Consider the following 57671-nt stretch of genomic DNA (forward strand, 5'->3'; position numbering starts at 1 on the left):
TGTAGACGTCAAGTCGAATTTTACACTTTTTGCTCGTTTCCTTTTTACACTTTTGCTGAAAAAATGCTTTTCCGGTTTTTCATACGATGACTCTCCTCGTTTTCACCACCATGGATGACTTCCACACGATGAAGTAAGCGATCTAAAATAGCTGTTGTAATCCCTTGATCACCAATTAAATTACCCCATTCATCTGGACTTTTATTTGAAGTCAGGATGATCGAACTTCGTTCGTATAAATGATTAATCAAATGAAAGAACAAGTTTGCTTCTCTCTGATCCATGGCCATATACATTAAATCATCGATGATCACAAGATCGGCATTTCTCATTCTTTTGAGTTGAACTTTAGATTTATTCAAATATTCTTCTGATTTTAGTAGCTGCACAAGTTCACCCATTGTAGCGAAATAAACATTGAACCCTCTGTATACAGCTTCAAGTCCAAGCCCAATTGCGATGTATGTTTTTCCAATGCCGGGGGGACCTAGAAGAATTAAATTGTACTGTTGCTCTAGCCAGCTTAATTCTCGAAGTTGAGAAAGCTGACGAGCCGTCAGAACGTTTTGTCCTTTCAACTCAAACTCATCTAACGACTTCACGAAAGGGAAGCGTGCCCATTTCATTCTCTTTTCAAGGCTTTTCGCTTCACGTTTGGCTAATTCATATCGAGTGATAGACTCTAAAAATTCCAAGTAGGTCCATGATGCTTTTTCAGCTTCGCGAAGAAGCTGTGGCAGCTCCTCCGCAGTCTCTGATAAACGTAACTGACGGAATAGATCTTGTAGTTCATGTACAGTCTTATTCATCAGCTTCTACCTCCTAAAATGCTGGTATAGGCATTTAGAGAACGGGTAGAGGCTTTGATATGAGAATGTTTTGGTAGAATGGTATGCAAGGATTGTACCTCTTCATTTGGTCCGTCTCGCAATGTATCAAGGTGATGGGCAATATCACGAAAATCATTCGCATTGTATAATTTCTCTGTCAGGCACTTGGTCAAAACAGTATCAATTAACGCTGGATATCGTTGAATGATCTTATTGATAATCACAAATTGATCTCGACGATACCTTGGGTATCTTTGACTAATCTCATCTAAATAAGTAGTTGCCTGAATCTGATCTTCAAAGTAAGAGATGAGGTGTTGCTTAAACTCTTCAACCCCTTTGGAGCGATCACGGGTATGATGACGGTTTTGAATAAGTTTTCCTTTTTCTAAGCTAATCATATGCTCGGCAATGACATCACCTTTTGCTTCTCTGCGAATGACAAGGGTCTGATAATCTTCGTCCTTCACTTCAATCCACACAAGATTTTCACTCATTGTTTGATAAGTCCCTAATGGGACGGAATAACGGTTTGATTTGTATCGGATCGTATTGTCCTTGCTTACACTTCTTGTTATACTTTGGTTATTGGTACTTTCATATGAAAGTAATGAAGAGACTGGCTGTAAGTGTTGCTTTTCGAGGAGAAACACTTCTGCTGGTCTTTTTTTCGTTGTCTGGTGAACCTTATGGTTTCCAGTACGTACGAGCCATTGTCTTGCTCGTTCATTCCAGTCTTCTATGTCGCTAAACACACGACTGTCTGAGAAATTGCCTTTTACGTATTTCACTACATTTTCAATCATACCTTTAGATTCTGGGTCAGCTCTTCTGCACAGATAAACGTTAAATTTTCGTTCATTTACATAGCTTTGAAACTCAGTTGTTAAAAGCAGCTGTCCCGCATTTTCACTCACTGCGATCAAGTTATCCTGGTCATAGACGATTTCTTCTGTTCGTCCTCCATAGAACTGAAATGCATTTTCATGGCAGCGAATCGCATCTCTTGTGGTGAAAGGATGGGTCTGCCATTCCGTATATTTTTGTCTGGAGTGGGCCAATACAAAGGCAATAAAGTACAGTTTGATTTCTTTGTTGTCAGTCGTTTTCTGTCTTGTGATCCCCCAGTCGACCTGAAGTTGTTTACCCATCGGTTGTTCTGGAACAGCTTCGTATTGACGGACAGTAACCTCTTTCTCAATCTGATAGACTTCTCGAATATCTTTCACATACGCTCTCATCGTACTTTCACCGACCAGGAGGTCGGGATATCTCTCCAAAAGCCAATCATAAATTTGGGCACTACTCAAGTGAGGATACTCTTCCAGCCAGGCTAGTATCCAGTCTTTATAAAGATCTAGTTTTTTCTTCTTCCCCAAAGGCTGCTCCGTGTATGTTTTTGCTTCCTCAAATGTCATGCCTAAATACTTATAGACAGTCGGTCTTGAAATCTTCAGCTCCTTAGCGATTTGTGCTATTTTAAACTTTCTCTTATGTAATTCATGAATCTTTATGTATAACACTAACTTCTCCTCCAAAATCCTAACCTCCAGTAAAATAACGTCACGCTCTATTTTACTAAAGTAGTAGGTTGATTGAGCAAAAGTGTAAAATCCTATCGAGCAAAAACTGTCAACTTTATTCTAGCGTTTACAACTTTTAACCTGTACTGTCTTAATAAAACCTTAAGATAATAAAAAATAGCCCCTCCACCAGTTGGTAGAGGGGTTAAATATATTCAGGCATTCTTATTATTCTTTTCTCAAATGTAGTTTTCCTCACAGACTATCCCTAAATGGTTCTATCCATCAAACACAAACTCCACAAAATTTTAAATTCATCATTAATAACGAATTAAAGAATTTTCAATGGCAGCATTTAAAGAGTCTAGGCAGTTATTTATTACAAGAAAAATCCTTCTGGCTACGTTAATTCTAATTTTAAGTTTTAAGGAATTAAGTGTATAGAAAGATATAAAAAAGACCCTCGGCCGATTGGTGATTTGTAGAGGGTCAATATTTTATTATTATGGTTTGTAAACAAAAAAAAACCTATTGATCAAGAAGAATTAATAATTAAAAAAATGAAAAAACCATCTACTTTTGTCACAATTTAATTTATAGTTAAAACATACTATTTACTCTTCATTATAAGACATCACTACCTTCAACAATGCAAATGCTATAAAAAATTGTGTAATAGAAAGGTTGGATCGTTTGTTAAAAGCTAATCATGTGAAAGCTAAATATTTTGCCTTATTTATTTTTTCCACATTCCTATTAAGTGCATGTGGTGGTGACGTGAGTGATCGGAAAATTCAAAACTACTTTAAAGAGAAATATAATATTGATGTAAAAGTTATATCTAGGGAAGAATGGAATACAGGGAATATGGGGGATTTCACTCACAAAGTAAGACTCAAGGATAACAAAAACGTAACGTTTGACGTCAATGTGAGTGAAGATACGGTTACCGGCGATAATTACCCCATTGCTGCAAAGAATTACGAGGAGTACAAAAAATTTGAAAAGGTATTACCTACTGTTGAACAACTGGGCTTTGAATTAAAATACGGAGAAAATTTCATTTTTCATGAAGTGTATGGATCCGATCAAGTTAAGATATTTTTGGACTTATATACTTCTGAAAAGATCGATTATTTGACGTTTGAACAACAGCAGTTGGATAACTACTATCAACTGGTTGATGTAGTCCGTTCAAGTGGTGCAGATATTCACCTTCTTACTATAGAGGACAAAAGACAAGATCCAAATTTTATAAGTGTTCCTATGAAAGAATTACCAAAGGACTTAACTAAGGATGATTTATATTTAAAAATCAGACAAAGGAATTTAGATATGGTTAGTACGCTAGAAAATGAAGAAGCTACAAAGGTAACAAGTAAGTTAGAAACGAAACGATACGAATTCGCTGATCATTATTATCATAATTGGTTAATGTGCGGAGAAACAAATGCAGAAACTGAATGTAAATGGTATTTTGTTAATGTTGAATATGAACAGGATGGTTTGAATTTAACAAATGAGCATCTTGTAAGTGACATTACTTATATATATGAATTCTTATCTGAATATCTTAATAATAAACCATTTAAACTAAATGTTACTGAACCACGTGAGGATGTAGATAGCCCATCCATTCACATGGAATATGAAGAATGGGGAAAATACGAGGATATACAGCATCTTTTGGAAGTAAAACTAGAAAATTAAATCACTACTCTCAAAATAACAATTGGATCAATATAAATTCACCATATATAATAATTGACCCTACAAAAAACGGATTAATTTATTCGAACTTCACTCTTTAAAACCAATAATAATTCAATAAAATACTATTTGAGCCCGTCCGCTAATTGGTGGACGGGCTGTTTTAAATTATTTTCGTTAGAGACTAATTTAATTGCATAGACTTATCAATCTATATGAATAAATACGAATAGATCAAATAAAAGAATACACTGACTGATAGAGTGGCTATTCCATAAGAATATTTGTTCATACTACTTTCTTTAAAGAGTGTTGTTAGAACATAAGCAACTATAAGTTGAACACCAAGTAATACTATGGATGGGATAAGTAAATGCATCCATTCTTCTGTTAGTGTTAAATCACCAGGAAAGCTTGAGCTTGCATCTGATCGTCCAATTTCGATAATAAAATACATTAACTGTACTGATATCCATGTAGAGATACCACTGATAATTAGTTGAAACAATAATAGTATCGACATACGCCCTCGCTCTTAAGCAATATTGAATTTTTAATTCTAACGGTGTTTTTATTAATTTATCTCTAGCTACGTAGATCGCCATGATCTCTAAGGAACTATGTTCATTAGAGCATTTTTAAAAAAGTCCTTCTATCAAATTATGATAAGGGAACTTCCTCATGCTACCACAGTTTTTAAAAGAATTACTCGCCCTTCATTGCCCCACAGGTGCAAAAGCTTCCATGACTCGAATGTGATCTTCACCAGATTTAATTTTTGCATCAATCAGATTAACAAGTTATAACCAAGCGATCCCTAATTTTAAAAAGCCCTCTTTCTCAACAGTAAGAGAAATTGGACTTTTTTCTATGGATATTTTACCTTCGTATGTCTCATTAAGGAAGACCCTAATTATTTTCTTCTGATAGCTTTCGATATAATGATGCCCGGGAGACATGGGTAATATCACAAATCTGATTTACAGTCATATTTCCTTCCTTATATAGCTTTATTGCCTGATTCATTCCTTCGTGATTTTTATCATACTTCTTTGACCTGCCCTTAAATTTCCCCTCTTTCTTCGCAAGTTCAATCCCTTCACGCTGTCTTGTTCGTAAAAGATCCCGCTCTAATTGGTTAACTCCAGTCATGACCGTAACCAAATATTCGCTGTATGGATTATCTTCTGATAAATCCAGCCATGTATCATTTAGGGATTTTAAGATAGCCTTTTTCTCCTTAAATTTATTTATTATTTCAAATAGATCCTCAGTACTGTCGACCATATTAATAAGCTCTGTAACATAAATAATGTCACCGTCCCGAAGATCTGCCAGCATTTTTTGAAGCTGCTCTCGATCCTTTGCTGCTACGGAAGTTTTTTCTAAATAAATTAAATCAATGTCCAATTCATTCAGCTGCTGGAATTGACTTGAAGCATCCTGACTTATTGAACTTATACGTATATATCCAATCTTTCGCAAAATAGCACCTCTTTTTATTGAGACAAGTCTTTTGATACAAATATAATACTACCTTTTATATCATGTATCAATAGACTATATCTATTGATACATACTCCTGAATTATTTTTATATTTTTACATATTAATACATATTTCGTTAATGAGATCAATAAAGTCTCAAATATTGTTTAGCTTATTTTTTTGATGTATAACAGTCTGGCCTTTGTCTTCCTAAATACAGTATATGGGATAAATAATAAACAAAAATAGTTTCTCACCAAGTTCAGTTTATTTTACTCATCATCTTTCCTCTCATGACAACTATCCCCTACTGATTTATCCCTTTGCGTAGTTAAAACGTGCATTGATAAAAATGTAGACTGCTATTGACAAATTTTTTCACAATTAGTATAAATGGTATAGACAGTTGAAAATGATTATCATTATTATTTGTTTTCATCTTAGACTATTTCAGTAAGGAGAAGATCAATTTGAAAAAGCTTGTAGTCCCTTTTGCTATCATTTCCATGCTGTTATTAGCTGCATGCGGAGGAAATGATGCCTCTGAAGGTGAAGAAAACCAGGTAAGCGGCAACAAAACTATTACCTATCAATCAGAAAGCGGACCGGTAGATGTGCCGGAAAACCCTGAAAGAATAATTGCACTGACAAACGCACCGAATGTTCTTGCGTTAGAAGGAAAAGTCGTTGGTGTCGATGAATGGACAAACACGAACCCTCTATTTGAACAGAGGCTTGAAGGGATCGAGGTTGTATCAGAAGAGAATCTCGAAAAAATTATTGAACTGGACCCGGATCTAATCATCGCTGGCACTCATATGAGTAATTTGGAACAGCTCAGTGAAATCGCACCAACTGTTGCTTTTACATGGGGGAAGCTGGATTATCTAACTCAGCAGCTTGAGATCGGTAAGCTTTTAAATAAAGAAGATGAAGCTAAGGAATGGATGGACGATTTTAAAGGTCGAGCAGGCGCGGCTGGAGATGAAATCCGTGAAAAGATTGGTGAGGACGCCACCGTTTCCGTGCTGGAAACCGGAGATAAGGAAATGTATGTGTTCGGGGATAATTATGCCCGCGGAACAGAAATTCTTTATCAGGAAATGAAGCTATCCATGCCTGAGAAAGTGGAAGAACTCGCTTTAGAAAGCGGTGTTTACACCCTTTCCTATGAACTCATTCCTGAATTTGCAGGAGATTATGTAGTTTTAAGTAAGAACGCTGATGTAGACAACTCGTTTATGGAGACTGACACGTGGAAGAACATCCCCGCTGTGCAGCAGGACCGGGTTATTGAAATTAACACGAAAGCATCTACCTACAGCGATCCGATAACACTTGAGCATCTTCTTGAGACGTTTGAAAAAGCATTTCTTGAAAGTGAATGAGATCATTTTAGTAAGAGGTGCATGATGTGAAATTAGTAAAAGTTATTTATATACTTCTAACAGGCAGTGCTCTGCTTTACCTTTACAGCAATGTCATGCCAAAGGATGGTTTGGTAAATGGCATTCTCTATTTTGTCATCGGCATCCCATTAGCATTGATCATCATGTCCCTTTTACTTCACTTGTTCGATAAACTTTTAAAAAAAACTGATTAAAACATACGATATAGAAAAGACCCGGGTAAGCAGTACAGCTCACTTCCCCCGGGTCTTCTTTATTTTTTCATCTAATAATAAACCAGTACACAGCAACGATCCCTAGATCACTTAGAGCATGACTAATAATTGCTGCAAGAATTGAGCCTGTTTTCTCTCTTAAGTAACCAAAAAAGAGGCCGGCAATAAAAACCGGTATGATGGCAGCAAGGCTTGCGATTCCGTAGAAAATCGGTATGACAGATAGCATATGATAGAGTGTATAAAAGAAAGCAGTAAAAAAAATCGTCCCCCCTGCCTTCATCTTGTCTCTTAGCCTATCAAACATAAATCCTCTCCAGTAGATCTCCTCTAAAATAGGATTAATCAAAAGCAGCACAACAACCAAAAGCCATTCTACTGTTCCTTCTATCCCCCATTCCAAAAGAAGCACCCGCAGCTTATTAAGATCCATAAGATACACATGAAGCCCATTTAATCCTCCAAAAATAAAGAGAAAAAACAACAGACCGCTCCCTGCTCCCAAAATTACGGCCTGACGTGTCGGCTTTATTTTGGGGAAAGCATACTTGAGAATCGGTATGAATAACAGCCAGCCGTAAAACAGAATAAATGTAATGACAACACTCGAAAACAGCTGCAGACCAATAAAAATCATTAAAGCAGGTCCTATTAAAAGACTTGCATTTTTCATTGAGGTGCCCTGCTTTTTTCAATTTCCTGCAAAAAATCATCCAGTGCCCTATTAAAAGCAGAGAAGGATCGGGATGGCAGCTGGTGAGTGCCTTTATCAATAAACATCACTTTTGTATTCGGTGCCTGCTTTTCAAAAGGGATACCGTAGCGATGCATCGGCTTTTCAAGGGAACCGTAAAGAAGCAGTACAGGCATCGTTAAGCGCTTTAGTGCAGGAGTGGAATCATATTCAAGCCCTGCTTTGCAATATTCATATACGCGTTTTGCATCTGCTTTCCTGGCGTAGTCATAAATGTCTTTTTCATCCTCTGAAAAATATTTATTCAGCTTTGCCTGAAGCTTTGCAGCTAATGGTATCATGCGGGCTTTTGCCATCAGCATTACAGACTTAATAAAAAATTTTGGGGTAATGGTCGTTAATTTTGGATAGCCTCCGGATAAAATTAAAGCAACTGTCCGGTCTGGATACAAAAGAGCAAACTCCTGTGCTACAAGCCCGCCGTGCGAATAGCCGCATACAGCTGCCTGATCAATCTCAAGCTGATCAAGCAGATTTTTTAAATCTTCAGCAAGAAGTCTGATTGTGACAGCTTCCGATCCCCTGGTGCTCTCACCGTGCCCCGCTAAGTCGTAACGAATGATTTTGTATTTTTTCGCGAGTGGCCCCTGATGCATAAAAATATTTTTCCCCATCACAAACGGATGGATAAAAACAATCGGCAGCCCCTCCCCTTTTACTTCATAGTAAAGTGCAAGATCTTTTCGAACTGAAGCATATGGCATCAGTGATTCACTCCTTTATTACTCCTGAACACGATTTAATTTCATATTTTTACTAAGTACCCTTTTTATGTTTGGAGTAAAACCGGTAAAAACGAGCTGCTTAAACCACCTGCTCATGCTGAAGGAAAATTATTCAAAGATTAATTTATAACAAAGCGGGTATAAAAAGATATCCAACGGTTCATTTAGTACCTGTCACTTAGCTTTCCCGAGTGCTTTTCTTTCAGGAAAGCCAGGTGGGAGGTGATTAGATGAAAAGAATTTATGGCATTAAAAACTTGATGGTTTATCTGGATTCCATAAATCATCCCTTATCTGAGGAAATGATTATTACGTTAATCAGTAAAAAAACACTGCCTCACAGAAGGCCTGTTAAAGATATGTATTTATTTGATACAGATCATATTGACTGGTGGGTACAAAAAGAAAAAACGAAAGAATAAACCATCCGGGCCCTGCTTATATGCAGGGCTTTTGGATTTGTACGCTTCTTTGTTTAATTTTTTGCCATAAGGGAAATAGTTGTTTTTAGGAGGGTACATATGAAAAAATCAGTCATCATTGGATTAGTCATTTTCGCATTAATTTTAACTGCAGCTTTTGTAAGCGGTGTAAGCAAAGAGGAAGAAGACCCGGTCGAACACAAAGAAATGGTCGCCCTCGGTGACTCCTTAACCAGAGGCGTCGGCGACAGCGGAGAAGGATATGCAGACAATCTCCAAACTTTGTTAAGTGAGGACCAGCACCATACCGTAACTGTTTATAACTATGGTATTCCCGGTCAGCAGTCGGATGGTCTTTTAAATCAGTTGAACACAGACTCTGAACTCATTGAGAAGATTAGCGAGGCAGAATACGTAATGATTTTCATCGGCACGAATGACTTAATCCAGAGCAACGGCGGGGATTTGGAACCGATTCAGGAGGATTTAATCGCTAAGGGTAAACAGGATTATTCGAATAATATAAAAGAGATTTTAGGCATTATCCGAAAAAATAACTCAGAGGCTCCTGTTCTTATGCTTGGTTTGTTTAATCCATATCCAGATTCAAAAGAAGTGAATGATGTGGTAACGGATTGGAATGAAACAACCTGGAATCTTATTAAAGAGGATGAAGGCGTTAAGTTAATTTCGACCAACGGACTTTTTGAGGAAAAATCAGAAGAATATTTTGATGATGCTCTTCATCCAAATGATAAAGGCTATAACCTGATCACAGAAGAAATCGTAAAAGAATATGATTTTTAAAAGCTCAATCTACTCAGATTGAGCTTTTTTCATGACCATCCAGGAGGTTGTAAGACCTACAATACAAATCACAATCCCTGAATAAAGAAAGCTTTCAAAACCGATGGTCCTATATCCTACCAGAACAACTATTCCATCGATAATAAAAATAACCGCTCCTACATTCACTTTTATGATGCCTGACACCATTTGAGCGAGTAGATCGGTTCCTCCGGTGCTTGTCTCGTAAATGAGCATTAAACCGATTCCAAAGCCGATCAGCACACCGCCAATAACTGCGCTGACTGGCAAAGGCACAGAAATCATATGTCTCACAGGCGCCAGCAAGTCGATAAAAATTGAGGATACTAAAAGCCCGTGAAGGCTATTATAAAAGAATGCACGCTGCTTAAACCAGGCATAAAAAAATAACGGACTGCTTAAGAGGATCATCCCGAGGCCCGTTTTAATATTCCAGTAATAGTGCAGAAATAAAGCCAGCCCGATCATGCCGCCGTCCAGTAAATGAAAAGGCACTAAAAAACCATTGATTCCAAGGGCCAGACTAAAGCTTCCGACAACGATTGCCATCATTTTTTTACGCACATTAGTCCCCTTTATTTTTTTCCTACTATATGATGAACCTCCATGCATATGCACAGATAAACAATGTCTCCTTAAAAATAGGAGGTTAAAATATAAAGTAATATTATTATTTCAAAGCATCTTGTTATATTTTTTAAAGTGGTAAACTAAATATAAAAATACTATAGTGAAACGAGTTGTTTTTATGGGATCAATTCTTCTTAAAAATGCAGTCATTTATCCAATTACCTCCCCTATGATTGAATTTGGTGATGTGTTAGTAACAGATGGCATCATTTCGGAGGTAAAGGAATCAATAAACCCGCCAAAACATTGCACGATTTACGACTGTTCCGGCCAATATCTAATTCCGGGCCTGATTGATGTTCATACCCATCTTGGTCTTTATGATGAAGGGACTGGCTGGGCCGGAAATGATGCAAATGAATCAATTGAACCACTGACCCCTCATATACGGGCAATCGACGGGATTTATCCACTGGATGAAGGATTTCGAAATGCGACGGCGCATGGCATTACGACAGTGAATGTTCTTCCCGGAAGCGCTAATGTTATTGGCGGTGTAAGTGCAGTTATAAAAACACATGGAAAAACGATTCCTTCAATGGTTGTAAAAGAATCCTCAGGCCTTAAAATTGCACTTGGGGAGAATCCAAAAAGAATGCATTCAAACGGAAATAATGACTCCATTACCCGCATGGGAATTATGGGAATGCTTAGAGAAGCATTCTACCAGGCGAAGCATCATGGTAAGACAGATGACTTTAGGCATGCGCCGATCCAAAAGGCTCTTAAGCGGGAAATCCCTGTCCGAATTCATGCTCACCGGGCAGATGATATCGTTTCTGCCATTCGTTTTGCTGAAGAATTTAATTTGGATTTAAGAATTGAACACTGCACAGAAGGTCATTTAATCATTGATGAACTGAAGCGTTCAAACAGTAAGGTGTGTATCGGTCCAACCTTCACCCGAAAATCGAAGGTAGAGCTTAAAAATAAGTCATGGAAAACGTACCATAAGCTTGCTGATGAAGGAATTGATATTTCCATTACGACAGACCATCCCTACACGCCGATTCAATATTTAAATGTGTGTGCCGCTATCGCAGTGAGAGAAGGTTTATCCGTTGAAAAATCACTTGAAGCTATTACGATGGGCCCGGCAAGAAATCTGGGAATTGCCGATAAGGTTGGCAGTATCGAGCCTGGAAAAGAAGCGGATCTCGTGCTTTGGACACACCATCCATTTCACTTTATGGCAAAGCCTGCCTTTACCATGATTAAAGGGGAAATGGTCTTTATTGGCTCGTAAAAAAATTTACACAATTTACACAAAAAAAGACGAAAAAGACTATTTTCAAATCCTTTATTTTTTTGTATGATTTAAGTGCAAATATGTAGAACAAACTACTATTAGTTTTAATACAATGATGCCATGGGACTGTTTAGAGAGTCTTTAATGGAGGGAAGGCAAATGGTGCGCCACCAGTTTTTTGACTGGTTCTAGTGGGTTCGATTCCCACCCCGAAATTTTTTATGAACGTTATGAAAAATTTCGAGGGTGAGTATCGCAGTTCCTACTAGGATACTGCCCTTTTATGGAGGGGTAAACCATGATCAAAAAACGGGATATTCATGAAAGCCACGGGCTTTTTGAATTGATGGCGCATCCGGAGGTCTTCCCTTTTGTGCGTCAGAAAGCTCACTCTGCTGAAGAGCTGTTGTTTTTGACAAAACAAACGTTGGAAGCTGAGGAGCGGGGAGAATTAATCTCAAGAACGATTATCGATGAATGGGGCGCAGCGATTGGCACCATCAATCTATTTGATATTGAAAATGGCGCGGGATTTCTCGGCACATGGCTTGGAAAACCCTATCACGGCAAAGGGTACAATCAGCCTGCGAAGGAAGCCTTTTTTGAAGAGATATTTTATGAGCTCGGAATCGACACAGTCTATATGAGAATCCGAAAAGCAAACCCACGCTCTCAGAAAGCTGCAGAAAAATTACCTTATGCAGTACTTGCCAACGAAACAAAAAAACATATTTATGATCAGTTAAATGCTGAAGGAGATATTTATAATTTATACGAAATTACAAAAGACCTTTATACGTTCCATAAGCTTCGCACCCAGGAAACAATTCAGGAGGAAGCACTGGAAGCATAAAAAGATCATGCGGTGTAAATTACCGCATGATCTCTTTTTTACAGCCGAATGAGTGACGTTTTGATTTCGGTTACTTCATTAAGTATTTCAAACGCTTTATTATTTAAGTTATCAAGCTCGATCGCCTGCACTAATACCTCTGCGACATCCGCACGGGTAATTTCCCCGTCGCGGTCCTGAAGACGCTGACTTGCACGTATTTTACCGGTCGGTTCATCATTTGTGAGAAGTCCCGGTCTTACAATTGTATAGGTAAGGCCGCTGTTTTTTAAATGAACATCTGCCCTGCGTTTTGCCTCATAATATACCTCCATTGATTCATCGAGATCAAGCTCGGAAGGGTTATCTGCACCTATTGCAGAAAGCATGATGAACTTTTCAACTCCATGCTCTTTTGCCAGATCAATTGATTTTATTGCTCCGTCCTCATCAATTAAAATTGTTTTCTCAGGGCCTGTATCTCCTCCGGCGCCGGCTGCGAATATGACGATGTCCACATCCAAAAAGGCATGGCTGAAATCTTCTTCAAGGTCACCGAGTACAGGCGTACCACCCATTATTTCGATTGTTTCTTTTTGTTCTTCTTTTCTTACCATTCCTTTAGCATAGTACCTGCTATCCTGAGCGAGTATATTAATAACCTTCTGTCCGGTTGTTCCGTTCGCTCCAATGACTAAGACGGTTTTTCTTTCTCTCAATTTTTTCATATGTATCATCCCTTCCTTTACTTCCTTATAAAGGTTTTACCCCTTCTTTCGCTGACTGAAACGAACTCAGCTACGCGAAAAAAGCATCCCTCAGCGCATGAAGGATGCTTCTCATTGTTATTTGCCCAGTAAGGCGATTTCATTTACCATCTGATCAATAGTGAAGGAAGGTGGAGCGTTTTCCATCTTCTCAACCATGGTCCATTGCTGATCACGGAGCTGTCTGACAGTTGTTATGAAGCTTTCCTCAGTCAGCTCAGACTCTTCAAGCTTTAGGGCAAAGCCCTGCTGAACAAATGAATTGGCGTTTAGAATTTGATCACCTCTGCTTGATTCCTTAGACAACGGAATTAAAAGCATAGGCTTTTTTAACGCTAAAAATTCAAAAATAGAATTTGATCCGGCTCTTGAGACGACAAGATCGGTCATTTCCAAAAGATGCGGCAGTTCTTCGGTAACAAACTCAAATTGAATATAGCCCTCTTTTTGAATCTCAGCCTTATTCCCTTTTCCGCATAAATGAATAATGGAGAAATGCTCAAGAAGCTGATCAAGTGAGTTTCGGACAACTGTATTAATCCCCTGGGCACCTAGGCTGCCTCCCATTACTAAAAGAACAGGCTTAGCTGGTTTTAATGAAGTAATTCGTTCCCCTTCAGCTCTGCTTCCTTTAAAAAGGTCCTCCCGGATAATAGAACCGGCACAAACCGACCGGTCAGATGGCATATGCTGCAGAGTTTCCTGGAAGGTTGTATAAATTCTTGTGGCAAAAGGCATTGCAAGCTTATTAGCAAGGCCTGGCGTTACATCTGATTCATGAATAGCAACCGGCACCTTCGCCATTTTAGCAGCCAGCAGAACCGGCACAGACACAAAACCGCCTTTAGAAAAGATGACATCAGGCTTTTCTTTTTTAATTATGCGAAAGGCCTGCATGACGCCGGCTAACACTCTAAAAGGATCTGTGAAATTTTTAACCGAGAAATATCTTCTTAGCTTCCCGCTTGAAATCCCGTGATAAGGTACATAGGAAAATTGTTTTGTAATCATCTCTTTTTCAATACCATCGTGAGAACCAATATAGCTGATGCTCCAGCCATTTTCGTGAAAACGCGGAATCAGGGCTACGTTTACTGACACATGCCCGGCTGATCCTCCGCCTGTAAATAATACTCGCTTTGTCATTGTCTTACTCCAATCATCAATTGTTTACTTGACCATTATACACATTATTTACTTTTTATACGTTAATTTTCTAGAAATTCCTGCGGTTTCATTCTTATGACTTATTAGACTGAATAATTTTTTTTGCTACATTTAACCCGCTAAGCGTGACCATTGGTGAACCGCCGCCGGGGTGTGTGGTGCCCCCGGCATAATATAAGCCTTTAATATCTTTGTTTGAATTTCTCGGCCTTAAAAATGCATCACTTATTTTATGAGAGGAAACTCCGTATAATGCCCCTTTGTACGCGTGAAAGAGATGAGCGATGGAATCCGGCGTATAAACTTTTTCCTCTTCAAGCTCCTGTCTGACCGGTATTCCTTCTTTCTCAAGGCGATTATAAATCTTATTTTTATAGTCTTCAACCGTTTTTTTGTCACTAAGCTCAATAGCAGGAGCATTTACGAGGATAAATAGATTGCTTCCCTTTGAAATGGTTCTGTCAGTTTGAGCACTGTGGCATATATAAATCGTTGGATCAGAGGGCAATTCTTTTTTTACAAACAGTTCATCAAATTCTTTTTGATAATCCCCGGAAAAAAATACATGGTGATGATGAATATTTTCTTGAAAATTTTTTAATCCCGCAAGAATTACAAAGGCAGACACAGAAGGTTCAAAAGCCTCGAGACGATGGTCAGGATAGGACGGTCTATATTGTTTTTTGATTAATTTTTTGGTTGCCGTAATAAAATCTCCATTGACGATTACTTTATCGGCTTCTATTCTATTGCCATCCTTTAGCTCTACTGCCTTAACATGCTGCTTTTCAATTATTATCTCTGAAGCTTCAGTATCAAGCTTCAGCTCTCCCCCAAGCTTCAGAATTAGATTAGCAAAGGCCTGTGCAAGCATCGGGTTTCCGCCTTTAATCGTAAATACACCTTCAGCCATTTCAAGATAACCGATCATGGAAAAAGTAGCAGGCGTCACATAAGGTGATGAGCCAATATATGTGCCATAGCGGTTAAACACCTGCTGGATTTCGCTGTTTTTAAAAAATCGCTTGTGAAAATGGTCCATTTTTTCAAATGGCCGCACCTGTAAAAAAGCTTTTGATAAGGATGGTGATAAATAATCACCCCAGCTGCTAAACGTTCGATTAAAAAAGCCTTCTTCTGCTTTTTTATAGAGCCGCTGAACTTCTTTTAAATAGGCCCAATAATGCTTGGCTCCATGCGGGTCGAGCGTTTTTAGCTGTGAAATTACCTCATCAGGATAGATGGACTGGATGAATTCATTGCCTGAAGGAAATTGATTTTTTGTATGACGCTCTAAACGGATTAACTCAATATAATCATCGAGGGACTCGCCTACGTTTGAAAACACTTTTCTAAAAACGTTAGGCATTGTAATCGTATTTGGTCCAAAATCAAAAGAATAGTCACCGAGCTTAACCGGCATCATTTTTCCGCCTGCGTGGGAATTTTTTTCAACGATGGTTACGTTATAGCCTGCATGCTGAAGCTGAATACCACAAGCAAGACCTCCAAGACCTGCTCCAATAATAACAATTTTTTTCATTGATAGGTTCTTCCTTTCCAAACGTAGCCTTTCTTGCGAATCGACTGAACTACCGAGCTCCAGATCAATGCTGTTAATGCGATAGCTGAAAGCGGCATTAGCAAAAAGTGAATACGGCTTCCTTTTGTGGCAAAATCTATTATTGCAGCTTGAAGCCATACAAAAAGCAGTGGGAGCATAAGGAACCATTGCTGCATGATAAATCCTGTAATTGCAAGTACGAAAGGTCCAGCGTAAAAAAGAAGATAAAATAAACTGACGCCAATGGCAGCTGTGATGGACTTTCCGAGCCCGGTGTATATATTCTTTAAAAACCCCTCCCACACCTCTTTATTTGTTTCGTACATAAAGCAGGTTACAGAAGGGGTTACATTTGCTAAAGTAGCTTTAAATCCATGTTTTTTCAGCTTCCTCGTAATCGCAATGTCTTCAATCAGGGAGCTCTTGACTGATTCATGGCCTCCGATTTCTACGTAAGCTTCTTTTTCAAAAAACATAAATGCGCCATGTGCAGCAGTAAAGGCCTCCCATGTTGTCCGGTTAGCAGCAAGATTCGGCAGATGAAAGAAAATAAAGAAATGCTGAAGAGGAACAAGCAGCCTTCCTACAAATGGCCGGACCGGGAATTGAGGAAACCCGGTAACCAGACGGGAATTAAATTTCTCCATCACATGCATTGCCTGCTCGATGGCAGCAGGCTTAACACGCACGTCAGCGTCAAGAAACAAAAAGTAGTCTCCCGAGGCATAATGGCCGAGCTGGTGGCAGGCATGAACTTTACCGACCCACCCTTTTTTCAGCTCTTTTCCATTTTTAATAGAAAAGCGGTTGTCGTTTTTAGTTAACGTATGTAATAACGCGAGTGTCTTATCTGTAGAATGATCATCTAAAAGAATAAATTCAATTGAAGGATACGTGAGCTCCTTCAAACAGTTAATCAACCCTTTAACATTTCTTTCTTCATTTCGCAAGGGAACCAGGACAGAAACCTTCCCTGTTAAATGATGATTCCCTGAACTTAATCTCGGCATCGTCAGGATATTTACGAAGGTAAATAAAACAAATAAAGCTAATAGGATCGTAAAGTAAATCATGCTTTACTCCTTTTTTTAATCGGTTTTTTCATCCATTGCAGCCATTCACTAGCTGTTTTCGAGCCTTTTTTTATTGTTTTGTAATTTCCAAGCCGTTCATGGATAAGATCGTCTCTTATGCTATTGACAAGAGCTTCATGCTTTTCACGGAGAAGGTCAGTTTTTTCTCTTCTATTCAGATGCAAAAATTGACTTAAAGATAAGCTGTCCTGAATACGAAGAAAAAGCTCCGGTCTTTGATCATGTCTGAAGCTGTAATAGGATCCGACTAATATAATTTCTAGCTCTTCTTTTTTTTCCATGAGATAAGCAGGACCGTTAAAATAGGAAAACGGTCTTTTTTCAATATGTTCTTCCCTGCCTTGAGGGAAAATCCAGACACTTTTCTTTTCTGCTAAAAGATTATGGGCAAATGACAGTGCCTTGATTAAATCCTTTGGAGACGAGGGGTCTACAGGAAATGCTCCTATCTTTTCAAAAAAGGAGAATTCCTCCATCCCCTTTTTGCTCATCATAGCAAAGGCATCTTCCTGCATAATTGTTTTATTTAAATAAAAAATGAGCAGCCCGTCCCACCAGCTTGAGTGATTCATTAAATATAGCTTTGCCCCGGCTTGATGTTTATTGTCTCGTTGATCATCAAGATAAATACAGTAAAAATGCTTTTTAAACTGGTAATGAAGAAAGCTTGTAAGCAGTGCTTCTGTTCTTTTTGATTTTTTATTGAGATTCATTAATTAGAAATCTCCTTCCTGCCCACTGGAGTAGAAAGGTCACAGCAAGGGCTGAGCCCGTTACAAAAACTGCAGTAAAAAGACCTGCTACTAAGGAGGTGACCACAAACATCCCAATCATCATTCCATATAGCCATTTCATTCTCCTATTCCATAAGGAGCTGTACGAGGTATTTCGAAACGTAATCCATAAATAAAGCAAAAGCTGGATGCCAAATGATACAGAGAACCAGCCAATAAAATTCTGATTTGGTATGCCGTAATAAGGACCTGTATTTTCCCAAACCCAATATTCTTTAGCTACAAATGCAACAGGGTCAATGATGAGATCCATACAGACGGCAAGCATAGAGGTAATGAGTGCATACCCAATCCATCTTCCAAACGAAAAAGAATGGGTAAGCCAGGCTCTCGCAATCGCCATAGAAGTAAAAATCACCATTACCCAGGCAAAGCCGATCGTAAGCGGTACACCAAAAACCTGTACGCCAAAATCTTTTTCATAATGATACGCCCCAAAAACCCATCCGTACTTCACGCCAAGAGATTCCGCCCACATTGTAAAAGCCGTAATAATAGCTGAAAATAAAAGTCCTGCTCTTTTGCCGAGGATTTGCACTGCATAAATAATGGCGAGTGCTCCTGCTAAATAAAGAAAAACTGCATTTGCCCATTCTAAAAATGGAGGCAGGATATCAAATCCCACCAGAATAACGCCGATTGAATACCAAACGAGAAATAGCTTCCATACCCAATTCATTCCTTAACCCTCAATCCCTTCTCATGAACTGTAATTGCTTTTATGCTATAATTCTACTGTTTGAGTTAATGATAATTATGTAAGCAGAGAGCAGGGGTATTTTTGGAACAAACGTATACTAAAAAAGAAAAAGTAAAGCAATTATCGATCATTTTAGTTCCTATTCTCGTCACCCAGCTTGGATTGTTTGCGATGAATTTCTTTGACACGATAATGTCTGGTCAGTATTCAACTGAGGATCTAGCAGGAGTTGCGATTGGCTCCTCCCTATGGATGCCGGTTTTCACCGGACTTTCAGGAATCCTGATGTCGATTACTCCCATCGTAGCACAGCTGGTTGGTGCAAAAAAAGAAAAAGAGGTACCGCAATCGGTTATCCAGGGTATTTATGTGTCGATCATCATGGCGCTGATCGTCGTTATTGCCGGTTATTTTGCCCTGTCACCTATATTAAATGCCATGAATATTGATGCTGAGGTTAGACGAATAGCCTACCAGTATTTAATCGCCTTATCGTTTGGGATTCTCCCGTTATTTATCTATAACGTCCTGAGGTCATTTATTGACGCACTTGGCCTGACAAGAATCTCGATGTTCATTACACTTATGTCTCTTCCCTTAAATATTATCTTTAATTACGTCCTGATTTTCGGTAAACTGGGTCTGCCGGCATTAGGCGGCGTGGGAGCAGGTGTGGCCTCAGCTATCACTTACTGGCTTATAGCAGCCATATCCATTTTTATAATCCACCGTAATAGACCCTTTAAGTTATATCAGCTCTTTAGCAGAATTTACGGAGTTTCTTTTTCAAAATGGAAGGAAATATTAGTGATCGGTATTCCAATTGGCTTTTCAATCTTTTTTGAAACAAGTATTTTCTCTGCTGTCACCCTTTTCATGAGCAGTTATTCTACTGAAGTAGTAGCCGCTCATCAGGCAGCGATTAATTTCTCATCCTTTCTTTATATGATTCCTTTGAGTATCGCGATGGCGCTTACAATTGTAGTCGGTTTTGAGGTAGGCGCAGGGCGTATGAAGGATGCGAAGCTATATAGCTGGATGGGTGTAGGAGTTGCGGTGACTATTTCGGCTGTTCTGGGGCTGATCGTTCTCTTTTTTAGAGAGCCAGTTGCTTCCATCTATGTTAAAGACAAGCAAGTTATCGCTCTTACAGCCCAATTTCTTTTCTTTGCTGTGCTGTTCCAGCTTTCTGATGCTGTGCAGGCATCCGTCCAGGGTGTGCTCAGAGGTTATAAGGATGTAAACATTACCTTAATTATGACGATGATTTCCTATTGGGTTATCGGACTTCCGGGCGGCTATTTAATGGCTAATTATACGGACCTAGCTTATTTTGGCTATTGGTTAGGGTTGATTGCCGGACTCACTGCTGGAGCGGTTACGTTAACGGTGCGGCTTCTTATTTTACAAAAGAGGCGATCTTCACAGGTCTCGAAAGTTTAATTCGCTTTTAACCAAAATGAATTTGCAGTAAAACATAAAAGCTGTACAGACTGGGTCTGTACAGCTTTTATTAATCAATCAAACCGGTGCCAATAAGTTTAAAATCCACTTCTACTATTACCGGAAGCTCTGCATATTTATCCTTCCAGGTTTTCTCATCCCAATGTTGAGGATGAAAAGCCGCAACTTTCCTCCCTATCCCGAAGCCGTCTGATTTCGCCTCCTGCATTATGCCTACCAGCTCTTCTGCGTCCTTTTTTATTTCTTTTGTCCACCACTCTTCGACTTCCCTCATCGCTTTTTCATCAGGTACTAGCGGTGCATATTCAGTAACAACCGCTTTGATTTGAATCTTAATGGTGGTGGCAAGAGTGGCATTATTCTCTATTTTTATTTTTGCTTTCCCCATAGTCGTTTCAATCGTCATATAATTTCCAGTCTCAGGCTCTTCTTTTTCCTTATATTTCCTTGTTAAGCGTACAACATTTCCTAATTTGTTATTAATTAAATTAAATAAAGTTGCTTGTTCCTGAGATAAGACCGTACCGGTAAATTTCTTATCATTAAACAGAGCGATACCTGAAACCTCTCCCCTGTTCGTCTGTTCATCAAAGGCCAAGTAAGGCAGATACAAATCCTGACCGGGATCAAATAATAGAGTGCAGGCATATTGGAGACTCATTTTAGGCATTAAACTCACAAACTCCGCACTTCTAATTAAACCCGTAAAATACTCAGTTGTGTTTTTTTGAGTGGCCAAGGGCTTGTGTAATAAGTCTCCAGCTTTTCCTTCTACTACAGCAAGCCTTGCACTCAAGTTATTATGCGGATTACGGTAAAGAGCATCCAAATAAAAGTATATATCCTCCTTTGCCAAATCCTCTCCCATCATGATAAGCTGAAGCTTGCTGTAATCAATATTCTCAGCAGACTTTGAATTAGCAATATACCTTGCGTCTCTTATGGTTCGACCCACCTGATAGATGCTTGAGCCCTCTGTATGAAACTGGTCAAAGGGTGGTACGTAAATATTAATTGCTACCTCGTCTCCTTCCTTGTCCATCCCCATGGTATACACCAGATATGCATCCTTTAAAAGACGTTCATCCCAGCAGCCGGTTAGCAGAAGTGACGAACAGATTACTAAAAGCAGGCTTTTTATCTTCATGCACTCTGCTCCTTTCGATTCTTTTTCTTAAACAGCGAAATCAAAAGAATAACAAAAGGAATTGCGATGCTGAATAAGATTGATATCTTCATTAACAGATCTGTCCATTCCGCAACCTCAGTTTCGGTTTCAGGAAAGAACGAAATTCCATATACAATGATAATAATCAAGTACACCATTTTCGTATGCTTTTCTTGATTAAAGACACGCCCGAGTGTATTCGCGCCAAGAAATAAATAGCTTGTAAACGACGAACAGGCAATCATCATCCAGATGGTGAGAAAAATTAAATCGATCCTCTGAACCACTGTAAATTCAAGGGCCTTCATTATATAAAGCACGGGGTAAGGAACGATAATCATTTCGTCTACATAAAAAAATATTTGGGTAGTGACAATAACAAAAATGTAGAATACAGTTACAAACAAGGTTCCAAAGGAAGCTATTTTAAGATTTTTTGCTTTATCACGTTTTACATAGGAGCCAAAAAATAAAAAAGCTTCAAAGCCAATTAATGCAAAAATGGCAGGCTGAACCCCTTTAATGATTGAATCTGTGCCGGTTCCTCCAATCGGAAATAAGTAGAGATACTGCGGATTCGACAGATAAACCCAGAATAACGAAAATACGAGCACCGGTATTAAAAAGGAAATCAGCATCTTAAACCGGGCAAGGATAACGACTGATTCACGTGCCAGATAAACAGCAGGGATAATGTATAAAAGAAGAACAACCCATTTTGGGGTCTCTTCAAAAATCCAGCTTGTAATAACCTGCTCAAATCCATTTAATGAAATGACCATTACATACATAAAATAGGCGAGATAAAGAACTGCAATGGTCCTCCCGATGAATTTCCCCAGACATTTTTCAATCATGTCAAAATAGGTGTTTTCAGGATATTTCATTAGAAGAAAGAAATAAGTCAATAACACCAGCTGAATAAGTAGCCCGGCGAGCAGCATCGATATCCATGCATCATGCTTTGCGACCTTAGAGATATCGGTTGGCATAGCCAGGATCGCGATCCCGATTTGTGTCTGAACGATAATAAAAAAAAGCTGCCAGCCAGTTATTTCATTTTTCGCGTTCATTTTTCCACCACCTGCTGTCGCCCTGCCTTTTTTTATCGATTGGTGAAGCACCTGGAGGACGCTTATTTTGAAGCCATGACGGCATTCTGATAAACATGTCCTTTAAACTGGATATATGAAAGGGTGCCAGAGGTGTTAAGTAAGGCGACCTTAGAGATTCCAGCTTCACTAAATGAATCGTCAGAAGCATCAGACCAATAGCAATTCCATAAAAACCAAAACCTGACGCTAAAAGCATGAAAGGAAAACGAAGAATTCGAACGGTTGTATTCATTTCCACTGAAGGCACGACGAATGAAGAAATAGCTGTTAAGGCAACGACGATAATCATTAAGTTAGAAATTAATCCTGCATTTACAACCGCATCCCCAATTACGAGACCGCCTACAATCCCGATTGTCTGCCCAATCGGGTTAGGAAGTCTTATCCCTGCTTCCCTGATTAACTCAATGGTCAGTTCAAGCAATAAAGCTTCAACAATCGGGCGATACGGAACCCCTTCAACAGCCCGTCTTGCCGGAAGGGCCAGATCATCAGGCAGAATTTCAAAATGAAAGCCGATGACGGCTATATAAAGAGCTGGTAGAAAAACCGCAATGACAAAGCTTAATATACGGAGAAGCCGGTAAAAGGTTCCCACCAGGAATCGCCCATTGTAGTCATCAGGTGATTGATAGAAAGCAAAAAAGTTTACAGGACCAATTAATGCAGTAGGTGATCCCTCCATCATTAAAGCAATGCGTCCTTCAGCTAAATTAGCTGCAACCCGGTCCGGCCTTTCAGTATTCAAAAATTGCGGAAAAGGCGACCAGCTGTTATCTTCGATAAATTCCTCAATGTATCCGATACTGAAAGCCATATCACTGTCAATTGCCTGAACCCGCATGATGTACTCTTCGACAACCATTTGGTTTGCGATATTATCAAGATAAATTAAGACACAGGTTGAATTCGTTTCTTTTCCAATTGTTAAATAGCGAACAACGAGATTCTTTGATCGCATCTTTGACCTGATTTGATTAATATTGGTTAAAACACTTTCATTAAACCCCGCATGGGATCCTCGAACGACCTGTTCATTTTTTGGTTCTTCAATGGCTCTGAATCGGTTTAACGGACATATTAAGGAAAATCCGGTCCAACCGTTATCATTTAATATCCATAGAACGGCTTCACCTTTAACAATCCGCAGTCCGATGTCATTAATTGAACTGTCAGCTTTGATTATCTGGAAATCCGAGGTGGTAGCCACTTCTCCCACCTCCCACATGGACCGTTGAAACCATTCCAAAAGCTCTTCCAGCCTTTCGCGGTCAACAAGTGTTTCTATGTACATACAAAAGGCTTCGCCCTCGTCAACTGATATATCACGTTTAATAAAGTCCTGCGTATTTCCAAGAAAAAAAGATACTTCTTTAAACAGCTCAGGAATTGACACCATTTCAATTATCTTCTTATCCTGGTTAATCCTTTTATCTTTATCCATGGTGTATCACCCCCTGAACATACTTTCTATAGTATGTGGAGTAATCATCCATTTCATTCAAAAATGGGCATTATTCATGGGTTTTTAAGATTATTGACACGTAATGATAGAATTACTTTTCAAGAAGCTGTTGGAAAAATAATAATACCCTAACTATGAGGATAAATATAAAAAAAGAAGCAAAACTGACGTTCTGTCAGCTTTGCTTCTTGTAAGAAATTTTATTATTTACTAATAAACATTTGAGTCCAGTAATTTCCGCTTTCAACATGCCCTACACCAATATGAGTGTATGAAGAGCTCATAATATTTTTACGGTGGCCTTCACTGTTCATCCATGCTTGTACAACTTCCTCGGGAGAGCTTTGACCCATGGCAATGTTTTCTCCTGCAGCTCTGTAATCAATTCCGTAAGCTGTCATCATGTCAAATGGAGAGCCATGTGTCGGGCTAGTATGAGAAAAGTAATTATTTTTCTGCATATCGGCAGATTTATCCTTTGCTACTTTGCTAAGCTCAGTATCAAGTTCAAGTGCCGGCAAACCTTCTTTTGCACGCTCAGCATTCGTTAGATCAACTACCTGCTGTTCATAGCTTGAAACTTCTGATGCCTGTTGTGGCTCTTCTTGCTTCTCTTGCGTTACTTCCTGAGCAGATTGTTCTGGCTGCTGTTCGTTTGCTTGTTCAGCTGGAGCTGGAGCTTCTGCTGGAGCTTCTGCTGGAGCTTCACTCGCTGGCTGCTGTGTTTTTGGCTCTTCAGCCTGTTTTGGAGCAGATTGAGCTTTACCTTCTTTTAAAGAAGCAAGGTCAATATTGTACTTTTTAAGCTCTGCATTAACTTTTTCCCAATCTAGTTGATTAATAGCCTGACCGTTTCCTGCAAAGCAGTTAATCAGTTCTATTTGTTTTTCTTTTGAAATTTGAGATGGTGCTTCCTGAGCTGAAGCCTGTGAAGACGCTGCCGGTGAAATGAGAAGTGCTACTGCTGCAGCTCCTGAAATTAATAATGATTTCCCTTTCATGAATACTTCCTCCTTCATAATCTTTGATTCGTCGTCTCTTCGACACTCTTATCCTATCATTGATTTTTTGTAATATTTATGGCTGATATTGGATATAAAGCACTAAATTAAAAGACTTCAAGTAAAATAGTAAATTTTAGGAATACTAAAAAGCAAACCCCTTGCCAGCAAAGGGTTTGCTAAATTATTCATAATTAGGAAAGGGTTTAAAGAACTAGGAAATTTAAAGAGTGAACACTAAATTTTAACGAAAAAAAGAGGTTGACAGCGGTTCAACTAGCTTTATTAATTTACAAGTGTTACAGATTTATGTCATTCTTCCCCTTCTCTAATAGTTCGATGAAGTTCTGTAAAAAAATGTATTAATTCGATTTTTTCTTCCCGATCTAGAGATGAAGTTATGATACGTTCAACAGCCAGAATGTACTTTTCCTCAGGTGATTTTCTTACCCTTGGATGGGTTAATTCATCAAGCAGCTCCCGCTTTATCGATTGAGACAGGATTTCCAATGACGATGCTTTTGAGTTAAGCAGACGATTTTTCCATAATGACTTATAGGCATCCAATAGCTGCTCCGGAGTCAACCTCATTCCTCTTCCTTACGGACATCAAGCTTATCTAGATCACTAAAAATTTTGTTTTTTGAGAGTCCTTCTCCTATAATCACTAGATTTTTAGGCATATTCATATCCTCGGGCAAATAAACCGGCATACCAAAGGAATATTGGAATAGCATCGGGTATTTTTCTGAAGTAAACGGTACATACCCCTTCATACGGTAAACCTCTCCCTCAATCGATCTCATCCAGTCCTCAAATTGTACCTGATTAACACTCCCTTTAAACGTATAAACAAATGCCTGAAGTGAAAGCTCTTTATTGACCCTCGTCTTTATAAGCTCTTGTTTAGGTAAAGGAGAAAGCTGGTTTAAGATTTCACTGGACAACTTTGCATGTGTGGTGAGGAGGATCTGCGCTTTTTTATTGAGAGACTGAATATCTCCAACAATTATCCCTGCCTCCATTTCGCTCACTAAATCCTCTTTGTTCACTAGGATTAAAGAGGCATGTTTCACCTGTTCATAAAGAAGCTGCAGGATTTGAGGAGAGAAGGAACCTTTTTTCTTCCACTGCCATGCATCCACTACGGTTAAAATACCCTTGAATTCAAATGAATCAGCAAATAGTGGCGACATAACAGCATCCACTACCTCTACAGGATGAGCAGCACCTGTTGTTTCAATAATTAACACATCAAATTTTTCATTCAACAATAAATTTTGCAGCTGTGATTCGAGCTTATCCTGAATCGTACAGCAGATACAGCCATCTAAAAGCTCTGCTAGCGGAAGATCTTTATCTACTTCCTCCGAGTCAATTGACACGCTCCCGATCTCATTCATTAATACAGCAGGTGTTAGTCCATTTTCTTTTTGAATTTTTATGACCTGCTTTAACAGACTCGTTTTTCCACTTCCTAAAAATCCAGATAATAGGAATACACTTTTTTTATTCGTTTCACGCATGTTTATACTCCCTTCTTTTTCCTGCAGGCATTTTATTAAGAGAAAAAGCTAGCGCCGGGGCGCTAGCTTTTAAGCTGCATCATCTTCCTCATCTTCTGCAGGCTGATCTGAACTAATCCCTGCTTCATCCATAAGGAACTCCTCGGCAGCTTTTACCTGAGGATCATTTTCCTGAAGTTCATCACGTACAGCAGTCATAAGAACTGTTGCAGTTTCTCCATCAATAATGCCTGTAACCTCAAGATCATTTTCGTCCTGTAATTTTTCAACCGCGGCTTTAGTTTCTTCATCAAATAACCCATCAGCTTCACCTGGATCAATTCCAATGGCCTCTAGCATTGATTCTGCTGTTTTTACCTGCTCCGATACCATGGACTCTTCAAGATCAACGTCAATATCAAGGAATGGCAGGGAAGCGAAGTCAGGAAGATTTACTTCCGTTGTAGGTTTAATTCCCTCTTCATGGATCCAGTTTCCTTCTGGTGTCAGCCATCTAGCTGTGGTGAATTTCATATTTGATTGATCACTAAAGCTTTCAGCTGTTTGAACGGTTCCTTTTCCGAATGACGTTTTACCGAATATCGGAATGTCCCCTGCTTCATTCATGGCTGCAGCAACAATTTCAGATGCACTGGCACTTCCCTCATCAATTAACACAGCTGCAGGAATATCAATTTTCTTTCCGCCCTGAGCCGCAATTACTTGTTTATCGCCGCTTTTTTCTTCAATTTGTACAATTGTTTCACCTTCAGGCACAAACAGATCAGCAATAGAAATAGCCTGCTGAAGGACTCCACCCGGATTTTGACGCATATCCAGTATCATGGCTTCCATCCCCTGGCCCTCAAGCTCCTCAATTGCTTTTGTTAGCTCTTCATAGGTATGTTCAGAAAAACTCGTTAATTGGATTGAAGCAACGTTATTATCATCCATTTCATAGTAAACTGTATCGATTGGTATATCATCACGGGTAATGGTTATATCCATTGTATCCTGCATACCCGGTCTTTGGATGGTAAGTGTGACGTCTGTTCCTTTTTCTCCCCTGATCAGCATGACTGCTTCATTGGCGCTCATCCCCTGAATGCTATCTTCATCAACTTCAAGGATTTGGTCATTAGGCAAAATGCCTGCCCGCTCTGCCGGAGATCCTTTTATAGGGGATACGACTGTAACTACACCATTTAAGGATTGAATCTCAGCCCCAATTCCCTGAAAGCTTGAGGAAATATTTTCAGTAAACTGAGCTGCTTCTTCTTGATTCATATAATCAGAATAAGGATCACCGAGTGCGTCAATCATTCCATTGATCGCTCCGTTAACCAGATCCTCTTCATTGGTATCCATAAAATACCCTTCATTTATCGCATCATATGCCTCGTAAAGTTTATTAAATTCAGCTCTTTCAGGAATGCCGACTGTTACAGCCTTTTCATCCCCGAAAGAAAGCACAAATACTGAAAATACTGCAGTGAAAAGCACTGTAATAAACAGCAGCATTACAAAGTGAAATTTCTTTATATTCACATATTTCGATAGGGTTTCCTTCGCTTCTTCTACTTCATGTTCCCGCTCTTTGGCAGGATCCTGGCCGTCATGCTTTTGATCGTTTGATTCATTATCCATCGATTCACCACTTTCTCACTTTACAATTCATTCATGATCTCTTGTTGCCTCTTTTATCTTAACAGTTTTCTACGCCAAGTAAAAGCCTCTACCGATCAATGAAATAAATTGAAAATAAATGAAGAGCGACTGCCAGTGCAGCCGCCCTTTGTGTCATATTTATGAAAATGAGAATAGATGTTTACTCAGCAATTGCTGCATCAAGTGCAACTGTAATCATGTCATTAAAGGTTAATTGGCGTTCCTCTGAAGAAGTAGCCTCACCAGTAAGGATATGGTCGCTGACTGTTAATACTGATAATGCTCTTCTGCCGAATTTAGCAGCAAGTGTGTAAAGTGCTGATGTCTCCATCTCAACTGCCAGGATGCCGTATTGAGCCCATTTTTCGTGCTCAGCGTTATCATCATAGAAAATATCTGCTGTAAAGACATTGCCGACTTTAAGGTTTAATCCTTTTTCATTTCCTGCATCAAAAGCATTTTTCAGCAGGCTGAAATCTGCAGCCGGAGCGTAATCCACTCCCTTGAACGTGCGCTGATTCATATTGGAATCAGTTGAAGCCGTCATAGCAAGAATTACGTCACGCACTTTAACATCCTTTTGGATGGCTCCGCATGTACCTACACGGATAAGATTTTTAACATCATATTGTTCAATTAATTCATTTACGTAAATTGAAATGGATGGAACGCCCATTCCTGTTCCCTGAACAGAAATACGCTTGCCTTTATATGTTCCTGTATATCCGAACATATTTCTAACTTCGTTATAGCATGTAACATCTTCTAAAAATGTTTCAGCAATATATTTTGCACGTAATGGATCTCCCGGCAGTAAAACGGTTTCAGCGATATCGCCTTTTTTAGCTCCAATATGTATACTCATGTGTATCCTCCTTAAATTGCTCTTCTCAGCTAACCAATTGTAGCGTTTTTTGATTCCGTTTTCAAGCAGAAACATAACTTTACTTAGCTAGGAAGATTGTTCGATTATTTGAATGAATTTCCTATGAAAACTGCAAACATCTTCCATTCTCACCCTAACGCGGAATAGTGACTCATGATCATACCCTTTTTCACCTGGGTGAAGCGTATTGACCTTATGATCGAGCTCAATCAGCAGTTCGTATACCGTGCTTGATTCCGCATAAAACTTAATGGTTAATGAATTTAATGTCTTTCCGAAATGCCCGCTCTTAGGGTTAAATACAAACTTCTGAATGAAAGCCTGCTGCTTTTTATACCGGTCAGGAGCCTCTACACAGCTTGTATGACTCAGTGTAAAGCCTTCATTCAAGATTACGTTAAGAAGCTCAGTCATGAAAGTAGAAGGCTTGGTAACCAATGGATCAAGATCAAATGGGTCCATTGCATTTTTTATATCAGCCCCAGCTTTAATCCACAGATGCGAGCCGTTCGCTGTTACAGGAGCCCAAAGAGGCAAAGTGAATGTAAATGGAAACGCTGCAATTTCATTTTCCAAAATTGTAAAAGGTTCTGCAATTTTAATTTGTTTAATCAGGGCATGATCCTCATACTCTTTATTATTAGACTGGCGTAAGTAGCTGGTAAAAAGAGATAAATATATGGTGTCTACTTTTTGTTCTGCAGCACCACCCATTACGATTGCCTGTCCCTTCACCTCTTCTCCGACACGAAAAGCTGGCTGAGAAAATCTGCAATCAATTTTTGTTGCACCTATCCCCAGAGAGGCTAAGGCTTTATTAAATATTGACATTAGGTTTTCTCCTTTTCATTTTTATTCGGAGTTGCTACTTAGTTCCAATATTAATTAAGCTCTTGTTTGATGTCAATGCGGTATTCTTCCCATAGTTCGTCGAAAATCGAGATCTTATCACTATAAAATTCGGTTAATTCAACGTAGCTGCTAATCTCGTGATAATCATCTGACATTTTAGGAAAGTCTAAATCGTCGTACATGGCATTTGCCAGAATGCCTTCCTGTGTCGTTGCTTCAGGTTCTCTATATTTCATGACAAAATGGTAGAATGAGCGGTCCATCGTTTTCTCCCCTTTACCAAACCTTTATTTGCTGCTCGTGTATGATTTTATACATTTACTACCCATTGCTCAAGTTTATTAACCTTTTTACTGCGTATAAGGAAATAGTTACCTGTACATCTCTTTAAATGAAAATAAAAAAAGCATGATCAGTGCTGCTGATCATGCTACATCATTTTAAGCTTTAGATTGAATATCCATAACAACGTCTTGTCCTGCTGATGCTGTATCAAGCGTTTTTTTACTGACCGTTCCAATATCATCCCCATTGGTAATGATAACAGGCGTAATAATACTTTTTGCTTTTTCCTTCACCAGCTCTAAATCAAATGTCACAAGGGCATCCCCTACATTTACCTTTGATCCCTCTGCAACATGAGTTTCAAAGCCTTCTCCCTGCATTGAAACGGTTTCAAGCCCGATATGAATCAATAGCTCCGCTCCATTTTTGGCTTTAATGCCGATTGCGTGCTTCGTTGGAAAAACCTGAACAATTTCTCCGTCCACAGGAGAAACAACTTTACCGTCTACAGGTTCAATTGCAATACCGTCACCCATCATTTTTTGCGAGAAAACCGGATCCGGTACTTCGTCAAGTGTAAGCAGTTTTCCATTTAGCGGTGCATATACAGAAATTTCAGATGGTGTTTCTTCTTTTTTGCCAAACAGCTTTTTTAACATTAAAAATCACTCTCCTCTTTTTCATATAGACAATTATCATCATAGTGAAACCTTCAAGTTAAAAGTGTATCAAAAAATCTTTATCAAATGAATAATTTCTGATAGACGCCATAGCCTTCTTTTTCAAGATCTTCTTTTGGAATAAAGCGTAATGCGGCTGAATTTATACAGTATCTTAATCCCTCAGGACCTGGTCCGTCATTGAACACGTGGCCTAAATGAGAATCAGCCGTCCTGCTCCTAACCTCTGTTCTCACCATAAAGTGGCTGCGGTCCATTTTCTCCACAACTTCTTTTTCAAGTATCGGCTTCGTAAAGCTTGGCCACCCGCATCCCGCATCGTATTTATCGGCAGAACTAAAAAGCGGCTCTCCCGAAACAACATCCACGTATATGCCTTCCTTAAACGTATCCCAATATTCATTTCTAAACGGCGGCTCAGTTCCATTATTTTGTGTTACATCAATCTGAATATCCGTTAATTTCGATTTGTCAAAGCTCTTCTCCATTATACTCAGCCTCCATGATTGTACTTGCGAATAAAATCAGCTCTTCCGGAGCCTTTGTGATAGGCGTTATAGCGAATAGGATGCTTCTTATAATAATCCTGATGCTCCTTCTCCGCTTCATAAAAAGGTTTTGCTTCAAAAATATCGGTTACAATCGGACGGTCATACCTGCTGCTATCTTCTAGCTTTTGTCTGGATGCAAGCGCTTCTTCTTTTTGTTCCTGGTCATGATAATAAATAGCTGTTTTATAGGATTCACCACGGTCAAAAAACTGACCTCCTCCATCTGTTGGGTCAATTTGGGTCCAAAACAGATCAAGAAGCTTCACATAAGGAAATACAGCCGGATCGTATATAATCTGGACTGCTTCCCTGTGGCCGGTGGTTTCGCTGCATACCTCCTGATAGGTAGGATTCTCAGTGTGTCCACCGGTATATCCTGAAGTTATGCTGATTATCCCAGGCTGTTCATCAAACGGCTTAACCATACACCAAAAGCAGCCCCCTGCAAATGTTGCTTTTTTATAATTTTTATCCTCCATAATAATACCTCCTGTTAGCGTGGAACATAAATTGAGAAGGAAATATCGTCCTCTCTCAAATCAAAGCTGTTGGTTTTAACATTCAGTCCGCCCGCAAGGTCAATGTCAGTAACCTGCACGATTATTTGCTGATCATTCGGCTGAATCGTCACCCATTCCGGAAATTCATAGGAGTCGCCAATGAATTTAAGTACATTTGCCACTGGAAGATCAATTGCTCCCAATGACAGGCTTTCCTGTGTTAATAACAAATCACCGTTTTCTAATGCTTCTGCATCGAAAGTCATCAGAAAATCAATCTGGGAATTAAAAACAGGTAGAGAGCCATTTAAAGCCACTACGTCTTCAAGGGCTAGAGAATAATTAATCGACCCATTCAATTCTTCTTCAATAAAACGGTTTGCAACAATTGTCAGATCTTCTTTTGTTGTTGTCACATTAAATTCAGCCTGAACCTCGGGAGGAACCATTGGGGCGGCATCTGCCGGAATTTGTTCTACAGGCCTGAACAGCTGGTACATGATAAAAATAATAGTAAATAAAATGATTGCTGCAAGCGTCCAAAAAGCTATTTTCCATCTGTTTCTCATGTTATCCCACTTTCTATGAATCAGTTTCAATTAATACTGATAATAACGCTTCTTCTATCCTTTGTGCAATTAAAGTGTAGCCCGCATCGTTGGGATGAAAGTAGTCTGTGTGAAGCAAATTCTGTTCAGACGAGTTAAATATATCTGCTACTTCTACAAATGCGGTATTGTCCCATTGTTCTGATATTGCTCTGGCTGATGAATTCCATTCTGCTACAATTAACTCCATCTCCTCGATATCAGACGACAATACAAAAAACGGATTGTAAATACCCATTAACACAATTGCTGCATCGGGATTTATCGATCTGATTTCACTGAAGACATTGGACAGCCGTTCCTCATATTGAACGAGTCCAGTCGAAAAGTCGTCATAGGTTAAAGAAGGGAAATTCGAACGAAAAACCCGCATGACATCATTTCCCCCGATCGTCACAATGACTGAGTCCGCCTCTGAGATCGATTGGCGTATAGGCTCCTCCTGCCTTAATCGGTTTAGGAGTTGATCTGACCGGTTTCCTCTTTTTCCATAATTTTTAATTGATACATTTCTGAATTCCTCTTCTTCCTCGAGCTTGTTTTCAAGTAAAGGGACATATCCTCCAAGACCTGAACTATCCCCGACACCTTCTGTTAAGGAGTCACCGATCGAAACAATGCTGACTTCCCGGGGAATAAATGATGAATCAGGCAAAGGCTTATTTTCCAGGAATAGGCTGCGTTCTACTTGTTCATTCTTACCTGTCATCGTGCAAGAGGCGAGGAAAATGGATGAAACAAGAATTAAGGCACCAGTTATCATTTTTTTCATCTTATTTTCCACCTGCTTTCGCTTCCTTACAGTTATTATATCACTTGAGATAGCTGATAAACATTTGACTGCTCAGTCTTAAAGGGATATATGTGCTGCTAGTATTAGTTTATCTAAAATCCAAAATAAAAGTCCTCCGCAGAAAAATTACGAAGGACCAAATTGCTTATTCCGTCAAATACATAAAACCGATTGCCCCTTCACCTGTGTGGGTGGAAATAATAGGAGTTGTTTCTTCAATTGTTACGTCCTGAAATTGTGATGACTGTACTAATTTTTCTTTTAGCGACTCAGCCAGCCCGAGTCCATTAACGTGAACAATGCTGACCGCTTTTATTTTTTTGCCTTCTGTGTCCGCTAAAAACTCCTTCGTCAGGTATTTTACCACCTGGGAATGACTTCTTGCTTTGGATACCGGGGTATACTCCCCATTAGCAAGAGATGCGATCGGTTTAATGTTCAAAAGAGAACCGATCATTGCTCTTCCTTTTCCGATTCTTCCGCCTTTAACCAGGTTTTCAAGTGTGTCAACCACCACAAATAAATGTGTCGAATTTTTAATTTGTGCAATGCGCTCGATTATTTCCTCTTCAGAAGCTCCCTCCTGTGCCATTCTGGCAGCTTCAACTACCTGATAGGAAAGCGCCTTGGAAATGAATCGGGAATCAATAACATTCACGTCTGATGTCGTTAAATCTGCCGCCGCTTCAGCTGAACGTACAGTACCACTCATGTTTCCAGTCATATGGATCGAAAAAATCAGGCTGCCGTCACTTCCAAGCTCATCGTACACTTCTTTAAAAGCGCCTGCTGATGGCTGAGAGCTTTTAGGTAAATCCTTTGCGCTTCTCATTTTCTCAAGGAATTCAGACGGAGTAATTTCAACCCGGTCGATAAAAGATTCTCCGTCAATTGAAAGAGTTAACGGTACAATGGTGATATTATATTTTTTTACGATTTCTTCATGTAAATCTACTGTTGAGTCTGTAACAATTTTAATTTTTCTCATTACTATTACACATCCTATCATCCAGTTACTCTTTCCCCATTATACAACAAAATAAGCGTTTTTATAGAATGAACTACCCAATGACTAAAAGTCATGACAACTGTCATATGAAATCGATTGAGGCTTTGCCGCTGCAGGATTTACCCTCTATTGGCCAATAAATGTAAGCGCTTTATAAAAACAACCTTCAGCCAGTCTTATTGCATAATGAAAATAGCGATATTACAATGGTTAGAAGTAAAGAAATGCCCCGCTATTGCTGGAGGCATTCCGGGAGATGACGTTATGGAAGCATTTGATTATAAGGATTGGAAGGAAGAGCTTGCCAACGCGATTACACATGGCATTGGATTTCTTTTAAGCATTCCTGCCCTTATTTTTCTCATACTGGTTGCAGTAGAAAGAGGAACCGCCTGGCATGTTGTCAGCTTTGCCATTTTTGGAACGACAATGATTCTGCTGTTTCTTTTCTCGACACTTCTACACAGTGTCAGAGAGGGCAAGCTTAAAAAGCTGTTTGCAATTATGGACCATTCTGCTATTTATCTGCTTATTGCAGGCACGTACACCCCTTTTGTTCTTGTCACAATTAATGGAGCATTAGGCTGGACTATTTTTGGAATTGTATGGGCTCTTGCTATAGGTGGCATCGTATTTAAATGTTATTTTGTTGACCGGTATCAGATTATTGCCACGCTTTTTTATGTACTGATGGGCTGGCTGATTATTATCGCGATCGTCCCTCTTTACAGGGAGCTTACAGGCGTTGGATTTGCTCTATTGTTTACTGGAGGCTTATTTTATTCTGTTGGCGCGATTTTTTACATTTGGAGAAAACTTCCCTACAATCATGCGATCTGGCATTTATTTGTTATTGCAGGCAGTGCTTTTATGTATTTTTGTGTTGTATTTTACGTATAAAATAAGTTCTGAGACATAACTTTAACAGTAGAAACGTGAGGAGAACAGTGAACGGAATAAAAGCGAATGAGGCACATTTGTCTCATCCGCTTTTTCTTTTACTTTTCAGTTTTCACTCGATCAAACACTTTAAACCAGTAATCATAAGGATTTTTATCATCTTTAATGCCTTTTACAGATGAAGTCTCTTTCCATTCAGACGTATGATAATCTGGAAATACTGTATCTCCGTCTGTTTTAAGATCGATAACAGTGACATACAGTCGATCGGCAAAATCAATGGCATTTTTATAGATGTTTCCTCCGCCGATAACAAAGCTTTCTTCTTCACCTTTTTCCCTCAGCATTTCAATGCCTTCCTCCAGGGAATGAACGACAATAGCTCCTTCATGTGACCAGTTTTTATTGGACGTTACGACGATATTTGTTCTGTTTCTGAGCGGGCCGTTCATTGCTTCAAACGTTTTTCTGCCCATTAAAAGCGTTTTACCGGTTGTTTTTTCTTTAAAATAAGCCAGGTCCTTAGGCAAATGCCATGGCATATCATTCTGGTAGCCGATTACACGGTTATCAGCATGTGCAGCAATAATGGATATCATTAAGTAAAAGCTCCTTTTATACGGCTACTGGAGCCTTAATTGACGGGTGCGGGTGATAACCTTCCAATGAAAGGTCCTCCGGTTCAATTGAAAATAGATCTTTTTCTCCCGAGATGACGAGAGTCGGCAATTCTTTTGGAGCCCTTGTCAGCTGCTCTCTTACCTGTTCAAGATGATTGGAATAAATATGTGCATCTCCGATTGTGTGAATAAAGGTACCCGGTGTCAGTCCGCATTCTTTAGCCACTAGAAAAGTTAAAAGCGCATAGCTTGCAATATTAAATGGAATACCTAAAAATAAATCCCCGCTGCGCTGATACAGCTGACAGGAGAGCTTTCCATCCGCTACATAAAATTGAAAAAGTGTATGGCATGGCGGCAAAGCCATTGAGGGGATATCCTCCGGATTCCAGGCCGTTACGATATGTCTCCTTGAGTCAGGATTATGTTTAATGGATTCAATGACCTCTTTTAATTGATCAATCGTATTTCCTGCTTCTGTGCGCCATTCTCTCCATTGCTTGCCGTATATATTCCCTAGTTCGCCAAATTTCTCAGCAAACCCTTCATCCTCAAGAATGGATTGGGTGAAGATGGCCAGCTGTTCTTCATAAAGCAACTTAAATTCAGGGTCTTCCTGTGCACGGAGACCAAAGTTCGTCATGTCCGGACCTGCATACTCGTCGCTTTCCACCCACTTTTTAAACGCCCATTCATCCCAAATATGGTTGTTATGTTCAAGCAGATATTTAATGTTCGTATCACCTTTTAAAAACCAGATAAGCTCACTTTTAATAAGTCCGAATGGCACTCTTTTTGTCGTTACCATTGGAAAGCCCTCCGACAAATCAAATTTCATCTGATGTCCAAATGAACTTATTGTACCTGTTCCGGTCCGGTCACTTTTTTCAGTGCCATTTTCCAAAACATTATGTAGTAAATCCAAGTATTGCTGCATTCATAATCTCCTGCCTTTCTCTCATTAGTAAGTATAAAGAAAAAGCCCGGGAAATTCAAAAAAAGCTTCTGCAGATTTCACAGAAGCTTTTGCTCAATGCACCATTTTAGAACCGAATTTAGCAGGTGTGTCTTTCCCCCAATAAACATTTGCAAGCATATGATGGGATTCAAATTGATCTTCATGGGTATGATAATGAAAATTAAACGAGTAGCCCTCAAGCGGAGGGTGGTCTCTTCTGACATGGAAGCATAAGACATCTTCACCGGTCAATTCATTTTTAATATGAAAGATCCGTTCTCCATCTCCTTTTCCTATAGCTGAAGAAATGGCAATGTATTCGAGTTCTTCAGCAGAAAAATCATCGAGCACATCAGAAATGGTTTCCTCCATCTTTGGTAGAATAACCGTCTGAAAATCACGCTCAATCCTTGGCATCAGGCGCTCGCCGATTTTAGCGCTAGTAATTGCCTGCGCTTCCTCCATTAATTGCTTCACAACCTCATCTTTCGACACTGTCTCGAGGACGGCTTCTGTTAAAACTGGTTCAGATTGAATCGATGAGAATGATTTGGAAGATTGACTGTCATTTTTCGGCTGGTCAGCGAGCAGATCTTGAGGTGTTACCATACCGAATGTTAAAATAGAAATTAGAACAACGAGTGATCTTTTTAACCAGTTTGGCACCATAAGCAAATCCCTTCTTGTCTCCGTACTAATAAATACATTATACTGGAATATGAAGAGAACTGCTAAAGATTTCATCAAAATGTTATTATTTTGTTAAACAAAAGATTTATTGATGATTGGTAAGGAGGGAACACCATGAATGCAGAAATTTTAATTGGATCCGGGTTCTTATTAATGCTTGCATATTTCGTCTATTTGCAGTTTGCTGAATAGACTAAAAAAACAAACCGCATATTGCGGTTTGTTTTTTTAATCCAGCATAATAAAGCCGTAATGCTGTTTAGATGAAGGCCTTTTTAAAACCGTAAAGCCAAATTCACTAAAGCGCAGCGAACGAAAATGATCTTTTAACACCACTCTTTTTCTTGCTGCTCTTTTTGCTTCCTCAATTGCTTGGCCAAGCGAGTCAGTGGAATAGTCTGCATGTAATCTGAGCGGTGCGATACCGGAGGATGATTTAATTTCTTCTGAAAACATCGGATCAAAATATACGACATCTACTGAGCGGTCCGGCAGACCTTGCAAAAAGCTTAAATGATCCCCATTTCTTACAGCTATTCTCCTCATCGCCTGTTCGAGGCTTTTATTTTCTGTTTTCCATTCCGCGAGTCCTTTTTCCACAAGATAGCCTACCAGATTGTTTTTCTCAATCCCGGTCACTTCACCTTCAACTCCTGTCGCGTGAGAAGCGATAATCGCATCAGAAGCCATGCCCAGCGTACAGTCGATAAATCGGTCGCCTTTTTTAAGATCAGCTGCATGAATGAGTGGATCTATTTCGCCTTTTTCCATTCTTTTTAATCGAAAAGCACTGGAGTTAGGATGAAAGAAAAATGGCGAAGCCGAATCACTGCTGTACACTTCATACCGGTCCGCGCCAATGACAATAACCGGCTCTTTGAATTGTTCAAGTATTGTCTTGACTGACCTTTTATTTCGATTAATAAAAGTAATGTTTAAATCCTCTGCCACACACAAGGCTGCTGAAATTAGTTTAGCGGTGGGACGTCCGGCTGTGGTGACGATCACTGCTTCAATCCCCTTTCAAAAGGAAAAAGACGCCTCTTAAGGCGCCTAGCAATGCTTATCCATTGCCCCTTTAATATTTTCTACAATATCTTCCACTGAGTGATCTTCAATTTCTTCTCGTGGAATAAAGTGCACAACCTCTTTATTTTTAAATAAAGCAATGGAAGGTGATGAAGGCTCATAGTCTTTCATAAAGCTTCTCATCTTTTGTGTGGCTTCTTTATCCTGTCCGGCAAAAACGGTAACAAGATGATCAGGCTCTTTTTCATGCGTAATCAAAGCGTTTGTAACTGCCGGCCGTGCAAGCCCGGCAGCACAGCCGCAGACAGAATTAATAACAACAAGCGAAGTGCCGGTGATGTCATCCATAAAGGAAAGAACTTCTTCCTCCGTTGTGAGTTCCTTGAATCCCGCCTGCGTAAGCTCTTTTCTCATTGGTTTAACAAGCTGCTTCATATATTCTTCGTATGCCATGGACATGTATTATTCCCCCTGTAATCCTTGTTGTCTGGCTTCAGTCATTTGCTTCCAAACGGAGCCTTTTGCCTCTTCGCCGCCTTCGATTCGTTCAATTGCCATCATAACCTGCAGCTTAACCTCAAATTCCGGATCATCCTCAGCAGCTTTAAGCGCCGGCAGAGACTTTTCAGTACCCGCTTCATATAGAAACATTGCGGCTCTCCATCTGACAAGCTTATTTCGGTCTGAAAGAGCTTCAATCATTGCATCCTCCGCTTCAGAAAATCCGAGGTCAGACAAACAGTCTCCTGCAGTACGTCTTACGGTTACGGTCTTATCTTTTAAGCCTTTATAGAGATAAGGAAGAACGCGTTCGTCTTCTATCATTCCTAAATAAACAACTGCAAGCCTTCTGATCGATGGCTTTTCATCCTCAAGCGCTGCACTTAATAATGGCAGATCATCTGTATTAGGCTCTGGCATTTGCTCTAAAAGCTGATATCTTTCCTGCCAGTTATTAGCCTGTCTGAAAGTATCCAGAGTGATCGGAACGGATTCTTTTCTTACCGGTTCTTCCTTAATTCCTGCTTCTTTTGCAGCAGCAACAATTCCCTGAACTCTGCTGGATGGATAAGAGGCTAATAGCTCTTCCATAAGATCATTGGCGATCTGGTCAAGATCTCCATAACGCACGCCGTAGTCCTTCCACTTGCGCATAAGGACTACATTTTCTCCTTCAAGCTGCGCATTTTCCATCGCCTCTGCAAAATATTCCGGAAGACCGTAGCGTTTTTCTTCATTTCCGTCAATGAGCTTAATCTGTATAGGTATGCCTTTGAATTGAAGAACCTGTACCTTTACTTCCCCAAAATGCTCATCAATTTTTTGAGCTGAATCTGTATCTTCCCTGTCTTCTCCAAATACTTCTCTTACATTTGGAAGCAGCTGCTGCCAGTCCATTTTCGGGTGGCGTTCGATCGCGAGAAAGTCCGCAACATGATAAACACCTTTTACTCCATCGATTTTTAAAATTTGTTTTATACGGTCAGGCGCAGCATCTGCATCATCACGTTTATAATTATTGCTTTTCCCGCCCGGAAGCGCCTGATCTACAATAATTTTCATTGTATTCGGGCTTGGTGTCGGTTCAATCGATACGATCTTCAAAAAAGATCACTCCTTTTGGCCTTCTTTTACGTAAGTGTATCATAATAAGCAGGCGGTTTTGAAATCAGAGGCTTACTCAGCTAATTCAGATAAATAGCTCCACCGTTCAATGAGGTTTTCCAATTCTTCATTTTTAACACGCTGCTCTTCCATAATCCGCTCGGCTTTTTCAAAGTCACTGCCGATCCTTCCAAGGTCATCTTCGAGCTGCTGAAGCTTATCTTCTGCTGAAGCGATTTTTTCATCTATCTCTTCCCATTCTTTTTTCTCAAGATAGGATAGCTTTTTCTTTTTTTCAGGTTTTTCAGCGAGTAGTTTCGGCTGTGCTTTTTCCTTTTTCTGTTCAGATTGCTCCAAAAGATAGGCTGAATAATCCTGCTGAAGAATCGTTACTTCTCCCTTTCCCTTCACAATGATCAGATGCTCCGCCACTTTGTCCAGGAAATAGCGATCATGGGAAACTGTGATGACAACGCCCTGAAACTCCTCTATAAATTGCTCAAGCACAGTCAGCGTTTCAGTATCAAGATCATTGGTAGGCTCATCAAGAAGTAAAACATTCGGCTTTTCCATAAGAAGCTTTAACAAAAACAGTCGTCTTTTTTCGCCGCCTGATAATTTATAAATAGGCGTTCCATGAACAGAAGGAGGGAAAAGAAAGCGTTCGAGCATGCCCGCTGCGGATACTTCCCCGTCTTCTGTTTCGATCATTTCAGCCCCTTCACGGACGTACTCAATCATTCTTATATTCGGATTCATCTCTTTAATTTCCTGGGAGAAATACGCCATTTTAACCGTTTGTCCGATTTCCACGGTTCCAGCGTCAGGTTGAACTTTATCAGCAATGATATTTAATAAAGTGGATTTGCCGGTACCATTTCTTCCGACAATCCCATATCTTGCTCCCGGCTGAACAAGTAAATTAACATGTTCAAATAAAAGCTTCCCCCCGTATGATTTTTTAACGTCCGTAAGCTCGATGACTTTTTTTCCAAGTCTGCTTGCTGTCATGCCCACAGTCAATTGGTCTTTATCAGTTACCTTTTCTACGTCTTTTTCAATGGATTCAAACCGTTGAATACGGGCTTTTTGTTTTGTCGTTCTTGCTTTTGCCCCTTTTCGCATCCATGCGAGCTCATTTCGGTACAGGCTTTTCATTTTCTGCATGGACTGCTGTTCATCTTCCTCCCGCTTAGCTTTAGCTTCAATAAAAGCCTGGTAATTGCCTTTATAAGAAAAAGCTCTTCCCTGATCTATTTCAATCATGCGGGTAGACACCTGATCTAAAAAGTACCGGTCATGGGAGACAATGAGCAGAGCGCCCTTATAGCGTTTAAGGAATTCCTGAAGCCATACGATCGCTTCATAATCAAGGTGGTTTGTCGGCTCGTCCAATAACAGCAGGTCCGGTGTTTCAACAAGTACCTGGGCGAGTGCAACTCTTTTCTTTTGTCCGCCTGAAAGAGTACCAACCTGGCTGTGTATATTTTGAATACCAAGCTTTGATAAAATGGTTTTAGCCTGAGCACTGGCATCCCAGGCATCCTCTTTATCCATCTCCTGCTGGATGACCATAAATTGCTGCTGGATTTTTTCTGATTGGGGATCTTTCTCGTACTCAGCTAAAACCTGCTCATATTCTCTCATTTTACGGATAATCGGCGCATCACTTTGAAATATGCAATCAAGCACAGTCAATGTTTCATCAAGTACAGGCTCCTGCGGTAAATACCCGACCGAAAATTCCTTTGGATGTGAAAAATTGCCAGAATCAGCCCCGTCAATCCCTGCGATCAGCTTGAGAAGACTTGATTTACCCGTTCCATTTATTCCAATAAGGCCGATGCGTTCATTTCCTGAAATAGTAAAAGATAAATCATGAAACAATGTTTTATCTCCATAAGTCTTTACGATATTTTCTGCGACAAATTGTTTCATCCCTGTCCCTTCCATTCTATTAAAAATTGTTCTACAAAGCTCTTCATTACTTTATGTCTTTTGATCGCTTCTTTTTTTCCTGCTTCCGTCACCATTAAATCCTTAATTTTAAACAGCTTCTCATAAAAATGATTAATTGTAGCAGCAGGTGCTGCCCGGTATTCTTTCTCAGACATCGTCTGCCTGACCATCACATCTTTGTCGTATAGCTTTGCCCCTTTAGCGCCTCCATAGGCAAAGGCTCTCGCTATCCCGATAGCTCCTATTGCATCAAGCCTGTCGGCATCTCTCACAATGGCAGCTTCAAGTGATGGCAGTGGCTTTTCATTGCCGCCATTAAACGAAACCGATTGAACAGCTGTAATAATGTCTTCATAGAGTTGGCCTGATAGCCCAATGCTTAATACCGCGTCTTTTAGCGCCTGTTCAGCTTTGTTTTCATCCGGATGCAGCTTTACATCTCCTGCGTCATGCAGGAGTGCAATAAGGTCCACAGTATAAAAGTTACTACAGCCTTCTTTTTCACAAAGAAAAAGAGCGGTCCTTCTGACACGCTGGATATGATCCCAGTCATGCCCTGAATGATCGCGCTCAAAGAAGGGGCGAATATTTTTTTCTGCTAAAAGAATATGAGATTTATTTATTATTTCCATTTTTCCCCTTCCCCAATAAATCTATCGTTTCAATGGTGAAATAAACCATCTCTTCTACATCATCAATCATTTCTTCTGTAATCGTGCGGTCAAACTGAATAATCATCTCAGAGTATGCTCCTTGACGGTTTGAACTGACAGTGCGAAGTTCATAACATCGATTCTCTCCCCACTGATTATTAAAAATCTCCAGTTCATCCTCAGTCCAGGAATCACTATGTTTTCGAAAAAGAATTGAGATGGCTGCGCCGGCAAAATCAGTTCCCTTTTGATCTGGGAGAAGCTCTGATGCAAGCTTTTTAAGATCAGACTTAAGCATCATATCCACTTCAAATAGCTTGCCGTTTGAGTTGAATCCAATTGTATAAGATCTGCTTAGGGTCGCAATATCCACCAGATCATGTCTTTTAAGGATCGAAATCGTTCCATCCAGGTCACGATCATAAATCGTTCCTTCAAGTACTGTCTTTAAGTTATCAAATGCAGTTGGGTCAAACAACTAAAACACCTTCTTTGATCCGTTTAATCTCATCGTAACATATTGGAATTTGTGTGCACTTATGAATGCTTTATTAACGCTCTCGAAAAACTGCAGGGCAGAAAGGGCTGGGATTAAAATAGCCCTTCTGCTTTTCCTTTGCTGTTAACATCCATTTTTAATGCTGCCGGTTTTTTAGGGAGTCCCGGCATTGTCATGACCTCACCAGTCAGAGCGACAATAAAACCGGCGCCGAGTTTTGGAATGAGTTCTCTTATCTGGATTGTGAAATTCTCCGGTCTGCCTAGAAGCGTGGCGTCATCAGATAGTGAATATTGTGTTTTTGCCATGCATATCGGCAGTTTTCCCCACCCTAATTGTTCAAATTGCTGCATTTGCTTTTCGGCTTTTGATGAAAAAACTGCCCCATTTGCACCGTAAACACCTTTTGCAATGGCATTAATTTTTTCACTGATTGTTGCTTCATAAGAATACAATGGTGTAAAGGAATGTCCGCCTTCAATGGCTTTTAAAACCTCTCCTGCCAGCTCTTTGCCTCCATCGCCGCCTTTTTCCCATACTTCTGTCAGGCCGTATGGAGCCTGATGCATATTACACCAGTTTTCAAGCAGTTCAATTTCCTTTTGGGTGTCTGTGTAAAATCGATTGATGGCAATGACAAAAGGAAGCTTAAAGGACTGAATGGTCTCAATATGCTTTTTTAAATTTTCAAGACCGTTTTCAAGCGCCTCCAAATCTTCATTAATGAGACTGCCCTTCTCCTGTCCGCCGTGCATTTTTAACGCACGGATCGTTGCGACGATTACCACTGCGTCAGGACTCTTATCAATAACCTTTGATTTTATATTTAAAAACTTCTCCGCACCAAGATCAGCTCCAAATCCTGCTTCTGTAACAACGTAATCAGCAAGCTTAAGCGCCGTTTTTGTGGCCATTGCAGAATTGCAGCCATGAGCTATATTTGCAAACGGACCTCCATGCACAAGTGCAGGCGTCTGTTCAATCGTCTGAACAAGATTTGGCTTCAACGCATCCTTTAAAAGAAGCGTCAGCGCTCCTCCTACCCCCAGATCGCCAACTGTTACAGGCTCTTTGCCATATGTGTAACCGACGACAATTCTTGAAAGCCTCGTTTTTAAATCATTCAGGTCTGAAGAAAGACAAAGTACAGCCATTATTTCGGATGCAACCGTTATATCAAAACCGTCTTCGCGGGGAACGCCCTGAACAGGTCCGCCAAGGCCGACAACAATATTTCTGAGAGCACGGTCATTAATGTCCATTACCCGTTTCCAGATCAATCTTCTTGGATCAATATTCAGCTCGTTCCCCTGATGAATATGGTTATCAATTAACGCTGAAAGCGCATTGTTAGCTGAAGTAATCGCATGGATATCTCCTGTAAAATGCAGATTGATTTCTTCCATAGGCAGCACTTGGGCATATCCTCCGCCTGCAGCTCCCCCTTTAACCCCCATTACCGGTCCAAGTGACGGCTCCCGCATCGCGATGATTGCATTTTTACCAAGCTTGCGCAGCGCGTCACCAAGCCCAACCGTAACAGTAGACTTTCCTTCGCCTGCAGCCGTGGGGTTTATCGCTGTCACCAGAATAAGTTTTCCATTCTGTGCCGTTTTCACCCGCTCGATTGCTTCAAACGAAATCTTTGCTTTGTATTTCCCGTATTGCTCAATATCGTCATTCTTTAATCCAATTCCATTTGCGATTAATTCAATCGGCTGCATTGAGCTTTGCTGGGCAATTTCAATATCTGATGGTACAGTTTTCTTCGTAGTCATGACGTCCCTCCACCAATTATGTACTATGCTTTTATCATATCACGAAAAAAAATATTCATATGTCGTTTCCCGTTATTTTTTTGTCTGATAAACAAACAGGGTAAAAAAAGTTAACGCCTGCTTAAGCTGGTTCGAAAGACTCTTTTTATCCAGTGCTTCTGCTTTATCCTTATATACATGCACTTCATCGATATAAACCCATCCCATTTTTCTGCAAAGCCCCTGAAACTCCCATGGCATCATCGTATTGCAAATAGCAGGCTCTCCAAGCAGTCTGTCAAAGCTATTGCTTCTTGGACCCGCTGCCGGTCCCAAAATAGCGCAGAAAATCATTCCTCCAGGCTTTACCAGCCGATCGATATGAGCCATCTCACGGTAAGGATCCTGCATCCATTCAAGGGAATTTACACATAAACAGGCATCAAACGAATGGGCTCGAAATAACAGCTGATCGAGGCTTCCCTCCATAAATTCCACACGGTTATTTTCATGTTTTTTTGCCAGCTGAATCATGTTAGATGATAAATCGGTGCCGGTTACGTGATAGCCTTCTTTTGCGATTAGTGCGCTCCCGGTTCCATCTCCGCACCCAATGTCAAGGACCGTTGAAGGCTTCGCTAAATGTTTTCTGATGGTGGGCGCCACTGCTTTTCTGCTTCCTGAAGTCCACATAGTAAGGCTTTTATTATGCCAATCTTCTGCTCTTGCATTCCAATCTTCTTTAGCTTTTTTTACCCAGTCATGATGCATCTCTTTTCACACCATCCTTAATTATATGATTAAAAACAGATAAAAAAACTGCGCCTCCTATTGTTTGATGGAACGAACAACGAAGGTGCAGTTTTTAAAGCAGCAGGTATGTTTATCATTCTTCTTTTTCCTGCAGCTGTCTTAGTTCTTCAATCAGCTCCGGTTTTTTTTCAAACAGCTGAACAAGATCACCGATGCGGTCAATTGAATTCCAGCTCAGATGGTGTTCAATTCCTTCCACATCATTATAAATATTTTCATCCTTTACGCCTATAATCTGGAGAAATTGCTCTAAAAGCTCATGACGGTATACTAGCCGTTTTCCGATTTTTGAGCCTTTTTTAGTCAGTACGAGTCCTCTATACTTTTCATAAACTAAATATTCATCTTTATCCAGCTTCTGGACCATTTTTGTAACGGAGGAAGGGTGGACAGATAAAGCTTCCGCGATATCTGATACTCGGGCATACCCTTTATTATCAATCAGTAAATAAATTTGTTCAATGTAGTCCTCCATGCTTGGTGTTGGCATGTGGGGTTCCTCCTCATTCATCTAAAAACAAAGACGTAATCATTAAAAAGTTTACTATAAGGAACTATGGGACACAACTGAATCGAGGCTAAAATCCATTTGTTTTACGATTGCGGGTGAAACATGAGTATAATTTCTCAGCAAAAAGCCTGTACGCGATGAGCAAAACGTACAGTTATACTCGCGTGATCAACTGAATTAATAAGGAACAAGCGTGTTAATAATTAATTGAAAATTCAATAACCGCTTGTTGACGACTTATTTCTTTGTGTTGTATAGTAAATACATCATCTATTGAATGTGCAGGTAACCAGACATTAGGTGAAAATAACTGAGCTTGAGCACGGAGCTGTGCTTTTTAGTTGTAGGGGGATGTTACATGCAAAATGGCAAAGTAAAGTGGTTCAACAATGAAAAAGGATACGGTTTTCTGGAGGTTGATGGTGGAGAAGATGTGTTTGTCCACTTCACAGCAGTCCAGGGAGACGGCTATAAAACACTCGAAGAAGGCCAGGAAGTATCGTTTGACATCGTTGAAGGCAACCGTGGACCTCAAGCTGCAAATGTTGTTAAATTATAATAATCTTTCCTTATAAAAAGCTGACGCTAAATAGGCGCCAGCTTCTTTGTATTAGGACAGATATTTTCCGTAGTTGATAATTTGTTCGCCAACTGTACATTCCTTTATACAAAAACGGTGGGCTCTTGTCTTTCCTCTTTCTAATCGGAGCTGTTTTTTTACCATACATTCACGGCAGTATGTGTTAACCAGCTCTTCGACTTCATTTATTACCTTTTTTCTTTCCATCCAGCTGCAGCTCCTTTCAAAAGATTTATATTTCTGTTTTGCTTTGGACAGCTACTCCCTCTAATGCCTGGGAAGCAAGCTTATCCGCTTCTTTATTATCGTTTCTTCTTACCGCTTTTAAATCCAATTTTAATTTATTCCGTTCGCTGAGTGCTTCAATTTTATCGATCCACTTATTAAGCTGCTCCTCGTAACACGGCCATTCACCTGTTACCTGATTAACTACTACAAGAGAGTCTCCGGTGATTTTTATGTTCTGGCTTGAGACACCGAGTTCATCTACCAGCTGCATTCCTTTATAAAGGGCCGCATATTCAGCTTCATTGTTGGAAGATAAATGGTTCAGGAGTGCATTTTCCCTGACCCTGTAAGTTTTGCCTGCTTCCTGGTAGGTCAGTATAACGCCAATTCCTGATTGGGACGTTTGAGGATTAAAGCTTCCGTCAAAATGGATTTGGAGATTTGTTTTCTGTTCCTCTGCTTTTGTCAGCAGCTTTTTGTATTCTTTTAATGTCCATGTCTGACCCATATCGTCTTCTATTTTCAGTTCCTTCATTCTTCCGGTTTTCTCTATATCCTGGATCATCTTCAGTGAAATATGCTCCGGCATCCAGTCAGAGGAAAAAGAAACAGAAGGAAGAGCAGGATGTTTGTATTGAAAGTGAAGGCGCACGTCCAAAAAAAAACCTCCTTGTCAGGTTACTATTCACTCATTTTACTCTTATATTGTACCCAAGTGCAAGTTAGGCTATAATTGGTTTTTAAAGGAGGGCTTGTTTTGATTGAACTATTTATTGATGGCGCCAGTGCCGGCAGCCCCGGTAAAAGCGGAGCAGGCGTTTTTATAAAAAATGGTCAAAATTCGCAAAAGCACTCTATCCCATTGGGAAACTTAACAAACCACGAAGCAGAATACGAAGCACTGATCCATGGACTTACGCTTTGTCTGCCCCTAAAGGATCAAATTATTTCATGCAAAACTGATTCCCAGGCGGTGATCGGTGCAGTTGAAAAAAGGTATATCAGAAATAAACAATATGCTCATTATCTTGAAAAAATGATCCCGCTGCTTGATCAATATGAATTATTTTTCATTAAATGGATTTCAAGCAAGGAAAATAAAGTGGCCGATGAGCTTGCCAGAAAAGCTATCAGGTCAAAAAAATAAGCCCCACCAATTGGTGGGGCTTATTTAAATTGGAATTCCTTTTTTTCTGAAATGACTCATTACTTTCGTACGTGTTGTCAGCTTAGATTGAACAATTTCTTCTAAGACCGACATATAAAAGCCTGAGTCGAAGCGCTGCTGGAGTTTAAGCGTTACTTCAATTGCAACCTGAACGAGCTGATCAGGGGCATCTGTGTATTTTCTGCCAAAATAGATAAAGCCAATCGCTTCATCGTTCAGCTTAAAGCCCTTTGTTTCCAGATCAGCTAAAAAATCTTCAAGCGATTTCATATTCTTTCCCCTGTAAATGCCTGATAGGAAGCAAGAAAACGATGGACAGTTTTTAATTCGTGGTGATCCACTATTTCGCCTGCTGCAGAAGGTACACCTGACCATTCGTTATAATAAAGCTCCGGCAGCGGCACCTCACAATGAATGGCTGCAAGCTTTCTTGATAAATGAAGCATGTCAAGATCTGCTTCAATTTTCTTTTTTTGTCCAGGTGTAAGAAGATGAAGATTTTCTAAAATCCCCTCAATAGACTCATGCTCCCGTATAAGCTTAAATGCTGTTTTTTCACCGATGCCTTTTACTCCGGGATACCCATCGCTTGTGTCTCCCATTAAGCCTTTCACATCGATAAACTGAGCAGGCGTAATGCCATATTCCTCCTGAAACCGGGAATGAGTGAAGCGGTCATACTCCCCGTAGCCCTTTTTGACAAGCCAGATTTCCACATGGTCTGTCAGCAGCTGAAGAAGATCTTTGTCTCCACTGACAATACTTACTTTCGTCTCAGAATTGGCAACTTTTGCAATTGTTCCGATACAGTCATCAGCTTCATAGCCCTTTACCCCTATGTTTGCAAAGGAAAAATGGGTGGCAATTTCCTTTACAAGATCAAACTGAGGGATCAGCTCCAATGGGGCCTCCTGCCGGTTTGCTTTATATTCAGTATAGACTTCATTGCGAAAAGTTTTTTGGCCCATATCCCAGCAAACTGCTACATGAGTAGGTTTAACTTGTTCGATAGCAGTAAGTGAATGCCTTAAAAAACCTTGAATGGCATTTGTCGGATTTCCGTGGCGGTTAACCATAAATTGATTGGATATAGCTGTAGCAAAAAATGAACGAAATAATAATGCCATCCCGTCAATTAATAAAACATGTTTCTGGTGCATATCTTACTCCCTTCCATCTATTATTTCTCAAAATGCGTTGAATCGCCGAGCTCGATTTCATTTTCATCATACGAAACCCAGTCGCTGTAACTCCCGGGGTACAATTTAACATTTTTAAAGCCTGCCTGCTTCAATGCAATAATATTTGGTGTGGCTGTCACACCGCTGCCGCAATAGACAACGATTGGCCGGTCCTTCTCCCACTCACTGAACCGGTTTGCCTGTTCTTCATCTTTAAGAAAGAACCCTTTAGACACACCATCCATCCAGTCCCGGTGGATCGCGCCCGGAATATGCCCCGCTACTCTGTCAATCGGCTCATGCTGTCCTATATACCTGTCATAGGAGCGGGAATCGATTAAAAGCGAAGCGGTTTTTCCATTTATGATTTGTTTAATTTCATCAATATCAGCTTTCATTTCCGGCCGGGTCTGTGCTTTAAAATTACCACGCTGTTTTGTTTTAACTTCTTTTTCTACCGGAAATCCCTGTGCTGTCCACTCTTTAAAGCCTCCATTTAAAATAAAGACCTTGTCATGACCATAATAATTTAAAAGCCACCAAAAGCGGGAAGCAAATGCTGCTTCTCCTCCATCGTAGACCACTACTGCAGAGGAATTCGAAATACCAGCTGATTCGAGTTTTTCGATAAAATCCTTCTCTGCCGGGAGTGGATGCCGGCCTCCGTGCTCTTTAACTTCTCCGGATAAATCTTCATTTAAATCAAAATAAACAGCTCCAGGGATATGGCTTTCTTCATACAATTTCCTCCCCTGTTTAGGCTCCTGAAGTGAAAAACGGCAGTCAATAATAGACAGGTCTTCTGACATATTTTCTATTAACCAGGCAGATGAAACGGTTACGTTCATGATAATTCCCCCTCTTTCTGCTTTTTCATCAATTCTTTTATATGCGGTTTTGGTTCCCAGCAGCTGAATTTATACTCAGGTTTGGTTTCATAGCCGAGACGGCTGCAGCGATAAAGCATACCGCTCTCTTTTTTGTCCGCTTCAAAATGAATGCAGGTAGCACAGGCGTGGAAGTCTTTCCCCATTAAAGAGCGCTCCTCTGTTCAATAGCCTCATAAGCTTTTTGCCAGTGTTCAACAACTTCATGGGAGCTAAAGCTTACCATTTGGCTGTCTATTTGTTCAATCAAATCTTCCATCCATCTAGTATACAGTTCTTTTCCCTCAGTAGAAAGCATCAGAATCATCCAGTCTTTCAATCTTTTCTGTTCCTCTGATAGGAACGTCTGTGCCTGAATTTTTAATCGCTCCTGGAGGGCATCTCTCATAAATCTCTTTTCGTTTTTTTCAAAAAAGGATCGTGTATTTTTAAACAATGATAATTCTTTTTTATAATCTGAAGCACTCTCGTTTTCAAACCATGGTGAAAACGAAAGGATGTCCAGGTTAGGAAGTTTTATTGGTGGCATAAGCCCATCAGGTATTAACGATTCAAGCGAATGCCATTCAGACTTAAGCTGTTCTGTAAGCTGTTTTTCGATATGCTGAATCAGCCGGTGGTTTACAACACGGAGCTCCTGAGCAAAATCAAAGCCAAGCATCGTAAGAAGATTTGATAGTGCTTCTTTTAACGCCTTGCCGGAGGTTTGGTCCGTAAACAGCGAGGGATGAAAAGACTCTTTAAAGAAATCTGAAAATCGGTAAAATACCCGCTGCTCCATATAAATCATTAATTCCTTCATTTCCTGCTCTATACGTGCTTCAACAGTTGTAAAGGAAGGATTTGCGAAGTGTGCAGAAAGATAGTTTCGTGCTTTTGCCAGCTTAACTTTAGTTTGTTCCTTTACCTCTTCATTTTGAGACGCGGTTTTTATCAAAGTCTCAATCCGCTTCACTGCAGCTGCATATTCAAAATGAGCAGTACGCAGCGCCATCCCCTGCAGGTCATCCTTCAAAAACTGATGAAACGACCGTTCAAATGGCCTGATGCCCGATGCTTTTATGTCATTAGGATCCTGACTAAGTGCCTGCAGGCTTGAAACACCAAATAAACGAGGCGAACGGATACCAAAAATAACGAGCTGTTCTTTGACATAGGTTAGGACTTGCCTTTTTTCTTCCTCATCATGCGCCAGATCCACTGCGTTTACGACAAAGAACATTTTATCCATTTCAAAGCTGTCTTTTACTCTTCCAAGCTGAATAAGAAATTCACGGTCTGCCCTGGCAAATGCATGATTATAGTAAGTTAAAAATAGAACAGCATCAGCACTTCTTATATAATCAAACGATACATCTGTATGACGTGCATTTATCGAGTCCGCACCCGGTGTATCCACGATTGAAACCCCAAGCTCAGCAAGTCTTGAAGAGAGAAAATAATCAATTGCTTCTACAAAGCAGGATTGCTCTTCTTTAGCCACAAAGCCCTCAAATTCAGCTTCATCTACCGTTAATTCTTCGCCAAGATGAGAGGAATAATTTGACCATCCTTTTTTAAATGCATGAAGGAAGCTCTTCTTTGCTTCCATACCTGAACGGGTGACAGCAGCAGCCTGGTCAACCAGCTCATAAGCCTCTTCAAGAGAGGATGGATGGAAGTCAAGCTCCTTAAAAATATGTGTTAAATCACTCAGTAAATTCTCCCTGCTTTTAAAATACACCCTGACTGTTCCGTCCTGATCCTCACCTGTTGGCGGTTTTATCCGGTTTATGGATGCTGTAGTCGGATTAGGAGAAACAGGTAGAACTTTTTTTCCAAGCAAGGCATTGGCAAAAGAAGATTTTCCTGCACTGAATGCACCAAATAAAGCAATTGTAAAATTTTTAGATTGAAGCTTATTGATTCTCTGCAAAAGATACTCTCTCTGACGGGCAAAGCCTTCGACTGATTCAAGCTCCTCTACAGCGACTTCTAGATTATGGATGACTTCTTTTTCCCTGATTTTTTCTGGGTTAACCTGCTCTATAGATGAACTTTTTTCAGGAATTTTTTCACTTTCCCCTTTAGCTTCTGTCAGTGAATCGATTTCGTTAATTTTTTTAATTGTTTTCTCGCTTGCTGCCCACTCCTCCTCCCAGCTTTGCAGGGCTTTCGCTCCATCATCCTGAAGCGGTTTTGTAAGCTCCTCAAGCTGGTGCTCAACTTGTTTAATCGACCGGAGTGCATTTGCTTTTTGATGAAGGGAATTCCATTTTGACTGAGCGTGATGCGTATATTCTTCTATTTCGTTTTGAATTTCCTCAATCAGCTTCTCTTTCATCCCGTCCATTAACCGTTTCGCTGAAAATCGAAGGGTTTTGGCTAAATCCTCACAATAATTAAGGACAGATTGTCCATTTACCTCAGCTCCAGGCTTAATATGGGATACGGCAAGCTGTCGGTCTACTGGGATCGTAAGGCTTTCGATTTCCTCTGACCAGGATGCACCGGAAGCCCCCGCTTCTTTTAATGCAGTGTAGCAGCCGTTTTTAATCTGCCACAGCAGCTGCTGTTTGACAATTTCTTCAAGACTGCGAATAAAATCGTCCGTTCTTGCTGATCGCTCTGCCTCTGTTTTTTTCGCAGAGAAAAAAACACCAACCTTGTAAGAAGGATCATTTGCTTCAAGAAAGAGCTTGGCCTTTTCACGAATCTCTGCCGGCATTAAATAAGCTGCACGAAGAATTTCATCCCGCTTATGGTCAAATGAGCTCTCCCACTGATCAAGTGAATACACAGCGTTTTCTTCTTCGAGCTCCTTTTCCTGCATAAATACCTGATCCGGGTTAGTCAATTCCTCCTGAGTAAGCAGATCTTCATATGTATCAATCATTTCCTCCAATTCTTCCTCTAAATAATTTCTGTGCTCTTCTTTTATTATTTCAAGGGAGGTTTTGGCTGTCTCAAGGATTGTTTCTTCGCGGTTGTCCATCATGCCTTCAACAAAAGCTTTAATTTTTTGAAGATCATTAAATGGGTGATCAGGTTTTTTTAATGTAGTGTAATAGGTCGAGAGCGGCGAAGCCTCCCAGGCAGCAAACGCCTGTTCAGTTGACTGCTTAAATACAGGAAATGACAGCTCATCGTCCTTATGTTTATCGATTTGATTAATAATGGCATGAACAGGCCGGTGATGCTTTCTCATATGACGAATCCATTCAAAGTTCATTTGTGACTGAACATGGTTATAATCCATGACATAAAACAAAAGGTCAGCTGAGTGAATAGCCGATTCAGTGGATTGTTTGTGAGCATCATCCACCGAATCAATTCCAGGGGTATCCATTACTGTCACACCGCTCGGAAGAAGAGAATCTGAACGATAAATATCAATACGCTTCACCTTCGCACCATTTTTACCAAGCTGATTAACGACGCTCACATTAAGCGGCGGAAGAAGTTCAATTCTTTTGTCATCACTCATGGTAATCCGGATATTTTTATCCTCTCCTGCATGGATGGCGACAAGATTGGCACTGGTTGGTATCGGACTTGAAGGAAGCAGATTTTCACCCATCAATGCATTAATCATGGCTGATTTTCCGGCAGAAAAATGCCCGCAAAACGCTACAACTAATTCTTCATCCTCAAGCTTTTGTGCGAGGTTTTTTATTTTTTCTGCACCTCTGTTGTTTTTATGTTTAACACTAACTGTGTAAAATGCTGCAAGATCGAGCAGTAAGCCATTTTTCTGCTGTGAAAATGTGTTTTCCATAAACGCCGTCCCCTTTTACTATCCATAAACTCATTGTACTAAAACCTTTACGAAAATCCTATAGATGCTCCATTACCCTCAAATGAAAAGCCCAACCGGGAAATGGTCGGGCATGCCAAAAGCATGTAGCTAGTAGCCAATTTAACCATAGAATAAGATAAAAGAGGATCTTTAAAAACCGTTGATGGTCATGCCGCCATCAACAAATAATGTCTGCCCGGTTACATAGCTGCCTGCGTCTGAGACAAGAAAAATAGCGGGACCGACAAGCTCTTTTAATTGTCCCACCCGCCTTAAAGGTGTGACTGCAAGAATATCATTTAAGTAGTCCTCATTTGCCAGCATGGTTTCAGTCAGCGGCGTTTCAAAATACCAGGGTCCTATCGAATTAACACGAATATTATTCTGTCCCCATTCATACGCCAAAACCTTCGTCATTTGAATAAGAGCTGCTTTTGATGCTCCATAAACAACCCCTGTTCTTAATGCGGTCTGCCCTGCAACCGAGGACACGGATAAAATACTTCCGCCAGAAGGCTGGTCCTTCATTATTTTTCCAGCTTCCTGAGAAAGCATGAAAGCAGACTTCAGATTGGTATCCATTATGACATTCCACTCTTCATCAGTCACATCAGCTGCTTTAGAACGGATATTCATGCCGGCATTATTAACAAGGATATCAATTTTTCCGAGTTTTTCTTTAACATGGTTGATGTTTTCAGTGACTTGTCTTCGATCGGTAACATCCACCGGAAAATAATGAGCCCTGCCTCCATTTTCATGGATGAGACGGGATGTTTCCTCCAGGTCGCTTACCGTTCTTGAAAAGAGAGCAACTTCAGCTCCAGCCTCTGACAGGCCTATAGCAAGTGCTCTTCCAATCCCTCTTCCGGCACCTGTAATGATGGCTGTTTTTCCATCAAGACGAAATGATGGCTTGTACATAGAATCACTCTCCATTTATTACTGCGTCTATAGTGAATAAAGCTCAGAATATTTTTCTGTCAGGTAATCAATTAAATATTGAGGATTAAGCCCTTCTCCAGTGGAATCGGTAATAATATCAAGCGGTTTTTTGAGTTTGCCATATTGATGAACATGCTTAACCATCCAGTCTTTAACTGCCTTAAAATTCCCGTCTGCTAAAAGTTCTTCATAATCAGGCAGATCCTTCAGCATAGCCTTTTTAAGCTGTGCCGCATAAATATAACCGAGAGCATAGGAAGGGAAATAGCCAAATGCACCACCTGACCAATGAACATCCTGAAGAACGCCTTCAGCATCGTTTTCTGGCCGTATTCCCAGATATTCTTCATATTTTTCATTCCAGATTTTAGGGAGATCCATCACCTTAATATCACCGTTAATTAGCCCTTTTTCAATCTCATAGCGGATAATAATATGTAAGCAGTAGGTTAATTCATCTGCATCCACCCTTATTAGTGAAGGCTTGGATTCATTTATGGAACGGACGAAGTCCTCGATTGGCACGCTGTCGAATTGTCCGGATGAAAATTCTTTAAGGAGATCATAATTATGCTCCCAAAACTTAGGGTTTCTCCCTACAAAGTTTTCAAAAAATAATGACTGGGATTCGTGAATTCCCATCGATGTGCCGGTGCTTAGCGGAGTTCCTGTCAGTTTTTCACTTACATTCTGCTCATACAACGCATGTCCGCATTCGTGTATTGTTCCAAAAATAGCTTCTTTAAAATCATGTTCATTATATCTCGTGGTAACCCTTACATCTCCAGGATTCAGCCCGGTTGCAAACGGATGAACAGCTTCATCGAGACGCCCTGCTTCAAAATCAAAGCCAAGCCGTTTTAACATTTCGAGACTGAATTTTTTCTGGGCTTCCTCCGGAAAATGAGCATGAAGAAAAGACGTATCCGGCTGCTGTTTGGTCTGGATTTTTTTCACGAGAGGAACTATTGCTTCCTGGACCTTTGTAAAAACAGAATCCAAAATATCAACTGTCATTCCTGGTTCAAATAAATCCAACAATGTATTGTAAGGGTTTCCTTCATAGCCCCAATAATGAGTGAACCGTCTGTTTGTTTCTACCAGCTTTTCAAGGTATGGAGCTAAAAGAGAAAAGTCTCCTGCTTCTTTTGCTTCCTCCCATACACTTTCAGCCTTTGATTGAAGAATTTTGTACTCACGATATTCTTCAGCAGGAATTTTCTTATTTCGGTCATATTCCTTCTGGCATTCTTCTAATGTTTTAACTGTTACTTCGCTTAGCTTGTCCTTATGAGCAGATAGACCGGCAATGAAGGAGGCCATCTGGTCAGAGGTTGACAGCTCGAATAATTCTGCAGATAATGTTCCGATTACCTGAGAACGCTGTTCAATGGCTTTTTTAGGAGCGCCTGTCCGCAGATCCCAAAATATAAGTCCTAACGCCTCGTTGTATGCTGTCATCTTATTTACGTATGTAAGAAAATCTTTTTCAAGCTGTAAAGTTGCAGGTGTCATGCTTTTTCCCCCTTTTTTAATGCTATCTAAAATAGTTTATCACATTTTTCTGAATAGATGAGAAAGTAAAAAAGTTGAATTGAACAAATAACCGGGCTCACAACCCCGGTTAAGTATATAAAACGCCCCAGCGGACGAAAGCCTGTTCGCTGGGGCGTTTGTTATAAAATTTTATAATAGAATAGAGTCTCTCTACTTATAGTAAACCTCTATTTTTAAGTTAATTACAGTCTATTTCTTTAATCATTTCACACGTATACTCTTAAATACAAATCCAAAAGAGGTGTCCCTTATGAATGACAATAAAAACGTACTGGATAACGGCCCTTTTTTTCATGGGACAAAAGCAAAGCTGAAAATAGGGGATTTATTAGAGCCGAACCATGCATCCAATTTTCAGGATAAAAAATCCAATTATATTTACTTCACAGCAACATTGGATGCTGCCAAATGGGGTGCTGAGCTTTCAAAATCTAACTCAAAGGAGAGTATTTATATTGTCGAGCCTTCAGGTGTTTTTGAACATGATCCGAACGATTTCCCGGAAACCCGACACATTCTTACAGGTCTAAATCTCCATTAAAAGTATTTGCTGAATTATCTTCATGGGAAAGACATACCGGCGAAGAAATCAATCATATGCTGTCATCCTTAAAAAAATTAAGCGAGCAAGGAAAAAATGAAATAAACGATTAAAGCCTTTGGTCCGTAAAATAGGGAATCAACAAAGGAAATAGATATAAAAAGAGGCGTGACGACTATGTCACACCTCTTTTTGCAAGTTTCCCTGCACTTCTTGCGGACTTAAATATATTTACTTAGCGATCGTCGGGGTAACCGGCAGAATGGCTGTAATTTCATCAAGCCATTTTTGTTCTTCATCGCCTAAAAAGATATGAACTGATCCTTTATCTGATGAAGTTCTGATTAAGCGTCCGATTCCCTGCTGCAGTCGAAGAAGCATATAAGGGAGATCCACCTGATGAACAGGGTCTTCTGAGTGCTTTCTCTTTGCTTCGAAAACAGGATCCTTGGGCGGGAACGGGAGTGAATCAATGATCACCTGGCTAAGGCTCAGCCCGGGCACATCAAGCCCCTCCCAAAGGTGATGGGAAGCAAAGATGCTTGAAGTCTCATGCTGAAAT

Annotated in this window: 62 protein-coding genes and 1 pseudogene (1 of these 63 running past the window's edge); 12 read left to right on the plus strand and 51 right to left on the minus strand. The window is 40.0% G+C overall.

The genetic code is table 11. The annotated features are described in order from the left end of the window. Positions 1–44 precede the first annotated feature (44 nt). Positions 45–809: an IS21-like element IS643 family helper ATPase IstB gene (gene istB / locus C4B60_RS03610; RefSeq protein ID WP_104055485.1), complete on the minus strand. Its 765-nt coding sequence runs from the start codon at positions 807–809 to the stop codon at positions 45–47. Further along, a complete protein-coding gene (gene istA, locus C4B60_RS03615; protein ID WP_104056617.1) occupies positions 809–2353 on the minus strand; it encodes an IS21 family transposase in 1545 nt (514 codons plus the stop codon). Before istA ends, istB begins: the two co-directional genes overlap by 1 nt. A 684-nt stretch (positions 2354–3037) precedes the next feature. Here istA and C4B60_RS03620 point away from each other — a divergent pair. Next, positions 3038–4063 (plus strand): hypothetical protein, encoded by a 1026-nt coding sequence (locus C4B60_RS03620; RefSeq protein WP_135122094.1) that lies wholly within the window; start codon positions 3038–3040, stop codon positions 4061–4063. A 401-nt stretch (positions 4064–4464) separates the two neighbouring features. Here the strand turns inward: C4B60_RS03620 and C4B60_RS21240 are convergent, their stop codons facing one another. Together C4B60_RS21240 and C4B60_RS03630 are read right to left on the minus strand one after the other, a co-directional pair. Next, positions 4465–4668, minus strand: a complete 204-nt coding sequence (locus C4B60_RS21240; RefSeq protein WP_135122095.1) for a hypothetical protein — start codon at positions 4666–4668, stop codon at positions 4465–4467. A 304-nt stretch (positions 4669–4972) separates the two neighbouring features. Then, complete coding sequence (locus C4B60_RS03630) at positions 4973–5548, minus strand: recombinase family protein (protein WP_104056662.1); 576 nt, start codon at positions 5546–5548, stop codon at positions 4973–4975. 472 nt (positions 5549–6020) lie between these two features. Here C4B60_RS03630 and C4B60_RS03635 point away from each other — a divergent pair, with 472 nt between their 5' ends. Continuing rightward, positions 6021–6938 (plus strand): iron-hydroxamate ABC transporter substrate-binding protein, encoded by a 918-nt coding sequence (locus tag C4B60_RS03635; protein ID WP_245153862.1) that lies wholly within the window; start codon positions 6021–6023, stop codon positions 6936–6938. Between the two features lie 26 nt (positions 6939–6964). Next, positions 6965–7153 (plus strand): hypothetical protein, encoded by a 189-nt coding sequence (locus C4B60_RS03640; RefSeq protein ID WP_104056663.1) that lies wholly within the window; start codon positions 6965–6967, stop codon positions 7151–7153. 67 nt (positions 7154–7220) lie between these two features. Here C4B60_RS03640 and C4B60_RS03645 read toward each other — a convergent pair whose 3' ends face one another. Both C4B60_RS03645 and C4B60_RS03650 read right to left on the minus strand, forming a co-directional pair. Next, positions 7221–7847, minus strand: coding sequence for a CPBP family intramembrane glutamic endopeptidase (locus C4B60_RS03645; RefSeq protein WP_104056664.1), 627 nt, complete (start codon positions 7845–7847; stop codon positions 7221–7223). Further along, positions 7844–8632 (minus strand): alpha/beta fold hydrolase, encoded by a 789-nt coding sequence (locus C4B60_RS03650; protein ID WP_104056665.1) that lies wholly within the window; start codon positions 8630–8632, stop codon positions 7844–7846. The genes C4B60_RS03645 and C4B60_RS03650 overlap by 4 nt, the downstream gene beginning before the upstream one ends. 251 nt (positions 8633–8883) lie before the next feature. Between C4B60_RS03650 and C4B60_RS03655 the strand changes: the two genes are divergently transcribed. Both C4B60_RS03655 and C4B60_RS03660 read left to right on the plus strand, forming a co-directional pair. Continuing rightward, positions 8884–9075, plus strand: a complete 192-nt coding sequence (locus tag C4B60_RS03655; RefSeq protein ID WP_104056666.1) for a hypothetical protein — start codon at positions 8884–8886, stop codon at positions 9073–9075. Between the two features lie 99 nt (positions 9076–9174). Further along, positions 9175–9882 (plus strand): DUF459 domain-containing protein, encoded by a 708-nt coding sequence (locus C4B60_RS03660; RefSeq protein ID WP_104056667.1) that lies wholly within the window; start codon positions 9175–9177, stop codon positions 9880–9882. Positions 9883–9891: 9 nt separating this feature from the next. Here the strand turns inward: C4B60_RS03660 and C4B60_RS03665 are convergent, their stop codons facing one another. After that, a complete protein-coding gene (locus tag C4B60_RS03665) occupies positions 9892–10467 on the minus strand; it encodes a YitT family protein (protein ID WP_104056668.1) in 576 nt (191 codons plus the stop codon). A gap of 184 nt (positions 10468–10651) precedes the next feature. Here C4B60_RS03665 and C4B60_RS03670 point away from each other — a divergent pair, with 184 nt between their 5' ends. After that, positions 10652–11779, plus strand: coding sequence for an amidohydrolase (locus C4B60_RS03670; protein WP_104056669.1), 1128 nt, complete (start codon positions 10652–10654; stop codon positions 11777–11779). Positions 11780–12080: 301 nt separating this feature from the next. Then, a complete protein-coding gene (locus tag C4B60_RS03675; RefSeq protein WP_104056670.1) occupies positions 12081–12635 on the plus strand; it encodes a GNAT family N-acetyltransferase in 555 nt (184 codons plus the stop codon). Positions 12636–12673: 38 nt separating this feature from the next. Here the strand turns inward: C4B60_RS03675 and C4B60_RS03680 are convergent, their stop codons facing one another. The 6 genes from C4B60_RS03680 to C4B60_RS03705 form a co-directional block, all read right to left on the minus strand. Continuing rightward, positions 12674–13342, minus strand: a complete 669-nt coding sequence (locus C4B60_RS03680; protein ID WP_104056671.1) for an SDR family oxidoreductase — start codon at positions 13340–13342, stop codon at positions 12674–12676. A gap of 117 nt (positions 13343–13459) precedes the next feature. Beyond that, positions 13460–14527 carry an undecaprenyldiphospho-muramoylpentapeptide beta-N-acetylglucosaminyltransferase gene (locus C4B60_RS03685; protein WP_104056672.1) on the minus strand — a complete coding sequence of 356 codons (1068 nt, stop codon included), beginning with the start codon at positions 14525–14527 and terminating at the stop codon, positions 13460–13462. A 94-nt stretch (positions 14528–14621) separates the two neighbouring features. After that, positions 14622–16091 (minus strand): phytoene desaturase family protein, encoded by a 1470-nt coding sequence (locus tag C4B60_RS03690; protein ID WP_245153863.1) that lies wholly within the window; start codon positions 16089–16091, stop codon positions 14622–14624. Continuing rightward, positions 16088–17185 (minus strand): glycosyltransferase family 2 protein, encoded by a 1098-nt coding sequence (locus tag C4B60_RS03695; protein WP_104056673.1) that lies wholly within the window; start codon positions 17183–17185, stop codon positions 16088–16090. The genes C4B60_RS03690 and C4B60_RS03695 overlap by 4 nt, the downstream gene beginning before the upstream one ends. Continuing rightward, positions 17182–17919 (minus strand): lysophospholipid acyltransferase family protein, encoded by a 738-nt coding sequence (locus tag C4B60_RS03700; RefSeq protein ID WP_104056674.1) that lies wholly within the window; start codon positions 17917–17919, stop codon positions 17182–17184. Before C4B60_RS03700 ends, C4B60_RS03695 begins: the two co-directional genes overlap by 4 nt. Then, positions 17906–18679, minus strand: a complete 774-nt coding sequence (locus tag C4B60_RS03705) for a carotenoid biosynthesis protein (protein WP_245153864.1) — start codon at positions 18677–18679, stop codon at positions 17906–17908. Before C4B60_RS03705 ends, C4B60_RS03700 begins: the two co-directional genes overlap by 14 nt. Before the next feature lie 102 nt (positions 18680–18781). Between C4B60_RS03705 and C4B60_RS03710 the strand changes: the two genes are divergently transcribed. After that, positions 18782–20143: an MATE family efflux transporter gene (locus C4B60_RS03710; protein ID WP_104056675.1), complete on the plus strand. Its 1362-nt coding sequence runs from the start codon at positions 18782–18784 to the stop codon at positions 20141–20143. A 70-nt stretch (positions 20144–20213) separates the two neighbouring features. Here the strand turns inward: C4B60_RS03710 and C4B60_RS03715 are convergent, their stop codons facing one another. The 16 genes from C4B60_RS03715 to C4B60_RS03790 all read right to left on the minus strand — a co-directional run bounded on the left by C4B60_RS03715 (position 20214) and on the right by C4B60_RS03790 (position 34229). Beyond that, positions 20214–21311, minus strand: a complete 1098-nt coding sequence (locus tag C4B60_RS03715; protein WP_104056676.1) for a Ger(x)C family spore germination protein — start codon at positions 21309–21311, stop codon at positions 20214–20216. Then, on the minus strand, positions 21308–22405 hold the full coding sequence (locus C4B60_RS03720; protein ID WP_104056677.1) for a GerAB/ArcD/ProY family transporter: 1098 nt from the start codon (positions 22403–22405) through the stop codon (positions 21308–21310). The genes C4B60_RS03715 and C4B60_RS03720 overlap by 4 nt, the downstream gene beginning before the upstream one ends. Further along, on the minus strand, positions 22389–23891 hold the full coding sequence (locus C4B60_RS03725) for a spore germination protein (RefSeq protein WP_104056678.1): 1503 nt from the start codon (positions 23889–23891) through the stop codon (positions 22389–22391). The genes C4B60_RS03720 and C4B60_RS03725 overlap by 17 nt, the downstream gene beginning before the upstream one ends. A 224-nt stretch (positions 23892–24115) precedes the next feature. Further along, a complete protein-coding gene (locus tag C4B60_RS03730; RefSeq protein ID WP_104056679.1) occupies positions 24116–24913 on the minus strand; it encodes a CAP domain-containing protein in 798 nt (265 codons plus the stop codon). 312 nt (positions 24914–25225) lie between these two features. Continuing rightward, positions 25226–25498 (minus strand): hypothetical protein, encoded by a 273-nt coding sequence (locus tag C4B60_RS03735; RefSeq protein WP_245153865.1) that lies wholly within the window; start codon positions 25496–25498, stop codon positions 25226–25228. A gap of 2 nt (positions 25499–25500) precedes the next feature. Continuing rightward, complete coding sequence (locus C4B60_RS03740; protein ID WP_104056681.1) at positions 25501–26439, minus strand: CobW family GTP-binding protein; 939 nt, start codon at positions 26437–26439, stop codon at positions 25501–25503. 69 nt (positions 26440–26508) lie between these two features. Further along, positions 26509–28065, minus strand: coding sequence for a lmo1851 family serine protease (locus C4B60_RS03745; RefSeq protein ID WP_104056682.1), 1557 nt, complete (start codon positions 28063–28065; stop codon positions 26509–26511). Between the two features lie 181 nt (positions 28066–28246). Next, entirely contained in the window at positions 28247–28951 is a 705-nt protein-coding gene (gene deoD / locus C4B60_RS03750) for a purine-nucleoside phosphorylase (RefSeq protein WP_104056683.1), read from the minus strand. Positions 28952–29038: 87 nt separating this feature from the next. Next, positions 29039–29803, minus strand: a complete 765-nt coding sequence (locus tag C4B60_RS03755; RefSeq protein WP_104056684.1) for a sporulation protein — start codon at positions 29801–29803, stop codon at positions 29039–29041. A gap of 50 nt (positions 29804–29853) precedes the next feature. After that, on the minus strand, positions 29854–30087 hold the full coding sequence (locus C4B60_RS03760; protein ID WP_104056685.1) for a YozE family protein: 234 nt from the start codon (positions 30085–30087) through the stop codon (positions 29854–29856). Positions 30088–30264: 177 nt separating this feature from the next. Beyond that, positions 30265–30768, minus strand: coding sequence for a PTS sugar transporter subunit IIA (locus C4B60_RS03765; protein ID WP_104056686.1), 504 nt, complete (start codon positions 30766–30768; stop codon positions 30265–30267). Between the two features lie 83 nt (positions 30769–30851). After that, positions 30852–31277 carry a peptide-methionine (R)-S-oxide reductase MsrB gene (gene msrB / locus C4B60_RS03770; RefSeq protein WP_104056687.1) on the minus strand — a complete coding sequence of 142 codons (426 nt, stop codon included), beginning with the start codon at positions 31275–31277 and terminating at the stop codon, positions 30852–30854. 5 nt (positions 31278–31282) lie between these two features. Further along, complete coding sequence (gene msrA, locus C4B60_RS03775; RefSeq protein ID WP_167578570.1) at positions 31283–31819, minus strand: peptide-methionine (S)-S-oxide reductase MsrA; 537 nt, start codon at positions 31817–31819, stop codon at positions 31283–31285. Positions 31820–31833: 14 nt separating this feature from the next. After that, on the minus strand, positions 31834–32409 hold the full coding sequence (locus tag C4B60_RS03780; protein ID WP_104056689.1) for a YpmS family protein: 576 nt from the start codon (positions 32407–32409) through the stop codon (positions 31834–31836). A 13-nt stretch (positions 32410–32422) separates the two neighbouring features. Further along, a complete protein-coding gene (locus C4B60_RS03785) occupies positions 32423–33220 on the minus strand; it encodes an SGNH/GDSL hydrolase family protein (protein WP_104056690.1) in 798 nt (265 codons plus the stop codon). A gap of 166 nt (positions 33221–33386) precedes the next feature. Continuing rightward, complete coding sequence (locus tag C4B60_RS03790) at positions 33387–34229, minus strand: DegV family protein (RefSeq protein WP_104056691.1); 843 nt, start codon at positions 34227–34229, stop codon at positions 33387–33389. A 285-nt stretch (positions 34230–34514) separates the two neighbouring features. On the opposite strand from C4B60_RS03790, the gene trhA reads away from it, so the two are divergent. Further along, positions 34515–35150, plus strand: a complete 636-nt coding sequence (trhA, locus tag C4B60_RS03795; protein WP_104056692.1) for a PAQR family membrane homeostasis protein TrhA — start codon at positions 34515–34517, stop codon at positions 35148–35150. Between the two features lie 98 nt (positions 35151–35248). On the opposite strand, the gene C4B60_RS03800 is transcribed toward trhA, so the two are convergent. The 12 genes from C4B60_RS03800 to mntR all read right to left on the minus strand — a co-directional run bounded on the left by C4B60_RS03800 (position 35249) and on the right by mntR (position 46223). After that, a complete protein-coding gene (locus C4B60_RS03800; protein ID WP_104056693.1) occupies positions 35249–35749 on the minus strand; it encodes a dihydrofolate reductase in 501 nt (166 codons plus the stop codon). A gap of 16 nt (positions 35750–35765) precedes the next feature. Next, positions 35766–36707, minus strand: coding sequence for a thymidylate synthase (locus C4B60_RS03805; protein ID WP_104056694.1), 942 nt, complete (start codon positions 36705–36707; stop codon positions 35766–35768). 93 nt (positions 36708–36800) lie between these two features. Beyond that, a complete protein-coding gene (locus tag C4B60_RS03810; RefSeq protein WP_167578571.1) occupies positions 36801–37397 on the minus strand; it encodes a YpjP family protein in 597 nt (198 codons plus the stop codon). Between the two features lie 249 nt (positions 37398–37646). Beyond that, positions 37647–38423 (minus strand): class I SAM-dependent methyltransferase, encoded by a 777-nt coding sequence (locus C4B60_RS03815; RefSeq protein WP_104057249.1) that lies wholly within the window; start codon positions 38421–38423, stop codon positions 37647–37649. Between the two features lie 48 nt (positions 38424–38471). Beyond that, complete coding sequence (locus C4B60_RS03820; protein ID WP_104056696.1) at positions 38472–38906, minus strand: BrxA/BrxB family bacilliredoxin; 435 nt, start codon at positions 38904–38906, stop codon at positions 38472–38474. 3 nt (positions 38907–38909) lie between these two features. Continuing rightward, positions 38910–40052 carry a conserved virulence factor C family protein gene (locus C4B60_RS03825; RefSeq protein WP_104056697.1) on the minus strand — a complete coding sequence of 381 codons (1143 nt, stop codon included), beginning with the start codon at positions 40050–40052 and terminating at the stop codon, positions 38910–38912. A gap of 72 nt (positions 40053–40124) precedes the next feature. Continuing rightward, a complete protein-coding gene (locus tag C4B60_RS03830) occupies positions 40125–41990 on the minus strand; it encodes an ABC-F family ATP-binding cassette domain-containing protein (RefSeq protein WP_104056698.1) in 1866 nt (621 codons plus the stop codon). Beyond that, positions 41987–42643, minus strand: coding sequence for an HD domain-containing protein (locus tag C4B60_RS03835; protein WP_245153866.1), 657 nt, complete (start codon positions 42641–42643; stop codon positions 41987–41989). Before C4B60_RS03835 ends, C4B60_RS03830 begins: the two co-directional genes overlap by 4 nt. After that, complete coding sequence (locus tag C4B60_RS03840; protein ID WP_104056699.1) at positions 42627–43142, minus strand: hypothetical protein; 516 nt, start codon at positions 43140–43142, stop codon at positions 42627–42629. Before C4B60_RS03840 ends, C4B60_RS03835 begins: the two co-directional genes overlap by 17 nt. A 113-nt stretch (positions 43143–43255) precedes the next feature. Further along, positions 43256–44941, minus strand: a complete 1686-nt coding sequence (locus C4B60_RS03845; protein ID WP_104056700.1) for a formate--tetrahydrofolate ligase — start codon at positions 44939–44941, stop codon at positions 43256–43258. Positions 44942–45013: 72 nt separating this feature from the next. Beyond that, positions 45014–45691: a class I SAM-dependent methyltransferase gene (locus tag C4B60_RS03850; protein ID WP_104056701.1), complete on the minus strand. Its 678-nt coding sequence runs from the start codon at positions 45689–45691 to the stop codon at positions 45014–45016. A 115-nt stretch (positions 45692–45806) separates the two neighbouring features. Then, positions 45807–46223, minus strand: a complete 417-nt coding sequence (mntR, locus tag C4B60_RS03855; RefSeq protein WP_104056702.1) for a transcriptional regulator MntR — start codon at positions 46221–46223, stop codon at positions 45807–45809. Between the two features lie 379 nt (positions 46224–46602). Here mntR and cspD point away from each other — a divergent pair, with 379 nt between their 5' ends. After that, positions 46603–46803, plus strand: a complete 201-nt coding sequence (cspD, locus tag C4B60_RS03860; protein ID WP_104056703.1) for a cold-shock protein CspD — start codon at positions 46603–46605, stop codon at positions 46801–46803. A gap of 51 nt (positions 46804–46854) precedes the next feature. Here cspD and C4B60_RS03865 read toward each other — a convergent pair whose 3' ends face one another. Together C4B60_RS03865 and C4B60_RS03870 are read right to left on the minus strand one after the other, a co-directional pair. Beyond that, positions 46855–47031: a zinc-finger domain-containing protein gene (locus tag C4B60_RS03865; RefSeq protein WP_104056704.1), complete on the minus strand. Its 177-nt coding sequence runs from the start codon at positions 47029–47031 to the stop codon at positions 46855–46857. Between the two features lie 25 nt (positions 47032–47056). Then, positions 47057–47704 carry a reverse transcriptase-like protein gene (locus C4B60_RS03870; protein WP_245153894.1) on the minus strand — a complete coding sequence of 216 codons (648 nt, stop codon included), beginning with the start codon at positions 47702–47704 and terminating at the stop codon, positions 47057–47059. A 105-nt stretch (positions 47705–47809) separates the two neighbouring features. Between C4B60_RS03870 and C4B60_RS03875 the strand changes: the two genes are divergently transcribed. Next, a complete protein-coding gene (locus C4B60_RS03875; protein ID WP_104056706.1) occupies positions 47810–48199 on the plus strand; it encodes a reverse transcriptase-like protein in 390 nt (129 codons plus the stop codon). Positions 48200–48223: 24 nt separating this feature from the next. On the opposite strand, the gene C4B60_RS03880 is transcribed toward C4B60_RS03875, so the two are convergent. From C4B60_RS03880 to C4B60_RS03910, 7 genes are all read right to left on the minus strand, one after another. Further along, positions 48224–48490 carry a DUF6123 family protein gene (locus C4B60_RS03880; RefSeq protein ID WP_104056707.1) on the minus strand — a complete coding sequence of 89 codons (267 nt, stop codon included), beginning with the start codon at positions 48488–48490 and terminating at the stop codon, positions 48224–48226. Next, positions 48487–49380, minus strand: a complete 894-nt coding sequence (locus tag C4B60_RS03885) for a 5'-3' exonuclease (RefSeq protein WP_104056708.1) — start codon at positions 49378–49380, stop codon at positions 48487–48489. Before C4B60_RS03885 ends, C4B60_RS03880 begins: the two co-directional genes overlap by 4 nt. A gap of 20 nt (positions 49381–49400) precedes the next feature. Beyond that, complete coding sequence (locus tag C4B60_RS03890; RefSeq protein WP_104056709.1) at positions 49401–50249, minus strand: sulfurtransferase; 849 nt, start codon at positions 50247–50249, stop codon at positions 49401–49403. Beyond that, complete coding sequence (locus C4B60_RS03895; protein ID WP_104056710.1) at positions 50246–50434, minus strand: hypothetical protein; 189 nt, start codon at positions 50432–50434, stop codon at positions 50246–50248. The genes C4B60_RS03890 and C4B60_RS03895 overlap by 4 nt, the downstream gene beginning before the upstream one ends. Beyond that, positions 50434–54045 (minus strand): dynamin family protein, encoded by a 3612-nt coding sequence (locus C4B60_RS03900; RefSeq protein ID WP_104056711.1) that lies wholly within the window; start codon positions 54043–54045, stop codon positions 50434–50436. The genes C4B60_RS03895 and C4B60_RS03900 overlap by 1 nt, the downstream gene beginning before the upstream one ends. Positions 54046–54216: 171 nt before the next feature. Continuing rightward, positions 54217–54990 carry an SDR family NAD(P)-dependent oxidoreductase gene (locus tag C4B60_RS03905; RefSeq protein WP_104056712.1) on the minus strand — a complete coding sequence of 258 codons (774 nt, stop codon included), beginning with the start codon at positions 54988–54990 and terminating at the stop codon, positions 54217–54219. A gap of 27 nt (positions 54991–55017) precedes the next feature. Beyond that, positions 55018–56526: a carboxypeptidase M32 gene (locus C4B60_RS03910; protein ID WP_104056713.1), complete on the minus strand. Its 1509-nt coding sequence runs from the start codon at positions 56524–56526 to the stop codon at positions 55018–55020. Between the two features lie 292 nt (positions 56527–56818). Between C4B60_RS03910 and arr the strand changes: the two are divergent. Further along, positions 56819–57222 (plus strand): annotated as a pseudogene (gene arr / locus C4B60_RS03915) (NAD(+)--rifampin ADP-ribosyltransferase). A 118-nt stretch (positions 57223–57340) separates the two neighbouring features. On the opposite strand, the gene C4B60_RS03920 reads toward arr, so the two are convergent. After that, positions 57341–57671: the final stretch of an ATP-dependent DNA helicase gene (locus tag C4B60_RS03920; protein ID WP_245153867.1), read on the minus strand. 1595 nt of this gene lie beyond the right edge of the window; 331 of the gene's 1926 nt are visible here — the last part of the coding sequence; its start codon lies beyond the right edge, outside the window — the gene reads right to left on this strand; it ends in the stop codon at positions 57341–57343.

It is taken from the genome of Jeotgalibacillus proteolyticus (genome assembly GCF_002926065.1).
In the GTDB taxonomy this organism is placed as follows: Bacteria; Bacillota; Bacilli; order Bacillales; family Jeotgalibacillaceae; genus Jeotgalibacillus; species Jeotgalibacillus proteolyticus.

What these genes read in the sequence shown, in the direction of transcription:
- deoD (WP_104056683.1), bottom strand. Translation starts at nt 28,951, where the DNA reads ATGAGTATACATATTGGAGCTAAAAAAGGCGATATCGCTGAAACCGTT.
- C4B60_RS03655 (WP_104056666.1), top strand. Translation starts at nt 8,884, where the DNA reads ATGAAAAGAATTTATGGCATTAAAAACTTGATGGTTTATCTGGATTCC.
- C4B60_RS21240 (WP_135122095.1), bottom strand. Translation starts at nt 4,668, where the DNA reads ATGGCGATCTACGTAGCTAGAGATAAATTAATAAAAACACCGTTAGAA.
- C4B60_RS03740 (WP_104056681.1), bottom strand. Translation starts at nt 26,439, where the DNA reads ATGCGTGAAACGAATAAAAAAAGTGTATTCCTATTATCTGGATTTTTA.
- C4B60_RS03725 (WP_104056678.1), bottom strand. Translation starts at nt 23,891, where the DNA reads ATGGATAAAGATAAAAGGATTAACCAGGATAAGAAGATAATTGAAATG.
- C4B60_RS03720 (WP_104056677.1), bottom strand. Translation starts at nt 22,405, where the DNA reads ATGAACGCGAAAAATGAAATAACTGGCTGGCAGCTTTTTTTTATTATC.
- C4B60_RS03755 (WP_104056684.1), bottom strand. Translation starts at nt 29,803, where the DNA reads ATGTCAATATTTAATAAAGCCTTAGCCTCTCTGGGGATAGGTGCAACA.
- C4B60_RS03645 (WP_104056664.1), bottom strand. Translation starts at nt 7,847, where the DNA reads ATGAAAAATGCAAGTCTTTTAATAGGACCTGCTTTAATGATTTTTATT.
- C4B60_RS03790 (WP_104056691.1), bottom strand. Translation starts at nt 34,229, where the DNA reads ATGAGAAAAATTAAAATTGTTACAGACTCAACAGTAGATTTACATGAA.
- C4B60_RS03690 (WP_245153863.1), bottom strand. Translation starts at nt 16,091, where the DNA reads ATGAAAAAAATTGTTATTATTGGAGCAGGTCTTGGAGGTCTTGCTTGT.
- C4B60_RS03885 (WP_104056708.1), bottom strand. Translation starts at nt 49,380, where the DNA reads ATGCACCAGAAACATGTTTTATTAATTGACGGGATGGCATTATTATTT.
- C4B60_RS03765 (WP_104056686.1), bottom strand. Translation starts at nt 30,768, where the DNA reads ATGTTAAAAAAGCTGTTTGGCAAAAAAGAAGAAACACCATCTGAAATT.
- C4B60_RS03900 (WP_104056711.1), bottom strand. Translation starts at nt 54,045, where the DNA reads ATGGAAAACACATTTTCACAGCAGAAAAATGGCTTACTGCTCGATCTT.
- C4B60_RS03785 (WP_104056690.1), bottom strand. Translation starts at nt 33,220, where the DNA reads ATGAAAAAAATGATAACTGGTGCCTTAATTCTTGTTTCATCCATTTTC.
- C4B60_RS03800 (WP_104056693.1), bottom strand. Translation starts at nt 35,749, where the DNA reads ATGATATCCATTATTGCTGCACATGCTGATAACCGTGTAATCGGCTAC.
- C4B60_RS03835 (WP_245153866.1), bottom strand. Translation starts at nt 42,643, where the DNA reads ATGGAAATAATAAATAAATCTCATATTCTTTTAGCAGAAAAAAATATT.
- msrB (WP_104056687.1), bottom strand. Translation starts at nt 31,277, where the DNA reads ATGGAGAAGAGCTTTGACAAATCGAAATTAACGGATATTCAGATTGAT.
- C4B60_RS03695 (WP_104056673.1), bottom strand. Translation starts at nt 17,185, where the DNA reads ATGATTTACTTTACGATCCTATTAGCTTTATTTGTTTTATTTACCTTC.
- C4B60_RS03715 (WP_104056676.1), bottom strand. Translation starts at nt 21,311, where the DNA reads ATGAAGATAAAAAGCCTGCTTTTAGTAATCTGTTCGTCACTTCTGCTA.
- C4B60_RS03895 (WP_104056710.1), bottom strand. Translation starts at nt 50,434, where the DNA reads ATGGGGAAAGACTTCCACGCCTGTGCTACCTGCATTCATTTTGAAGCG.
- C4B60_RS03660 (WP_104056667.1), top strand. Translation starts at nt 9,175, where the DNA reads ATGAAAAAATCAGTCATCATTGGATTAGTCATTTTCGCATTAATTTTA.
- cspD (WP_104056703.1), top strand. Translation starts at nt 46,603, where the DNA reads ATGCAAAATGGCAAAGTAAAGTGGTTCAACAATGAAAAAGGATACGGT.
- istB (WP_104055485.1), bottom strand. Translation starts at nt 809, where the DNA reads ATGAATAAGACTGTACATGAACTACAAGATCTATTCCGTCAGTTACGT.
- C4B60_RS03675 (WP_104056670.1), top strand. Translation starts at nt 12,081, where the DNA reads ATGATCAAAAAACGGGATATTCATGAAAGCCACGGGCTTTTTGAATTG.
- C4B60_RS03700 (WP_104056674.1), bottom strand. Translation starts at nt 17,919, where the DNA reads ATGAATCTCAATAAAAAATCAAAAAGAACAGAAGCACTGCTTACAAGC.
- msrA (WP_167578570.1), bottom strand. Translation starts at nt 31,819, where the DNA reads ATGGAGGATAAAAATTATAAAAAAGCAACATTTGCAGGGGGCTGCTTT.
- C4B60_RS03780 (WP_104056689.1), bottom strand. Translation starts at nt 32,409, where the DNA reads ATGAGAAACAGATGGAAAATAGCTTTTTGGACGCTTGCAGCAATCATT.
- C4B60_RS03650 (WP_104056665.1), bottom strand. Translation starts at nt 8,632, where the DNA reads ATGCCATATGCTTCAGTTCGAAAAGATCTTGCACTTTACTATGAAGTA.
- mntR (WP_104056702.1), bottom strand. Translation starts at nt 46,223, where the DNA reads ATGCCAACACCAAGCATGGAGGACTACATTGAACAAATTTATTTACTG.
- C4B60_RS03680 (WP_104056671.1), bottom strand. Translation starts at nt 13,342, where the DNA reads ATGAAAAAATTGAGAGAAAGAAAAACCGTCTTAGTCATTGGAGCGAAC.
- C4B60_RS03810 (WP_167578571.1), bottom strand. Translation starts at nt 37,397, where the DNA reads ATGGTGCCAAACTGGTTAAAAAGATCACTCGTTGTTCTAATTTCTATT.
- C4B60_RS03685 (WP_104056672.1), bottom strand. Translation starts at nt 14,527, where the DNA reads ATGACAAAGCGAGTATTATTTACAGGCGGAGGATCAGCCGGGCATGTG.
- C4B60_RS03730 (WP_104056679.1), bottom strand. Translation starts at nt 24,913, where the DNA reads ATGAAAGGGAAATCATTATTAATTTCAGGAGCTGCAGCAGTAGCACTT.
- C4B60_RS03805 (WP_104056694.1), bottom strand. Translation starts at nt 36,707, where the DNA reads ATGCAGCAATACTTGGATTTACTACATAATGTTTTGGAAAATGGCACT.
- trhA (WP_104056692.1), top strand. Translation starts at nt 34,515, where the DNA reads ATGGAAGCATTTGATTATAAGGATTGGAAGGAAGAGCTTGCCAACGCG.
- C4B60_RS03910 (WP_104056713.1), bottom strand. Translation starts at nt 56,526, where the DNA reads ATGACACCTGCAACTTTACAGCTTGAAAAAGATTTTCTTACATACGTA.
- C4B60_RS03845 (WP_104056700.1), bottom strand. Translation starts at nt 44,941, where the DNA reads ATGACTACGAAGAAAACTGTACCATCAGATATTGAAATTGCCCAGCAA.
- C4B60_RS03880 (WP_104056707.1), bottom strand. Translation starts at nt 48,490, where the DNA reads ATGAAATCGCTTGAAGATTTTTTAGCTGATCTGGAAACAAAGGGCTTT.
- C4B60_RS03705 (WP_245153864.1), bottom strand. Translation starts at nt 18,679, where the DNA reads ATGAATTGGGTATGGAAGCTATTTCTCGTTTGGTATTCAATCGGCGTT.
- C4B60_RS03850 (WP_104056701.1), bottom strand. Translation starts at nt 45,691, where the DNA reads ATGCATCATGACTGGGTAAAAAAAGCTAAAGAAGATTGGAATGCAAGA.
- C4B60_RS03820 (WP_104056696.1), bottom strand. Translation starts at nt 38,906, where the DNA reads ATGTCCATGGCATACGAAGAATATATGAAGCAGCTTGTTAAACCAATG.
- C4B60_RS03830 (WP_104056698.1), bottom strand. Translation starts at nt 41,990, where the DNA reads ATGAAACAATTTGTCGCAGAAAATATCGTAAAGACTTATGGAGATAAA.
- C4B60_RS03760 (WP_104056685.1), bottom strand. Translation starts at nt 30,087, where the DNA reads ATGGACCGCTCATTCTACCATTTTGTCATGAAATATAGAGAACCTGAA.
- C4B60_RS03865 (WP_104056704.1), bottom strand. Translation starts at nt 47,031, where the DNA reads ATGGAAAGAAAAAAGGTAATAAATGAAGTCGAAGAGCTGGTTAACACA.
- C4B60_RS03670 (WP_104056669.1), top strand. Translation starts at nt 10,652, where the DNA reads ATGGGATCAATTCTTCTTAAAAATGCAGTCATTTATCCAATTACCTCC.
- C4B60_RS03905 (WP_104056712.1), bottom strand. Translation starts at nt 54,990, where the DNA reads ATGTACAAGCCATCATTTCGTCTTGATGGAAAAACAGCCATCATTACA.
- C4B60_RS03745 (WP_104056682.1), bottom strand. Translation starts at nt 28,065, where the DNA reads ATGGATAATGAATCAAACGATCAAAAGCATGACGGCCAGGATCCTGCC.
- C4B60_RS03890 (WP_104056709.1), bottom strand. Translation starts at nt 50,249, where the DNA reads ATGAACGTAACCGTTTCATCTGCCTGGTTAATAGAAAATATGTCAGAA.